Source organism: Streptomyces sp. NPDC007205, from assembly GCF_040634095.1.
Classification (GTDB): domain Bacteria; phylum Actinomycetota; class Actinomycetes; order Streptomycetales; family Streptomycetaceae; genus Streptomyces.
On sequence record NZ_JBEYEW010000029.1, the window covers coordinates 1 to 57,671 of the forward strand.

Genomic DNA, 57,671 nt, shown 5'->3' on the forward strand with positions numbered 1-57,671 from the left:
GAGCCGTTCGGCGTCGCCCTTCTTCCCGAGCGCCGACTCCAGCTCGTAGTTACGGTCGAAGTGGTCCTCGAGAGGACGCTTGTTACGCCCGGTGACCATGAGTACGTCGTCGAGCCCCGCCGACACGGCCTCCTCGACCACGTACTGGATCGCCGGCTTGTCCACGACCGGCAGCATCTCCTTGGGAGTGGCCTTCGTCGCCGGCAGGAACCGGGTACCGAGGCCCGCCGCCGGTATGACGGCCTTGGAGATGGTGGGGCGGGAAACCATGTGGTGCTCGTCTCTCTCGTTCTGCACGTCAGGCGCCGATGAGGCCACGCTCGCCGGTCGGCTGCTGCGGAATGCGCGCCTTCGCGAAAGCAGCCGGCGCGGGCGCCGGAGTCCGCTCCTCCAGGGGCAGCACCGCAGGGGCGGGCTCCTGGCCGAGGAACAGACGGCGCACCACGCGCTCCGCCGCGTTCCCGTCGTCGAACTGCACGAACCGCTCGCGGAACGCCGTCCGCAACTCGGCGGCCTTGCCGCTGTTCCAGGCGCCGGAACGGAAGACCTCGATCAGCTCGTCCTCGGTGGTCGCGGTCGCACCCGGGGTCTCGCCCGGCTCGCCGGAGAGAATGTCGAAGTAGACGCCGCGGGCCTTGCGGTAGACCTCCCAGTCGTCGGCGTAGGTGACGATCGGGCGGTCGAGGCAGGCGTAGTCGAACATGATCGAGGAGTAGTCCGTGATCAGCGCGTCGGCGGCCAGGCAGAGGTCCTCCACCACCGGGTACCGCGACACGTCCTTGATCAGGCCGCGCTCCTGCAGCACCTCCAGCCGGGGGTCGGCGCCGTAGAAGTAGTGGGTGCGCACGAGGACGACGTGGTCGGGACCCAGCTCGCGGCAGAACCGCTCCAGGTCGATGCGGGGCACGTAGCCCTTCTGGTAGTCGCGCACCGTCGGGCAGTAGAGGATGGCGGTCTTGCCTTCCTCGATGCCGAGTTCACCGCGGATACGGCGGACGTCCTCGGCGGTGGCCCGGAAGTAGACGTCGTTGCGCGGGTAGCCGTACTCGACCGCCTCGAACGCGCAGGGGTAGACCCGCTCCCAGATCTCCGTGGAGTGCTGGTTGGAGGTCAGGCTGAGGTCCCACTTGTCGGCCCGCTCCAGCATCTTGGCGAAGCTCATGCCCTTGGCGGCCGCGGGGTACTTCTGCTGGTCGATCCCCATCTGCTTGAGGGGGGTGCCGTGGTGCGTCTGCAGGTGGACCTGCTCCGGGCGCTTCACGAAGTTGTTGGGGAAGTTGACGTTGTTGATGAGGTACTTGGCCCGCGCCATGACCTCCCAGTAGCGGGGCGAGTTCGCCACCACGTAGTCCACGCCCGCCGGGACGGTGTCCACCGCGTCGCGCTTGACGATCCAGACGCCGCGGACGTTCGGGGCGAGTTCCTTGGCCTTCTGGTAGATGGCCGCGGGGTTGCAGGCGACGCCGCGGTTCCAGTAGGCGGCGTAGACCGCGAGGTTCTCGTCGACGGGGCGTCGCAGATGCAGCTGGTAGAGCCGGTTGTAGGCGGTCTTGCCCAGCTTGGTCTTGACCTTGGAGGCCCGCTTGATCACCTGGCGACGGGTGTTGCCGGCGGCGATCACCGCCGCGTACGCCGTGTAGGAACCGCGCTCCAGCAGCTGGAACCTGGTGCCCTGCGAGCCCTCCGGGAGCACGAAGCCCCTCGGCTTGAAACGCTTGTACTGGGCGGCCGACAGCTTGAAGAACTCCGCCCGGTCCTTGGGGACGATGCGGTCCTCACGGGCCAGGGTGAACAGGAAGTGGCTGGCCATGCGCTCGAACAGCAGCGCACGCACCGGCTCGGTGTGGGGATGCTCGTCGAGGAACTCGAAGAGCCGGGCGTACTGCTCGAAGATCCCGAAGTGCTTGCGGCCGGGCGTGCGCATGGAGTTGCCCTGGCGGCGCTGGCGGTACTCGACGCAGACGTGGTCGGTGGCGGCGATGCGTTCCGCGGTCAGCATGGTCTTGTAGACCATGAGCGCGTCTTCGTAGATGCCGTCGGTGAAGGTGAAGTTGTGCTCGTCGACGTAGAACTCGCGGCGGTACGCCCGGTTCCACACCACGGCGAACATATTGAGGTACTCGGGCCGCTCCAGGGCCGTGAAGACGTCCGTGCCGGCGGCCACGAGCATCTCGCCGGCGGCGCTCGTCTGGACGCGGTTGTTCCAGTACGTGCGCACGTGGTTGAGCAGCAGGATGTCGGGGTTGTCCGTGGCCTCGAGGCGGTCGGCTATCGCCTGCAGCGCGCCTTCAGCGAGGGTGTCGTCGCTGTCGAGGAAGAGGATGTACTCGCCGCGCGCCTTCAGCGCACCGGCGTCCCGCGCCTTTCCGATGCCCCGGTTCTCCTCCAGGTGCACCGGTATGACGCGGTTGTCCAGGGCGGCGTATTCGTCGAGTATGCGACCGCAGGAGTCGGGGGAGTGGTCGTCGATGGCGACGATCTCGAAGTCCTCGAAGGACTGGGAGAGAATGGAGTCCAAGCACGCTCGCAGATACCCCTGAACTTTGTAAACAGGGACAACCACGCTTATTTTCGGCGAAGCGCTTCCATTCGCGAGGGGCATGCTTGGGGCTCCTGGACTGTCGGTTCAGACGCGACCGCGTCCCGCTGCTGGGCCGCGGGACGCGAGGCGAGAAGGCACAAGGAGTGCGAGGTTAACGTTGATTTAAGCCTACCCCAACGCGACTGGTGGGATGTTCTTACCTCGCCTCGTCCGTCGCTGGTCAGCCGGGGTGTGGCAAGGCTCACCCCGCGTCCGCACGTCTTCCTGTCAGACCAGTGCGTCCTTGTAGTAAATGCTTGCCCGCTTGCTCTGGTCGGTGTCCGAGGTGTACGACGCGAAGCCGCTGCACAGCCGCAGCGCCGACGGGTTGGCGGGGTCGGGGATCTGGATGGCCATGCCCTCGGGCTCGCGGTAGAGCAGGGAGGAGGCGGCCTTGGTGAGCTTCTGCTCCGTGAGCGTGCCGGTGTTCCAGTCCACGGTGGTGATGTAGGTGTTGCCGTCCGGCGAGACCGAGCCGCTGCTGCCGTAGGCGGAGCCGGCCAGCAGGTAGAGGTAGCTGCCGTAGCTCGCGAACCCCTGGAAGACGTCGGTGTAGCCGGGCTGCAGGTCGGCGGGCTGAGCGATGTCGGCGAGGGTGGTCCTGCCGCCCGACTTGAAGGCGGCGAGGTCGTACAGGCGGAAGCGGAAAACCCCGTTCACCCGGCAGCGGACCGCGAGCCGGTTGTTGACCGGGTCGATGGCGCAGGTGGTGCGGTCGACGCCGCTTTCCAGGGTGTACTGGGTGAGCGAGGGGGAGTCCGCGGTGAGCACCGACCCGTTGGCGAACTTGAACCGGGCGAGCCGGTCGCCCCAACCGGTGTAGGTGCCGTCGGAATTCGCGGTGCGGATGTTGTGCGTCTCGGTCCACAGATATGAGCCGGACGTGGCGGATTCGACGCCGATCTGCACACCGTGCCCGAATCCGCGCAGGTACATCGTGCCGAGAATGTTCCCGGAGAGGTCCAGCCGGGTCAGGGCGAGGTCGCCGTTGGCCTCGCGGTCGGCGCCGGAGTACGTCTGCGTCTCTCCGGGGAGCTGGAGTCCGCCGTCGACCAGCTGCACGGTGAAGACGTGCCCGCGGGTGTTGTCGAAGGCGAAGGACTGCAGCACGCGGGTGCCGGTCAGCTGCACTTCGCGCAGGAGCATGTCGGAAGGGTCGGTCAGGTCGAACCGCTTGCTCGCGGTGACCGAACCGGGCGTGACGTTGCTCTGGGACGACGTGCGCCGGGCGTGCGCGACACCCTCGGCCGCGCCGACGGCGACGAGCGGAACGGCCGCCGCGCCGACTATGGCGCCACCTGTGCGCAGAAAGCGTCTGCGATCGAGCATGGCGATGGAAACCCCCCAAGACGAAAAGAGAAAAGCGCCAATCTCCGCGCCTTTGGCAGGTAAATGGGACATGCCGCACCAAGGGGAGGCTGGCTCGATTGCTGGCCGGTCATTAAAGCACCTGTGAATCGATTGCGACAGGGACGGCGGAATCAGATGTTCCGTTGGTCATGGCAGCTTAAAGCTTCCGCTAAGGCGTCAGTGTTGTTTGACGGATAGCGATCCGATTTGCACGGAAATGGTGTGATTAAGTTTCTGGTTAATCTCCGCCAACGCGTGTTCGCCATGTGTCGGCCTCGTGCTGCCCACGTGTCGCGGACCCGCTCTTTGTGACCGTTTGTGGTCGATATTCGGCCAGAGGGGTGGGGGTTCGTGATGCGTGCGTCGTACAGACGCGGCTTCGTCGTAACGGTCTCCAGTGCGTTGCTGTCCGCTCTCCTGTCCACGCCGGCGTTCGCCGCGTCGGCCGCCGTGGCGAAGCCCAAGGACAGGACCGTGAGCGTGCCGGCGCGCAAGGGCGACAAGGTGCCTGAGCAGCAGGCGGAGCCGACCATGAGCAAGGCGCCGAAGGTGGCCTGGCCCAAGGGGGTGAGCGCCCGGGTCCACCTCGCGAAGGCCCGGGCCGGACACGCCCTGGCCGTGTCACCGTCGGGCACCGTCGTCGACGCCTCGGCCGGCAGCGCCGCGGCCAAGGCCGCCGTGGTGTCGGTCCGGACCCCGACGGCGGCGCAGATCCGCACCGCGGGACTGCCGCCGCAGTCGGCGTTCGCGCTCGGCCAGAAGGCGGCCAAGGACGCCGTCACCGAGGGCGGGAAGCTCGACTTCTCCCCCTCCGGCGGCACTCCCGGCGATGTCGACGTGCAGGTCCTGGACCGCACCAAGATCAAGGCGATCGGCGGCGTGGGCATGGCGCTGCGACTGACCCGCAAGGACGGGAAGCCCGCCCCCGGGCCGGTCGGCGTCACCCTCGACTACAACGCCTTCAAGTACGCCTACGGCGGCGACTTCGCCTCCCGGCTGCGCCTGGTGCAGATGCCCGCGTGCGCACTCACCACACCGAAGAAGCGCGGCTGCACCCCGGACACCCGCCGCTACCTGCCCGTCCACAACGACGTGAAGTCGGGCAGGCTGACGGCAACGGTGTACGCCGACGCGGACCCCACCGCGACGACGAGCGCCCCGACGTCCGGCATGTCGATGATGTCGGCGGCCACCACGTCCACGGTGACGACGCTGACCGCCGGCTCGTCGTCGGACGCGGGTGACTACCGGGCCTCCACACTCAGCCCGACCGGCAAGTGGGACGTGTCGACCGGTTCCGGCGACTTCACCTACGACCTGCCGATCACCCTGCCGAAGGCGCCCTTCGGCGCCACGCCCGACTTGTCGCTGTCGTACGACTCCCAGTCGGTGGACGGCCGCACCTCGGCGACGAACAACCAGGCGTCCTGGGCCGGCATGGGCTGGGACCTGGACGTCGGCTACATCCAGCGCATCTACCGCAACTGCTCGCAGGACGTGAACAACACCGTCGGCGACCTGTGCTGGCAGTCCCCGAACCCCAGCACCGAGCCGGACGGCGCCGAGTACGTCATCAGCCTCAACGGCGTGAACTCGGCCCTCATCCAGGACGGCAACGGCACCGGCTCCTACCACGTGCAGGACGACCCGGGCTGGCGCGTACAGCACCTGACCGGCGGCCACGGCGCCGACGACGAGTACTGGGTGATCTCCAGCCAGGACGGCATGCGCTACTACTTCGGCTGGGGCCGCGCCGAGCGCACCGGCGACGCGACCCACTCCGTGCTCACCGTCCCGGTGGCCGGCGACGACACGGGCGAGCCGTGCCACTCCCAGTTCCCGGAGCCCTGCACCCAGGCCTGGCGCTGGAACCTTGACCGCGTGGTCGACCCCAACGAGGTCGAGAACGCCTACTTCTACGACAAGGACACCAACTACTACCGCTCGGTCATCAACACCGACAAGGCGCGGTCGTACGACCGCGCCGGCTACCTGACGAGGATCGAGTACGGCTGGGCCTCCCAGATCCCGGGCGCGCTGCTCCCCGCAAAGGTGGAACTGAGCCACGTCGGCCGCTGTGTGGAACGGATGAGCGACGCCGACCCGCTGGGCAAGGAGCCCGCGGCCTGCCCGGGCATCTCCTCCAACCCGGACTCGTACCCCGACGTGCCCACCGATCTGATGTGCGACGGCACCTCGGCGGACAACTACTGCGCGGGCAAGACGTACTACCCCACGTTCTTCGGCACCGACATGCTGTGGGACATCAAGACCTACGTCAGCAACGACGGCGGTACGACGTGGGACCCGGCGATGCAGTACCAGATGAAGTACGGCCTGCCGAACCCGGACGGCACCGTCGGTAAGACCCTGTGGCTGGACTACGTCCAGCGCGAGGGCTACGGCGACGGCCCCGACCAGCGCCTGCCGGTCATCAACTTCAACGGTGAGTGGCTGGACAACCAGGTCGGCTCCTCCACCCTCAACTTCCGTCGCGTCGACAAGATCTACGGCGACCTCGGCTCGGTCACCAGCGTCACCTACGGCCAGCCGGACGCCTGCGACATCAACAACCTGCCCAGCGAGTCCTCCAACACCGAGGACTGCTTCTGGCAGAAGTGGACACCCGAGGGCTCCAGCACCACCAAGACGGGCTGGTTCAAGAAGTACGTCGTCACCCAGGTCTCCGCGGACCCGGGCGTCGGCCAGGGCGCGAACACCGACGGCGACCCGGTCATGACCACCCGGTACGAGTACCACGGCGGCGCCGGCTGGCGGTACACCAACGACCCGCTGATCCCGGACTCCGACGAGACCTGGTCCGACTGGCGCGGCTACCAGCAGGTCGAGGTCTTCTCCGGCACCAAGAGCAACGCCGCCTCCACCTACTACTGGCTCTACCGCGGCCTGGACGGCGACCGCACCTCGAAGACGGACTCCTCCGCCACCCGCAGCGTCTCGGTCACCGACGGCTACGGCACCTCCTGGACCGACTCCGCGTGGCTGGCCGGCAAGACCCTGGAGCAGTCCAAGCGCGACGGCGACGGCAACTCGCACCAGCGCGTCCGCCAGGAGTACTGGGTCCATGACACCGCCCACTACGACGGCCTGCCCGACGCCCGCTTCGTACGCGAGAGCAAGACCACGACGGACGACCTGACCTCCACGGGCTGGCGCGAGCGCGTCGTCAACAACGAGTTCGACGACACCTCCTCCACCAGCACCACCTACGGTCTGCCCCTGCGCACCAACGACTGGGGCGAGGTCAACGTCGACGACAACCGCTGCACCACCTACGGCCGCGCCTACAACACGTCCAACTTCCCCAACTCGGACGTCAAGCGCTGGATGGTCTTCGAGGACGAGGAGCGCCACTACGCGGCGGACTGCGCCTCGCGCGGCTCCAGCAACCAGGACTCCTACAAGGTGACGCTGTACGACGGTTCGACGTCGGTCGCGAACAACGACGCCGCCCTGGTCGACGGCAACCCGACGGAGAAGCAGCTCTACACGGACGCGAGCACCCACCGCTCGACCCGCTACGACTACGACGGCGCCGGCCGCGTCATCGCCGCCTACGACGGCAAGGGCCAGAAGACGACCACGTCCTACGCGCCGGCCACGACCTGGCCGACCGACGGCGTCACCCTCACCACACCCGACCCGGACGGCAGCGGCCCGGCCGCCGCGGAGTCCTCGACCACCTACTACTCCCGGCTGTGGGGCACCCCGTACCGGATCCTCGACGCCAACGGCAACACCACGCGGATCGTCCTCGACTCCGTGGGCCGCACCAGCCAGGTGTTCAAGGCGACCGAGATCGGCAACTACCCCAGTGGTGACCCGTCGATGAAGTTCACCTACACGATCCCCACCGCGACCAACAGCGACGGGGTGCCCGACTCGGTCACCGGCGCGCCGCTGGTGAAGTCGAGCGTCCTGCAGTCGGGGACGACGTACGTGAACTCCTACACCTACGACGACGGCCTCGGCCGCACCCGCGAGACCCAGTCCACGGCGCCGGACGGTACCGGCCGTGACGTGGTTTCCACCCGCTACGACACCTCCGGCAACGTCACCGGTGTCTCCGACACCTTCTACAACTCCAGCGCGGCGGGTTCCGGGATGGTGCTGCCGACGGTGGCCGACCTTCCGTCGTACACCGACCCGGTCATCGACTGGGCCGGCCGCACCACGCAGACCCAGATCCTGGTCAACGGCACTCCCCAGGCGACCGGTCACAGCCGCACGTACTACTACGGCGACTACACGACCACCGTCCCGGCCACCGGCGAGCGCACCGACACCTACACGGACGTCTTCGGCCAGACCACCAAAGTGGTCCAGTACGGAGCGACCGGCCCGAGCACCACGTCGTACACCTACAAGCGCAACGGCAAGCTGTGGACGATCACGGACGCCAAGGGCAACGTCACCACCTACGGCTACAACTGGGCCGGTGACCGGACCTCGACGGTCGACCCCGACGCCGGATCGACCTCGGCGCAGTACGACGAGAACGGCAAGAGGAGCACGGAGACCGACAACGGCACGACGCTGACCTACCAGTACGACAACCTCCAGCGGCAGACGACCCTCTCGCAGGGCTCGACCGTCCTGTCGAAGGTGGACTACGACACCGCGCCCGGCGGTGTGGGCCAGGTGGCCGCGTCGACCACGTACGCGAACGGCAAGGCCTACACCGAAAGCATCACCGGCTACGACGGCCGCGGCCGGATGACGGGCAAGAAGTACACGATCCCGGATGACGGCTCCGGCTTGGCCAACACCTACACGTTCGGCTACGGCTACGACCTCGCCAACCACCTGACGTCCGTCAGCTACCCGCAGATCGGCGATCCGTCGGCCGGTCAGCTGCCCGCGGAGACGGTGACCACGACGTACACGGCCCAGGGCCTGCCGTCCAAGGTCTCCTCGCCGCTGGCCACCTACCAGTCGAACATCGGATACGACCGCCTCGGCCGTCTCAACGGCCGCGCATTCGGCAGCGGCGGCTCGGACGCCACGGTGAACCGCGCCTACACCTACAACGACACCGACGGCAGCGGCATGCTGTCCGGCATCAGGACCACGGTCACGACCGGCAGCACCACCAGCACCGCGCAGGACGACGCGTTCACGCGCGATCTCGGCGGTCAGGTCACCGGTGTCACGGACGCGGTGGCCAAGCAGAGCGAGTGCTTCACGTACGACGAGCTGAACCGGCTCAGCCATGCGTGGACCACCGAGGCCACCGACGGCTGCACGGGCGCGGCCACGTCCGACCTGAGCAGCAGCCTCGACCCGTACAACCAGTCGTACAGCTACGACGAACTCGGCAACCTGATGTCCGTCACGGACACCACGGCCGGCGGGTCGACGACCAAGAAGTACACCTACCCCGGTTACAGCGCCGACGGCTCCACGTACACGGCGGGCCAGGCCCACCCGCACGCGGTGACCCAGGCCGGGTCCGACACCTTCTCCTACAACGCGGCGGGGCAGATGCAGACGCGTACGGTGAACGGCGTCAGCTCGACCATCGACTGGAACCCCCAGAACCGGGTCAGCCAGGTCACGGTGCACAAGTCCGGCGGCGACCAGGTGTCGGGCTATGTGTACGACGCGGACGGCAATGTCCTGGTGCGTACCTCGCCGGGCGAGAACGTCCTCTACCTCGACGGCCATGAGCTGCACAAGGCCGCCGGCCAGGGCGTGAAGGCGACGCGGCTGTACTCCGCAGCCGGCACCACGGTCGCCATGCGCGAGGGCGACGGCTCGACGAACGGCAAGCTGACCTGGCTCGCGAACGACGCCCAGGCGTCCACGGCCCTGCTGATCGCCATGGGCGGAGCGGTGATCCGTCGCCGCTACACCCCGTTCGGCAAGCAGCGCAGCGTGGGCGGCACCCTGCCGTCCGACCTCGACCGGGGCTTCCTCGGCAAGCCGGAGGACGACAGCACATCCCTGTCGATCCTCGGTGCCCGGATGTACGACCCGGCACTGGGCCGGTTCATCAGCCCCGACGAACTGATCAAGCCGTACGACCCCCAGGCGCTGAGCGGCTACAGCTACTCGGGCAACAACCCGGTCAACTACAGCGACCCGTCCGGGTTGATGCACATGCCGGACTTCGATCCCCCGCAGCCGAAGGGCAGCTGGTCCCTGGTGGACACCGGCGATGACCAGCCGCAGGGCAGCTGGTCCCTGGTGGACACCGGCGCGATCACCAAGCAGGACGCCATCCGCCAGGCCCAGGAAGCGATCAAGAAGGCCATCCCGACCATCAACACGATGGTCCAGAACGCCATCACCCTGGCGCCGGGACAGATGGGCAAGGGCCCGGATCTGCTGGGTGCCATCAAGAAGATCGGGAGCTATCTGGGGAGCTACACCAACACCACGGGTGTGTGCGGAAACGTCGGTGGGGCGATTGCTGCCGGAAAGGCGCGCAGTATCTGCCTCGTCCGGACCACCTCGGCCAAGGGCAAGACGGCGTGGGCCTTCACCTACACCAAGGAGGACACGGTCGGTCCGGAGGCCGGAGCCGGTGCGACCGTGAACTTCCTGTTCAGCAACGCGGACTCGCTCAACGAGCTGCGCGGTATGGGTTCCGGTTTCGATGGTGCGTACGGCCCGTTCCGCGGTGGCTGGCGCGGCACGTATTCGACGAAGAATGCCCGCGGTGACACGGTGAATTCCTTCTCCGGAGGCTGGGGTCTGCAGATGGAACTCGGTGCGAGTTTCGCATCCGGCACAACCGGTATCACCAGAGTCGCCGACATGCCGAAACTCTTGGGGTCGCTGACCGTGGGCAAGGTCTTGAAAGCCCTCTGGTAACGGCGTCAACGGCATTCGCTGAACAATAGAGTCCAGCCCCCTGCCCCCCTTGGTTGGACGGGACAGGGGGCTGGTACATTGTGCGGGTTCACTGCCGGTGGTTGAGAAGGGTCCGTCAATGCCTGAGTTCATCCGGATTCTTTGTTCTGCGGTTCCGGCGTTCTTTTTCTTTTTCGTGGCGATCGATTACCGCAACTTCGGGCTCCGGGTCTACGACCTTCTGGAAACGATGACCTCAGCGGCGGCAAACCCGAGAATGACACCGGACCGGTTCAGGGTCATAGCGGGAATCGTGTCCTTCGTCGGTCTCGGCTCGCTCATCTACGACCTGGCCCACCTCTGACCGCCGGTCCGCCCCCTGGACCGCCCGGGCACGCTCCGTGCATATCGCGTAGATTGCAACGGCCACGCCCGACGGGACGTGGGCGCGAGGTCGGAGGGAAGCACGTGTCAGCGGCAAGGCAGCAGGTCGCCAGGGCCCGCAGGATCGTCGTAAAGGTCGGCTCCTCCTCGCTGACCACCGCCGCGGGCGGCCTCGACGCCGACCGTGTCGACGCACTCGTCGACGTCCTCGCCAAGAGCCGCAGCGGCGGCGAGAAGGAGATCGTCCTCGTCTCCTCCGGCGCCATCGCCGCCGGTCTCGCCCCGCTGGGCCTGCGTCGTCGTCCCAAGGACCTCGCCCGCCAGCAGGCCGCCGCCAGCGTGGGCCAGGGACTGCTCGTCGCCCGCTACACCGCCTCCTTCGCCCGCTACGGCGTCCGCGTCGGCCAAGTCCTGCTCACCAGCGACGACATGAGCCGCCGCGCCCACCACCGCAACGCCTCCCGCACCCTCGACAAGCTCCTCGCGATGGGTGCCTTTCCGATCGTCAACGAGAACGACACGGTCGCCACCGACGAGATCCGCTTCGGCGACAACGACCGCCTCGCCGCTCTCGTCGCCCACCTCGTCCACGCCGACCTGCTGGTCCTCCTCTCCGACGTCGACGGCGTCTACGACGGCGACCCCAGCAAGCCCGGGACGTCCCGGATCGCGGAGGTACGGGGGCCCGGGGACCTGGCCGGTGTCGAGATCGGCAGCGCGGGCAAAGCCGGCGTCGGCACCGGCGGGATGGTCACCAAGGTCGAGGCCGCCGGGATCGCGGCCGCCGCCGGCATCCCCGTGGTGCTGACCAGCGCCGTACACGCGGCGGACGCCTTGAGCGGCGCCGACACCGGCACCTACTTCCACCCCACCGGCAAGCGCTCCGCCGACCGGCTCCTGTGGCTCCAGCACGCCTCCACCCCGCAGGGCGCGCTGACCCTGGACGACGGCGCGGTGGACGCCGTCGTGAAGCGGCGCACGTCGCTGCTGCCCGCCGGAATCGCCGCCGTGGAGGGCGAGTTCAGCGCGGGCGACCCCGTCGAGCTGCGCGACACGGCGGGCCGCGCGGTGGCCCGGGGGCTCGTCAACTTCGACGCCAAGGAAATTCCCCGGCTGATCGGGCGTTCGACCCGCGAGCTGGCCCGGGAGCTGGGTCCCGCGTACGAACGCGAGGTCGTACACAGGGACGACCTGGTGCTGCTGCACTCGTAAAACGGGACGTAACGACGGCCCCCGGTGGGGGACGTTCCGTAAAACCGCCCCGCGCTGCCGTAGGGCCTGCTCAACTTTGTGTCAGGACACGTTTACGAGTGCTGGGTGAAGGAGGCCGTCGTGAGACGAGTGCGCCCTGGGGTGACAACCCGCGGTGCTCTGACGAGCGTCGCGGCCGGGGACGCCTACGAGGAGCCCAAGGACCTGCCCCGGCTGTGGCACGTCACCCTCAGCGTCTCCGGGGAGAAGGTCCCCCTGCCGGACCTGCGCCGTGCCCTGGAGCAGCTGGCCCACGACCACCCCTTCCTCCTGACCAGCAGATACGCCCCCGACCACGCCGAGATCAGGTACTGGGAAGAGGCCCGCGACCTGCACGACGCCGCCGCCGTCGCCCTGCGCCTGTGGGGCGAGCACCGGCAGAGCGCCGGGCTGCCCGCCTGGGAGATCGTCGGCCTGGAGGTCATCGACCGCGAGACCTACCACCAGCGCATCGCCGAGGGCTACGGCCCCGCCCCCGCCACTCCCGTCGGCGTCCACCCCTTCTGAATCCCGCCCTCCCCTCCCGCGCCGGGGCCCGGCCCCGCACACCGGCCTCCGAGGTTCGCCCGGTAGGTTCGGCGCGACGCATGTGGATCATGCGTCTCCGCTTACCCACCGCCGTACAAGGGGGACCATGGAGCAGCACACCGTCGGCCGTCGAGGGATCCTGCGGGCCGCGGGCGGGCTAGGGATCGCCGCACTGGGCGTGGGGGCCGGGGCGGGCACGGCGTCCGCCGCGATCGCCGCCTCGCCGCGCTTCGACCTCACCGCGCCCTCCTACGACCTGTTCCGCGGCCGGCAACTGCACGACGACACCGTCCAGCAGGGCTTCGCCTTCGACAGCGTCAACAAGCGCCTCTTCGTCGCACAGCGACGCAACGGCAGCGGTGAGACGTCCGGCGACCTCTGCATCACCGAGCTGGACTTCGCCGGCAACCGTGTCTCGGCCATGCACCTCACGGGCTTCGGCCACGGCGTCGCCTTCGGTGTCGAGCCGCGGGGCCGCGACAGCTGGCTGTGGACGGAGGTGGACGCGAACAAGAACGGCTACGGCACCCGGCTCGGCCGCTTCAAGTTCGTGCGGGGCGGCTCGCTGTCCCACACCTCTTCCGCGATCCAGAAGTACCGGCCGGTGGCGAGCGGCGTGGAGTTCACCTGCTCCATCGACCAGGTGAACGGCATCATGGTCGTCCGCCACCAGAAGAACGGCGCCAAGTACATCGCCGCCTACCGGCTGAGCCAGGCCTCCGCGGGCAATTTCAGCAGCCCGGTGGCCTACTTCAAGCAGCCCTCGATCCCGGGCACGGCACAGGGGTACACCTCGTACGGCCGGTACCTGTACCACCTGACGGGCAACGCCTACTCCGCGAGCAACCCGCGGCCCGGGAACACCCGCATCACCTGCGTCGACCTCAATTCGGGGGCCGTCAAGCAGGGGCCGGTCCTCACCAGGGCGGGCGAGAGCCTGTCCTACCGCGAGCCGGAGGGGCTGGCCGTCTACCGCACCGACTCGGGTCAGGCCCGCCTCTTCATCGGCTTCGCCTCCGGCACCGCGGGCGACCGCCGCTCGAACATCTTCTACAAGAAGGCGCTGATCTGAGCGTGTGATCGAGCCGCGTGCCGCCGGGGACACCGGTGGCACGGGGCCCGCACGGCCCCGGGGAGCTCGCCGTCTCGGCCTCCGGGACGGTTGCCGCCCCCGTCCACAGGCGCACTACCCTGCGGGTATGACCACGCTCTCGCCGTACGACTCGATGTCCCCGGTCACCCAGGCCGCCTACCGGGCCAAGGCCGCCGCCGCCGACCTCGCGCCGCTTCCGCGGGCAGAGAAGGACGACGCGCTGCTCGCCATCGCCGACGCCCTGGAGGTCCGGACCAGCGAGATCGTCGAGGCCAACGCCAAGGACGTGGCCAAGGCCCGGGAGAGCGGCACCAGCGAGGCCATCGTCGACCGGCTCACCCTCACCCCCGAGCGGGTCCGCGCCATCGCCTGCGACGTCCGGGACGTGGCGAAGCTGCCCGACCCGGTCGGCGAGGTCGTCCGTGGCTCCACCCTTCCCAACGGCATCGACCTGCGCCAGGTCCGCGTCCCGCTCGGCGTCGTCGGCATCATCTACGAGGCCCGCCCGAACGTCACGGTCGACGCCGCCGCCCTCTGCCTGAAGTCCGGCAACGCCGTCCTGCTGCGCGGCTCCGCCTCCGCCTACGAGTCCAACACCGCCCTCGTCCGCGTCATCCGCGACGCCGTCGGCGGTGCCGGGCTGCCCGCCGACGCCGTCCAGCTGGTGCCCGGCGAGAGCCGTGAGTCGGTCCGCGAGCTGATGCGCGCCCGCGGCCTGGTCGACGTCCTCATCCCGCGTGGCGGTGCCTCCCTGATCCAGACCGTGGTCAACGAGTCCACCGTCCCCGTGATCGAGACCGGCACCGGCAACTGCCACGTCTACGTCGACGCGGCGGCCGACATCGACATGGCGATCGACATCCTGATCAACTCCAAGGCCCAGCGGGTCAGCGTCTGCAACGCCGCCGAGACCCTCCTCGTCCACCAGGCCATCGCCCCCGCGTTCCTGCCGCGGGCCCTCGACGCCCTCGCCGAGGCCGGCGTCACCGTGCACGCGGACGAGCGCGTGCTGGCCTACGCCGGGGACTCCAAGGCGACGGTCGTGGAGGCCGTCGCCGAGGACTGGGAGACCGAGTACCTCTCGTACGACATCGCCGCCGCCGTCGTCGACTCCCTCGACAAGGCCGTCGAGCACATCCGGCTGTGGACCTCCGGGCACACCGAGGCGATCGTCACCACCTCCCAGCAGGCCGCCCGCCGTTTCACCCAGCTGGTCGACTCCACCACCGTCGCCGTCAACGCCTCCACCCGTTTCACCGACGGCGGCCAGTTCGGCTTCGGCGCGGAGATCGGCATCTCCACCCAGAAGCTGCACGCCCGCGGCCCGATGGGCCTGCCCGAGCTGACCAGCACCAAGTACATCGTCACCGGCGACGGCCACGTGCGCCCCTGAGACTCACCCGTTCGGCCGCACGTCCGAAACGCGTCTCGTCAGGCGGATGAATTTCCATACCGTCTGCCCAAATTGATCCCCCAGGTCTACTCTGGATCCGTGCCGGAGGACGTGGGGGGCACGCCGTTCTCGGACGGCTGGGAGCCCGACGACGACCACGACCGCGGGGTGTCGGACGAAGAGTTCGCCTCCGTGGTCTTCGACGAGGCCTTCGTACAGGCGGCCACGGTCCACGAGCCGACCGCCGTCGAACGCCTTCTGGCCGCCGCACAGGCCAGAGCAGAGGCCTCCGAGGCGGAGGCCCGTCGCACCCACGCCCGAGGCGAGCGCTACGAGGATGCCTACGGCCCCGAGGGGACCGATTTCGGTCAAGATCCGGACGACGATCCGGACGACGACGATCCGGAGGATGCCCACGTCCTCGGCGACCGCCACTTCGGTGGGTACGGCAAGCAGGTCCGCTGGCACCGGCCCGTGGCCTGGGTGCTGGCCGTCGTGATGGGCATCGGCATGGTCGCGCTGGCCTTCGCCGCCGTCTACCGAGGCGGCTCCGCCACCACCCGTGACGGGATACCCACCCCCGCCTCCAGCGGCCTCGAACAGGGCAGCGCCGCGGCTCCCTCCGCCTCCGCCGAGACCTCCCAGCCGGCGGCCTCCGCCACCCCGCGCTCCCCCTGAACACCCGCCTCCACTCTTGGTGAGCACCTGTCAGAAGTTGTCGTGTAGCAGGGCGTTTACCTGAGGCCCCCGAGACCTACTCTGAAAGTATGGGCGGGCCTGGAGACCCACCGGAGGGCGCACCCGAGGGCGGCCCCGCAGGTGGCGAGGACGAGTACCGATCCGTCGTGTTCGACGAGTCGTTCGTCCGTGCTGCCCGCCTCCAGGAGTACTCCGCCCAGGAGCGGATGGCCGACCACGCGCCCGCCGTACGCCGGCGCCCGCCCCTGCACCGCGGACTTCCCCGGCAGGCCCTGATCCTCGTCGTGCTGATCGCCGTCGCCTTCGCCACCGCGATCTACATGGGCGTCCGTCATCCCTACAGCGCCCCGCAGGCCCGGCGCGCCGTCGAACCCCTGCGGACGACGGTGGTCCCGCTCGCTCCGACGGGCGAGGTGCCCGGTGCCATCGACGCCGAGAACCTGTACGCGCACAGCCCCGCCGCCCCGTACGACGTCGGCGCGGAGGGCATACCCCTGCCGGCCGCCCGCAGCACCGCCCATTTCTCCGACAGCCAGGTGGTGACCGCGCTCACCACCGCCAAGGACTACATCGTCCGCTCCTCGCTCTACCCCGAGGTGCTCACCGGCCGTGACGTCCACCCCGTCCGGTCCCTCATCGACGCCGACCAGCTCGACCAGTTCGACCAGAGCTTCGACCACCCGTCGGCGGACGGCCGGCACGCCCCCACCGGCTGGCTGATCCGACTGGACCCGTCCCGCGCCCGGCTCGCCGACGACAGGATCCGCGTCCGCGGCGACCTGCAGGCCACCGAGAGCGACTCGGGCACGCTGGAGGTCACCGCCGACCACACCTTCGTCTACGCCCTGCGCCGCACCGGTGCCGCGAGGAACGCGCCCGTGTCCCTGTTCACCGTCCGCCGCGAGCTGACCTTCCGCTTCACCCGCGACGACCTGCGCATCCACCAGGTCCAGCTGGTCACGTCCTTCGTCCAGGCCGGTCCGCTCTCCTGCGCCGAGGACTCCGCCTCCTACCTCCGCCCCCTGGTCGCCGGCCAGAAGGCCCGCAGCGGCGGCCCCGCCGGCACCAACCCCTACGAGACGGACAGCCCCACGGCCCTGTGCGGGACGATGGCCGCCGGGGCCCAGCCGACGGTGTAGCGGGGGCGTTCGCGGCGCGACAGCCCTATTCCGGGGTGTCCGTCGGGCCCTCCTCCGGCGGGGGCGGGGTCCGGAAGCCCTCGAAGCCCCGGCGGACCCGGCCGCCCAGGTCGCCGGCGCCGCCCGCGAGGTCCGTGACCAGCTTCATCAGCGGATCCTTGGAGGCCTTCACATCGCTCGCGTAGCTGGCCGCCGACTCGCGGAAGGAGTCGCTGACCGAGGTGTCCTGGTCCTCGTCACGCCGCGGGTAGTGGCCGTCCATGATCCGCTGGAAGTCGCGGGACTCGGCCCACTTCTTCAGCTCGGCGGCCCGCACGGTGGTGAACGGGTGCGAGCGCGGCAGCACGTTCAGGATCTTCAGCACCGAGTCGCGCAGGTCGCCCCCGGAGTCGTACTCCTCGGCCTGCTCCAGGAACGCGTCCACGTTCATCTCGTGCAGGTGGTTGCCGCCCGCGATCTTCATGAGGCCACGCATCGAGGCCCGGACGTCCTGCCCCACCAGCAGCCCCGCCCGGTCGGCGGACAGCTCCGACTTGCGGAACCACTCCCTGAGCGCCGTGATGATCCCCATGATCGCGAGGTTGCCCAGCGGGATCCAGGCCACCTTCAGCGCCAGGCTGGTCAGGAACAGCAGGATCGTGCGGTACACCGAGTGCCCGGACAGCGCGTGTCCCACCTCGTGCCCGACGACCGCCCGCATCTCCTCCTCGTCGAGGAGCTCCACGAGCCCCGTGGTGACGACGATGATCGGCTCGTCCAGGCCGATGCACATCGCGTTCGGCTGCGGGTCCTGGTTGACGTACATCGGCGGGACCTTCTCCAGGTCCAGGATGTAACAGGCGTCCAGCAGCATGTCGTGCAGGTGCTGGAACTGCCGCTCGGAGACCCGCACCGAGTCGGACAGGAACAGCAGTCTCAGGCTCCGCTCGGGCAGCAGCCCGCTGAGCGCCTTGAAGACCGTGTCGAATCCGCTCAGCTTGCGCAGCGCGACCAGGGCCGAGCGGTCGGCCGGATGCTCGTAGGCACGCGAGGAGATCCCCGGGAAGCGCCTGCGCTGCCTGCTCGGCACGCTCTCGTGCCCCGTGTGCTGCTGGCCGTCGTCCGACATGTCTTCCCCCATGTGCGTAGGAGTGCCACTGTGCCCCCGAGGCGGGGCCCAGCCTAGGCGGAGATACCGTTGACGGGCAGTACAGCCGAAGGAGCCCACTCATGGATCACCACCCCGCAGCCGCCTGGCTGACCGAGGCCGCCGCGAGCGCCGTCCAGCAGCACGGGTCGGGGAATCTGCTCCGCATCGTCCTGGTCGTGATGGTCCTGGGCTGTGTACTGACCGCCTGGTTCCTGCTGCGCGGCTACAAGCGGAAAGACGACTGACAGCCGCCGGAAGTTCCGGGCGGGCCTCCCCAACGGAGGAGTCGGCGTGATCGCCGCGAGGCCGCCCGCTTACGATGAGCCGACATCTTTATCCCGCCCACACGCGATAGGTCCTGCCGAAGATGAGCTTCCACAGCGCCGCAGCCCAGTTGGTCACCCTTGCCGCCGAGGGCGAGCCGCACGGCGGAAACCACAACAGCCTGAACCCCGCCGTCACCGGCGGCAGCGCCCTGGTCATCCTGCTGCTCCTGCTGTGGATCACCACGCGCTTCAACCGCGACCGCTGAGCGGGGACCCCGTCCCCGGCCGGACACCCGAGGCCGGGCCGGTAGGGTCTGCACGCATGGGAGAGCAGGACATGCCTACCGGTCCGGCGTACGAGTCCGCCGACGACACGGTGAAGCACCCGCAGTACGGACCGGGCGACGGCCCTGCCCACACGGGCAAGCGACGCCTCGGTGTCATGGGCGGAACATTCGACCCGATCCACCACGGGCACCTCGTGGCGGCGAGCGAGGTCGCCACGCAGTTCCAGCTGGACGAGGTGGTGTTCGTGCCCACCGGCCAGCCGTGGCAGAAGTCCCACCGCAAGGTCTCCCCGGCCGAGGACCGCTACCTGATGACGGTCATCGCCACCGCCGAGAACCCTCAGTTCTCCGTCAGCCGTATCGACATCGACCGCGGCGGCCCCACCTACACCGTGGACACCCTGCGCGACCTGCGCGCCCTCAACCCCGACACCGACCTGTTCTTCATCACCGGCGCCGACGCCCTCGCCCAGCTGCTGACCTGGCGGGACAGCGAGGAGCTGTTCTCCCTCGCCCACTTCATCGGCGTCACCCGCCCCGGCCACCACCTGACCAACCCGGGGCTGCCGGAAGGCGGCGTCTCGCTCGTCGAGGTGCCGGCCATGGCCATCTCCTCCACGGACTGCCGTGCGAGAGTCGCCAAGGGCGACCCCATCTGGTACATGGTGCCGGACGGCGTCGTGCGCTACATCGCCAAGCGCCAGCTGTACCGCGGCGAGTGAGCCGAGAGGGGCACCGGTGAACGACCGATACGACAGGGGCGACGGCGGCTACGGCGCCGGCCCGTACGAACTCGTCGGCTACGACGAGTACGGCCAGCCCGTGTACCGGCAGGTCCCGGCACAGCAGGCCCAGCAGGCGACCTACGACCCGTACACCCCACAGCAGGGCTACGGCTACGACCCCTACGCGACTGGTCAGCAGCCGCCGGTGCCCTCCTACGACACCGGGCCGCCCTCACCGTCGTACGACGACCAGTACGGGTCCCAGGCCCCCTACGACCCTTACGGCACCGGCATCCGGCACGGCGCCGGCCACGACCCCTACGGGCAGGCCGCGAGCAGCGGGCAGCAGCCCCGGGTCGCCGAGCAGACCGCCTACATCCCGCAGCAGACCGGCCCGGTGGAGCACCCGCACGCCCCGGCGCACGCCGAGGAGCCGCGGGACGAGGGCGAACGGGACTACCACACCGAGCAGTTCGCGTTCGTCGAGGAGCCGGACGGCGACTCCGAGGACGTCATCGACTGGCTGAAGTTCACCGAGAACCGCACCGAGCGCCGTGAGGAGGCCCGCCGCCGCGCCCGCAGCCGGATCATCGCCCTCCTCGTGGTCCTCGCCCTCATCGCCGTCGGCGGCGTCGGTTACCTCTGGTACGCCGGAAAGCTGCCCGGCCTGTCCTCCTCCGGCTCCAAGCCCGGCGCGACGACGCCCGTCGGCGCCCAGAAACGCGACGTGATCGTCGTCCACCTGCACAACACCGGCAAGGGCGGCACCTCCACGGCGCTGCTGGTCGACAACACCACCACCAAGCAGGGCAGCACCGTACTGCTGCCGAACTCGCTGGCCCTGAGCGGCGACGACGGCTCCACCACCACTCTCGCCAAGTCGGTGGACGACGACGGCGCCTCCGGCACCCGCGACCAGCTCGACACCGTCCTCGGCACCGACATCCAGGGCACCTGGCGCCTCGACACCCCCTACCTGCAGAACCTCGTCGACCTGGTCGGCAACATCGACCTGGACACCAACACCGACGTGCCCGACCCGGACGCCAGGAAGAAGGGCGCCGAGCCGCTCGTCCACAAGGGCAGCGCCCAGACCCTCAGCGGCAAGATGGCCGTCGCCTACGCCACCTACCGCGCCCCCGGCGAGACCCAGAACGCCCAGCTGGAGCGGTTCGGCCAGGTCATGCAGGGCGTGCTGCGCAAGCTGTCCTCCGACCCGTCGTCGGCGACGGTCACCGTGCAGACCCTCGCCCAGATCCTCGACCCGCCGCTCACCGACAAGGACCTCGGCACCTTCCTCGCCAGGCTCGCCGACCTCGCCAAGAGCGGCGACTACAAGACCGCCCTGTTGCCCGTGCAGGCCGACGGCACCCTGAGCGCGAAGACCAGCGACAGTGTGGTGAAGGACATCCTCGGCGGCACCGCCAAGAGTCCCGACGCCGGCTCCGCGCTCCGGGTCTCCGTGCAGAACGCCACCGGGGTGAAGGACGACACCGAGAAGGCCCGCGTGGCGCTCCTCAACGGCGGCTTCACCTTCCTGGAGGGCGGCACCGCCTCCGGCGCCACGGCCGCCTCGAAGGTGGTCTACTCGGACGCCTCCCACAAGCCGGACGCCACCGAGGTCGCCAAGACACTCGGTCTGCCCGCCGGCTCCGTGACCAAGGGAAGCGTCTCCTCGGGCGCCGACGTCTCGGTCGTCCTCGGCCAGGACTACACACCCGCCGCATCCTGACCTGGGCCCCGCGCACCCCACGTGCCGCCGTAATCACGTGGGGTGCGCCCGGCGGTCCGTGAGACCCTTGAGGTCCAGTGACCGCCGACCGAAAGCTTTGTAGTGACCGCCACCGATCGTTCCCTTGAGCTCATCAACACCGCCGCCCAGGCAGCGGCCGACAAGCTCGCCCACGACGTCATCGCCTACGACGTCAGCGACGTACTGTCGATCACGGACGCCTTCCTGCTGGCCTCCGCGCCGAACGACCGCCAGGTCAGGGCCATCGTCGACGAGATCGAGGAGCGCCTGCTGAAGGAACTCGGCGCCAAGCCGGTACGCCGCGAGGGCGACCGCGAGTCCCGCTGGGTCCTGCTCGACTACGTGGACATCGTCGTCCACGTCCAGCACAGCGAGGAGCGGGTCTTCTACGCGCTGGAGCGGCTGTGGAAGGACTGCCCCGAGCTGGAGCTGCCCGCCGAAGCCAAGGCCACCCGCGGCAAGGCCGCGGAGCACGCCAGGCTGCAGGCCGCCGAGGCCGATCAGGAGCCGGGCGGGGAGTGGTGATGAGCGCCACCGGAGAGGTGACCGACCGCAAGGGCCGCGGCCGCCGCATCATCCTGTGGCGGCACGGCCAGACCGCCTGGAACGTCGAGCGCCGCTTCCAGGGCAGCACGGACGTCGCGCTGACCGAGACCGGCGTCGGCCAGGCCCGCCGCGCCGCCCGGCTGCTGGCCTCCCTGGGGCCCGACGCGATCATCTCCTCGGACCTGCAGCGGGCGGCGGACACGGCCGCCGAGCTGGCCGCCCTCACCGGCCTCGACATCACCCGCGAGGAAGGCCTGCGCGAGACCTACGCGGGCGTGTGGCAGGGGCTGACGCACGACGAGATCATCGCCCGCCACAACGAGGAGTACGCCGCCTGGAAGCGCGGCGAGGCGATCCGCCGCGGCGGCGGCGAGCTGGAGACCGAGGTCGCCGACCGTGCCGCGCCCGTCGTCCTGCGGCACGCCGAGAAGCTGCCCGAGGACGGCACCCTCGTCGTCGTCAGCCACGGCGGCACCATCCGCACCACCATCGGCCGGCTCCTCGGCCTGGAGGCCCAGCACTGGGAGAGCCTCGGCGGCCTCACCAACTGCTGCTGGTCCGTGCTCGGCGAGGGCGCCCGAGGCTGGCGCCTGCTGGAGCACAACGCGGGCACCCTTCCGGAGCCCGTCCTCGGCGACGACGACTGAACCGCCGCAGGCTCCCGGACCCCGGATTTCACTTTCTGGCAGGTCACAGGCTAAAGTTCTTCTTGTTCGCCCCGCCGAGCGGGGCGAGACACCAAGCGGCTCCGCCGCGTGGCACAAGGGGCTATAGCTCAGTTGGTAGAGCGCCTGCATGGCATGCAGGAGGTCAGGAGTTCAATTCTCCTTAGCTCCACAGTGATGAAGATCCCGTCCCGTCAGGGGCGGGATCTTCTGTTACCTCCTGGCGGACGACGCCGTGCGGACGACGCCGTCAGGCTTGAGTCACTCGGAGTCCTGCCTCGTATACCTCCGTACCGGCGCCCGCGGCGGGAGCCGTGTCCGGACTGGTACTGAGGCGTCGCTGACCGTATTGCTCCGGCCGTGGCAGAATCAAACGGCCGGAAGGGGGCGCGGCCCGACGGGAGGGAGTAGCGATGCCTGCGAGCATCCTTGAGGAGGGCTGCCACCTCCTCGGTGCGGCGTTGATACGGGACACGACCACCCGGCTGAGCTGCCCTTCCTGCGGTTCCGCGCATGTCGCGCAGGTCCTCGGTGACAACGGCGGGATCTCCTACGTGTGCACGGCCTGCGGCCACAGCTGGAGCTGATCGATGGGTGCACACAGGCGAAAGTGCGACTGGTGTGGCAGCGGTACCCCGATCGTCCGTGACATGGAGCCGATCAATCCCGACTACCAGTACTGGTGCGAGGAATGCGCGCGGGCGCTGATCATAAAGGGCGACCCGATCGAGACGTACCGGGAACTGGAGGGCGAGCCGATCTACGGCCGCCTCCTCGAGGAGCACTGCACACTCAAGCGGTTCTACTCCTTCGTGACGGCCTGACGCCGGCCACGCCGCCGCGCTCCGGCAACGATGTCCGGGTCAGCACCAGGAAGCACGCGCCGGCACCTCCGTAGACGGCCGAAAGCGTCAATTCCAGGGGGCCCTGGTGCAGTTCGGGGCGCCCGGTTCCGTGCGGCACCCACCAGGGGGCGTACGAGCAGAAGACCAGCAGTGTGCCGAGGGCCGCGGTCCGCGAGCCGTGCGACCACAGCAGCAGCACGAGTGGCACGCACCACACCCAGTGGTGCGTCCACGACACCGGGCTGGCCAGGAGCGCGGTGACGGCGCACGCGCACACCGCCCAGTCCCGCCGCCCGTCCAACTCCGCTGCCGCGGCCGTCGCGAGGCCCAGGGCGGCCACGACAGCCGCGCAGGCGGCCCAGAGGGCTCCCGGGTGGGGTGTGTGCAGAAGGCGGGCCAGAACGCCGCGCAGGGCCTGGTTGGCGGTGTCCTCGGCACGCCCGACCCGTTCCGTGCGGAACACCAGGCCCGTCCAGAACCGCCGCGAGTCGTACGGCAGGACGGCCGCCGCCAGCAGCGTCGCCGCGGCGAACACGGCGCCCGCCCCGCGCGCGTGCCGCAGCCACGGCCTCGCGTCCCTGCCCCGCAGGTGTGCGACGGCACCCGTCACCAGCAGGAACACCGGGAACAGCGCGGGTGTCAGCTTGACCGCCGCGGCCAGCCCCAGCCCCGCTCCCGACCAGGGGGCGTACCGGCCGCCGGTGCTGTGGGACAGGTCCCACAGCACCAGGACGGCCAGCAGCAGGTTGACCTGGCCGTAGCGCACGGTCGTCCACACCGGTTCGCACCACACGGCCGCCGCCGTGACCCACCAGACGGCATCCACGCGCGCGTGGCCGACGAGTTTCAGCGACAGCCGTACGAAGACCACCAGGAGCGCGAGGTTCCCGGCCGTCGCCAGGACGCGCAGGGGCGCGGTGTCCAGCAGGGTCAGCGGGGTGAAGAGCAGGGCCGCGAACGGCGGGTAGGTGGCGGGCAGATGCGCGGCCGTCGCCCGCAGCGCGTACAGGTCGCCGCCGGCACGCACGGTGGCGCCCTCGGCCCGGTACACCAACAGATCGATCATCGACACGTGCGCGGCCCGCTGTGCCGCCCAGAACGCCGCGAAGGACGTCAGACACGCCCCCACTGCGACCGGCACCCGACGGCGGGCTGCTGACGACGCGATCATGGGCACAGAAGCCGACATTAGCGGACGTATCGGTGTGGACGTGAAACCGATTTGGAGCTGCGTCCCCGGGCCTGTAATGTTTACGTCGTCGCCGGGGGAACCGGGCGAAACAATAGAACAAGGGGCTATAGCTCAGTTGGTAGAGCGCCTGCATGGCATGCAGGAGGTCAGGAGTTCAATTCTCCTTAGCTCCACAGAACTCGAAGGCGGACCATTCAAAGAATGGTCCGCCTTCGGCGTGTTGCGCAAGGACGCGGCCGAACGAAGGGGTGGGTCACCGGCTCGGATGACCCGCCCCTTCGTGTGTTCAGCGGCCGAGAGCGCGCCGGCCGCGGCCCTGGGAGACGACCGGCAGGTTCCGGGAGGGCGCCTGCCCGCGCGTGTCCTCCTCGATGCGCAGGGCGAGCGCCGGACAGCGGCGCACCGCGCGCAGCGCCTTCGCCTCCGCGTAGCGCGGCACCTGGGCCTGCGCGACGGTCGGGAAACCGTCGGCGCCGAGTTCGAACACCTCGGGGAGGATGTCGGCGCACAGTCCGTGGCCCCGGCACAGCGTCCAGTCGACGTAGATCTTCTGGCGGCTGCCGCCGGTCTCCTCGGGCTCTGCGCCGCCGGGGAGGCCCGTAGGGGCCCTGCCTCCCTCGAAGAGCGGCAGAACGCCCTCCACGGGCCGTCCGCAGCCGTTTCCGAGGACATGCGCGGCCAGGTCGTCGGTGAACGCCTTGACGGTCGACTCCAGGAACATCGCCGAGCCGTCCGGATGCGAACACGCGCCACGGCGCTTGACGTTCTTCGCGACCTGCTTCAGCGCCTCGAGGGCGGCCGGTCCGCCGCCGTTGAGGATGTCCTCCAAGCCACGCGCGGCAGCGGGCAGTCCGAGGTAGCAGGGGCCGCACTGGCCGGCGCTCTCCTCGGCCAGCCACTGCGCCACCCGCAGTGACTCGCCCAGCGGACACGTCTCCTGGCTGATCGGCAGGATCGCGCCCGCGCCCAGCGAACCGCCCACCGCGTCCAGCGAGTTACGGGAGACGATCGCCTCGTCGACAGTCGCCGCGTCGATCCACTTGCCGTGGTAGCCGCCCGTCAGCACGCCCTGCGGCACCGGCGGGGCACCCGCCAGCTGCAGCACGTAGCGCAGCGGCACGCCCGTGGGGACCTCCAGCACCATCGGGCGGGCGACCGCACCGGAGACCGTGAGCATGACGGTGCCCGGCTCGTCGTACAGGCCGGTGTTGCCGTAGCGCTCCGGGCCGATGCGGGCGGCGATGGCCAGCTGCGCGAACGTCTCCGCGTTCGACAGCAGCGTGGGCGCGCCGCCGACGCCGGTCTGCGATGCGCTGATCTTGCGGCCGGGCGGGATCGCCGGACCGCCGTCGATCGAGCGGATCAGCGAGGCTGCGGCGCCGGTGACCATCCGCACAGGGTTGCGCTGCACCCACGCGCGTAGCGCCGATCTGCGGCTGTTGCTCAGCCCGCGTTCGGCGAGCGCGGCCTCCATGGAGCGCTGTGTGGACTCGCGGGTGACGCCGATCACGAGCGTCCGTGCGCCGAGCGCCTCGGCGCACAGCAGCGCGCCGTCCAGGATCAGGTGCGGGGCGCGGTTGATCAGGACCGTGTCCTTGCGGCAGGCGGGTTCGTCCTCGCTGCCGTTGACCACGACGACCGGCCGCACGCCGCGCTTGATCGCCGACTCGGCGACCGAGCGCAGTTTCTTGTGGAAGGGGAAGCCCGCGCCGCCGCGCCCCTTGAGGTTGATGCGTTCGGCGAGCTGCGCGAGCTGCTCGCCGCCGAGCGGATCGAGTGGCCCGTGCACCTTCAGGTGCATGGGCAGATCGAGTCGTTCCACAAGGTCGAAGCCCGACGTGAGCTGGGGAAGGCCGACCACGCGGACTTCGGGGACGTCGGGCAGGGCCTCGTTCACTTAAAGCCTCCGGACGGCATGTTCCAAGGTTCGCCCGAACCCGGTGTGTCGAACGACGTGCCGGGCAGCGTTTCGGTAGCGGGACCGCTGTTGTACGTGTCACTCGGGTTGTACGCGCCGTAGAAGCCGTTTGTCTCACGGGTGTCGTACATGTCACTTCCGCCGTAACCGGCGGCGTCCGCATTGCCGTAGACCGGGATGGTCTGCCCGGTGTCCTGGAACGGGTCGTACGAGGACGGCGGGGCCTCGCCGACCGGCGGCGGGGAGGGGATCGGCCAGCTGCCCGAGGTGCTGGAGGGGCCGTCCACGCGCGGGACGGCCTCCGTGGCCTGCAGATCCAGCGGCAGGTCCATGCGGGCGGTCTGGCCGGCCGCGTACGGCTGCTGGGAGCGGCCCGGCGCGGAGACGGCGCGGTAGGCGGCGGCGAAACCCGACGCGGGTTCCGCGGCGGGCATGGCGGGGGACTGGTACAGCGGCGCGGAGGGAGCGGCTGCCGCCCTGGACTCGCGCCGGCCCTCGAAGCCCGTCGGCGCCGGTTCGGCCATCCGGGCACGGCTGGCGTCCAGCTCGTCGAGACCCGGCCGCTCCGAACTGCCGAACAGCGCCACCAGCCGGTCGGCGACCTTGCGCTTGACCGGACGCGGGGCGGCGCGCAGCGCGAGGGCGCCCATCACGCCCAGCAGGGAGAGGCTGTAGAGGATCACGAAGACCGGCTTGGCCGAGCGACCCGCGTAGAGACCGTGGATCAGCGCCGCACACCAGGCCGGGTAGGCCAGCATGTGCATGGCCCGCCAGCGGGCGGCGACCGGGGCCGGGGTGGCGAAATTGCTGCGCAGGGCGCCGGTGACACCCACGAAGATCATCAGCAGGCCCGCCAGCGAGCCCAGCCCGATCAGGCCGCCGATTCCGGTCACGCCGAGCGAGAACGGGATGATCGCGGCGATCAGCTGGGTGTGGCCGAGCGCCACCTTCGTGGTGATGTGCAGCAGCAGGAACGCGATCGATGCGACCGCCGTCGTCCGGTGCACCGCCTGGCCGACGATCCGCTGCCGCGTGTTCAGGAAGATCCGGTCCTGGGCGAACAGGCCCCAGATCACCGAGCAGCTGAGCGAGACGAGGGAGAGCACGCCCGCGCCGAAGTTCAGGAAGTCGCGGAACTGGTTGCCTCCGACCAGTACGACCACGGGTATGAGCAGCAGGACGACAGCCGACGCCACCCCATAGGCCGAGCGGCCCGGTTTGGGAAGGGAGCTGGTACTACGACGAGGGTTCATGGGGGCAACTCCGAGCAGTTTCGGGAAAGCGGTCCCGCTGCCGAACTCTAAGTGGCGCCATACCGATCAGTACGGGGTTTGAGTTATTGCGTTGTTATGAACAGACGATGTGACTGGGGTGATGTCCTTTAGTGGACGGTACGCGAAGTAATCCTTGACCTTCGTTCAGTTCCGGCGAGGTTCCTGGCATGTCCACAAGGGATACGGAAGGGCGACGCGACTTGCTCAGGGCCATCGGGCCTTGCTCACGGCCGTCGCGGCTCGCTCGGGGCCTGCGGTACCCTAGCGCCATGCGTGCCGTACGCCTTCTGCTTAGCGGGCCGCGCTGATCAGTACCGACCCCCGGTCGAACCGCGAGGTCGGCATCGGCGCGGCGTCCCCTCCTGTGCGAGGGGTTTTTTCGTTTCTTGGAAAGTCACAGCCGCAGGCAGAGACGATCGATGGAGCTTTGAGGATCATGAGCGAGACGAACCCCGCTGCCGCCGAGGTCGCGGCGCCGCACCGCTACACGGCCGCCATGGCGGCCGAGATCGAGGCACGCTGGCAGGACTTCTGGGACGCCGACGGCACCTACGCGGCGCCGAACCCCAAGGGTGACCTGGCCGGCGACGCCGAGCTGGCCGCCAAGCCCAAGAAGTTCATCATGGACATGTTCCCGTACCCCTCCGGTGCGGGCCTGCACGTCGGCCACCCCCTGGGCTACATCGCCACCGACGTCTACGCCCGGTTCCAGCGCATGACCGGCCACAACGTCCTGCACACCCTGGGCTTCGACGCCTTCGGCCTGCCCGCCGAGCAGTACGCCGTGCAGACCGGCACGCACCCGCGCGTGTCCACCGAGGCCAACATCGAGAACATGAAGGCCCAGCTGCGCCGGCTGGGCCTGGGCCACGACAAGCGCCGGTCCTTCGCCACGATCGACCCGGACTACTACAAGTGGACCCAGTGGATCTTCCTGCAGATCTTCGACTCCTGGTACGACGACGAGGCGCGGAAGGCCCGCCCGATCTCCGAGCTGATCAGCCAGTTCGAGTCCGGTGAGCGCGCGGTTCCGGGCACCACGCGCGCGTGGAACGAGCTGAGCGCCACCGAGCGCGCCGACATCCTGGGCGAGTACCGCCTGGCCTACGCCTCCGACGCGCCCGTCAACTGGTGCCCGGGCCTGGGCACCGTGCTGGCCAACGAGGAGGTCACCGCCGACGGCCGCTCCGAGCGCGGCAACTACCCGGTCTTCAAGGCGAACCTGCGCCAGTGGAACATGCGCATCACCGCCTACGCCGACCGGCTGCTGGAGGACCTGGAGGAGCTGGACTGGCCCGAGGCCATCAAGCTGCAGCAGCGCAACTGGATCGGCCGCAGCGAGGGCGCCCGCGTCGACTTCCCGATCGACGGCGAGCGCATCACGGTCTTCACCACCCGCCCGGACACCCTGTTCGGCGCGACCTACATGGTGCTGGCACCCGAGCACCCGCTGGTCGAGAAGTTCACCCCCGAGGCCTGGCCCGAGGGCACGCACGCGGTGTGGACCGGCGGCCACGCCACCCCGGCCGAGGCCGTCGCCGCGTACCGCGCGCAGGCCGCGTCCAAGTCCGACGTCGAGCGGCAGGCCGAGGCCAAGGACAAGACCGGCGTCTTCATCGGCGCGTACGCGACCAACCCGGTCAACGGCGAGCAGGTCCCCGTCTTCATCGCCGACTACGTCCTGATGGGCTACGGCACCGGCGCGATCATGGCCGTGCCGGCGGGCGACCAGCGCGACTTCGAGTTCGCGCGCGCCTTCGAGCTGCCGGTCCACTGCATCGTCGAGCCGACCGACGGCCGGGGCACCGACACCTCGACGTGGGAGAACGCCTTCGCTTCGTACGACGCGAAGATCATCAACTCGTCCAACGACGAGATCTCGCTGGACGGCCTGGGCGTCGCCGAGGCCAAGGCCCGTATCACCGCGTGGCTGCAGGACAAGGGCATCGGCGAGGGCACCGTCAACTTCCGCCTGCGCGACTGGCTGTTCAGCCGCCAGCGCTACTGGGGCGAGCCCTTCCCGATCGTCTACGACGAGGACGGCATCGCCCACGCGCTGCCCGAGTCGATGCTGCCGCTGGAGCTGCCCGAGGTCGAGGACTACAGGCCGCGCACTTTCGACCCCGACGACGCGGACACCCAGCCCGAGACCCCGCTGTCGCGCAACGAGGAGTGGGTCGACGTCACCCTGGACCTGGGCGACGGACCGAAGAAGTACCGCCGCGAGACCAACACCATGCCCAACTGGGCGGGCTCCTGCTGGTACGAGTTCCGCTACCTGGACCCGCACAACGAGCAGCGGCTGGTCGACCCCGAGATCGAGCAGTACTGGATGGGCCCGCGCGAGGGTCTGCCGCACGGCGGTGTCGACCTGTACGTCGGCGGCGCCGAGCACGCGGTGCTGCACCTGCTGTACGCGCGTTTCTGGTCCAAGGTCCTGTACGACCTGGGTCACGTCTCGTCGGCCGAGCCGTTCCACAAGCTGTTCAACCAGGGCATGATCCAGGCCTACGTCTACCGCGACAGCCGCGGCATCGCGGTGCCGGCCGCCGAGGTGGAGGAGCGCGACGGCGCGTACTACTACCAGGGCGAGAAGGTCAGCCGCCTGCTGGGCAAGATGGGCAAGTCCCTGAAGAACGCGGTGACCCCGGACGAGATCGCCGCCGAGTACGGCGCCGACACCCTGCGCCTGTACGAGATGGCCATGGGCCCGCTGGACGTCTCCCGCCCGTGGGACACGCGCGCGGTCGTCGGCCAGTTCCGGCTGCTGCAGCGGCTGTGGCGCAACATCGTCGACGAGACGACCGGCGAGGTCACCGTCACCGACGCCGAGCCGGACGAGGAGACGCTGCGTGCCCTGCACAAGGCGATCGACGGCGTCCGTCAGGATCTCGAGGGCCTGCGCTTCAACACCGCCATCGCCAAGGTCACCGAGCTGAACAACCACCTGACCAAGGCCGGCACCGCGGTGCCGCGGTCCGTGGCCGAGCCGCTGGTGCTGCTGGTCGCCCCGCTGGCCCCGCACATCGCCGAGGAACTGTGGCGCAAGCTGGGCCACACCGACTCGGTCGTCCACCGGGACTTCCCGGTCGCCGACCCGAACTACGTCGTCGACGAGACCGTGACCTGCGTCGTGCAGATCAAGGGCAAGGTCAAGGCCCGTCTGGAGGTGCCGCCGGCCATCTCCGAGGAGGAGCTGGAGAAGGTGGCCCTGTCCGACGAGAAGGTCGTCGCGGCGCTGGGCGGCGCGGGCATCCGCAAGGTGATCGTCCGGGCACCGAAGCTGGTGAACATCGTTCCCGCGTAGGAAGCGGGGTCCGTTCGCCGTCTCGGGGTAGTCCCCTACGGGCAGGTTCGGGGTTTTTCTGGAACTCCGGGCCTGCCCGCTGCGTTTACTGTGGAAAGCGCAGCGGCGAGTGCCGCGCCGGCCGGAGGAGGAGCGTCGTGGAAGCAGTGATCGCCGTGTTCGCCCTGCTCTTCCTGCTCTTCATCGGCCTGGGCGTGTACGCCACGGTCAAGGCGGTCGGCGCCGCCAAACGCGGTGTGGACCGGACGATCACGCAGGCCCGCCGCACCGTCGAGGACCACACGCTCCGCGCCAAGTCCTTCGTGCAGGTCGGCCCGGCCGCCGAGATCGCGCGGCTGCGGCTCGCACTGCGCACCTCCATGCGTGCCACGCAGGACACGCTGCGCGCGGGCGTGGCAGAGGACGAGTCGCTGAAGGAGTCCCTCGGCCTCTTCGAGCGACTCAGCGCGCACGGGCACGAGCTGGACGCCGACCTCGGGCGCCTGGAGTCGGAGCCGGACCGGGCCGAACTCACCGCACGGCTGCCCGAGCTGCGCGCCCGCACCGAGCGCATCACCAAGTCCGCGGACTCACTGCGCTGGGCCGTCCGCGACCGCGCGCGCCGCTTCGTCGACGACGATCTGGGCGCGCTCGGCGACCAGATCGACATCGAGGCCGACGCCTTGCGCCACTGGACCCCGGCCGGCCCCGCACCGGCGCCCGGTCAACGGCCCGACGCGTCCGCTCGGCCCACGGCTTCGTCCATGGCTTCGTCCGCTGCGGAGAACCCGGCAGCTTGGCACGCCCCCTCGCAGTCGTCCCGCCCCGCCGACGAGCGGCCACCGGAGGCGATCACCCCGCCGTCGCCCCGCCCCGCCTACCCCTGGCAGAAGAAGACCCGCCCCGAGAGCACCGCCTGAGCGGTCCTCCCGGCCCGCACCCCAGGGGCCGGGCTGCCGCGCGAGCACTACGGCAGGTAACCTCCAGCTCATGTCCCGCCATGTCGCGATCGTCACCGATTCAACGGCCTACCTGCCGCCGCGGACGATGGAGCGTCACGGCATCACAGCGGTGCCCCTGACCGTGGTCCTCGGTGACCAGGCACTCGAAGAGGGCACCGAGATCTCGACGCGATCGCTCGCCCAGGCGCTGCAGAAACGCCGTCCCGTCACGACCTCCCGACCGAGCCCCGAGGTGTTCGCGGAAACCTACCGCAGGGTCGCCGAGTCCGGCGCGAGCGGAATCGTCTCCCTGCACCTGTCCGCCGAGCTGTCGGGCACCTACGACGCGGCGGTCCTCGCGGCGCGCGAAGCGCCAGTGCCGGTACGGGTGGTGGACACCGGGATGGTCGCGATGGCCCTCGGCTTCTGCGCGCTCGCCGCGGCCGAGACCGCGGAGGCCGGCGGCACCGTGGACGAGGCCGTCACGGCCGCCGAGAAGCGGGCCGCGGGCACGTCCGCCTACTTCTACGTCGACACCCTTGACTATCTGCGCCGCGGCGGTCGCATCGGAGCCGCACAGGCCCTGCTCGGATCCGCGCTCGCCGTCAAACCCCTGCTCCAGCTGGACGGCGGCCGCATCGAACTGCTCGAGAAGGTCCGTACGGCGTCCAAGGCCATCGCCCGGCTCGAGGAGCTCGCCGCCGAGCGGGCGGGCGGCGCCGAGGTCGACATCGCCGTCCACCATCTCGCCGCCCCCGACCGTGCCGCCGCGCTCGCCGACCGGCTGCGGGAACGGGTGCCGGGCCTGGCCGACCTGCATGTCAGCGAGGTCGGGGCGGTGATCGGGGCACACACCGGTCCCGGACTGCTGGGAGCGGTGGTCTCGCCCCGCTGATTCCTCATGCGCAGGCCGACCCTTCACTCGGCCGACCCTTCACTCGTACGGGTGGTGGAGTTATCCCCAACCGGCCGGTCATCCCCGGGAATTGACCAAGATCATCGCGAGTCGGCGGGATGTTCCATCCTCGTCGCATGGCACTTCGATCACGTACACGCACAGCCACGGCGACCAGCGGCCCCGGCCGCGGTCCTGCCTCCGACGGCCGTGTCCGCCACCGCCGCGGCATCGACCACCACCGCGCCCGCCGCCCGGCACCGGCCGAGGAACTGCGCCGCCGGGCGGAACTCCTCTTCGGCGAACGGGCCGTGCGACGGCGGGAGTCGGGGAACGGACCTCCGGACGGGGAGGCTCCCGAGCGTCCGATGGCCGACACGGCGACGGTGACGGGCCCGGCGCCCGGTCCGATTCCGGCGAGGACAGCGACGACTGCCGCACCTCGCCCGGTCACACCACCGAACCCCCTGCCGGCTGACGGGACGGGGCCGCCGCCGAGCACGTCGCCGGAAGCCGAACCTGCCGACTCCACGGACCCGTTGGCGCCCCGGAAGCCCGTCGGCGCCGGCTTGCGGGAGCGGGCCGGGCTGGCGTTGCGGGAGCGGATGCCGGTCCGGTTGCAGGCGCAGTTCGCAGTGGAACGGCGCGGGGCCGTGGCGCTGTCCGTGATCCTCGTGGCCGCCGCGGTGTTCGCCGCACAGCACTTCTGGGCCGGGCGGACGGAGTCCGTGAGCGCCCCTCAAGTGGTGCGCGCAAAGACTCCCTACGCCAAGAAGGAAGATGACACGAAGGCCGGTGCGCGAACGGGTGCGGCGCCGACACCCGGCGGACAGATCGTCGTGGACGTCAGCGGCAAGGTCCGCACACCGGGGATCCGGCGATTGCCGGCCGGTTCCCGGGTGGCCGACGCGCTGCGGGCGGCCGGCGGTGTCCGTCCGGGCGTGAGCACCGACGGGCTCAACCGGGCCCGTTTCCTGGTCGACGGAGAACAGGTCGTCGTCGGCGCGCCCGCCGGGGCGGCACCGCCACCCGGACCAGCCGCCGGGCCGGCTCCCGGACCGGCGGCTGCGGGCCCGGCGGCGCCCGTCTCCCTCAACACGGCCACGGCGGACCAGCTCGACACCTTGCCCGGGGTAGGACCGGTGCTCGCCCAGCACATCATCGACTACCGCACCCGGCACGGCGGTTTCCGCTCGGTGGACGAACTGCGCGAGGTCAACGGCATCGGCGCCCGCCGCTTCGGCGATCTACGGAATCTGGTACGGCCATGAGCCAGGTGACCGACGGCGGGCCGCCGGAACGGGGAAGGCCCGGCGTGCTCACGGATGCCGCGGTCCGTGACTCCGAGGAGGACGGGACCGCGCACGGCGGCCGGGCCGGGCCCATGGACCTGCGTCTGGTGCCCCCCGCGCTCGCCGCCTGGGCCACGGCGGCCCTGATGCTGGACACACCGGCGGTCTGGACGGCCGGCATCGCGGTCGTCTCCCTGGTGGGCGGGATCGTTCTTTTGTCGGCGCGCAGGCCCGCCCGGTCCGGACGGCTCGCACGGCCCGGGTCGGCCAGACCGAAGTCACAGGGCGGACGGACGCTCCAGCCCTTCGCGTGGGCCCGCGCCTCGATCGCCGCCGTGCTGCTCTGCGTCGCCGCGGCCGCCGCCTCTGCCGGACTGCACGGGGCGGATGTACGGCGCGGGCCGGTGCCCGAGCTGGCCCGGCGGTATGCGACCGTGACCGCCGAGGTCGAGGTGAGCGGCGATCCCTGGGTGAGCCGGCCACGGGTCCGCGGTGATCATGCGGCGCCGGTGGCGGTACTGGCCCGGGCGGAGGTGCGGCGCGTCGAGCGGACCGACGGGACGAGCGTGCGGACGCGGACTCCGGTGCTGCTGGTCGTCGACCCGGACGTTCCGGCGCCGGAGGGCGCTGCTCGGAACGGCGGCTCGGCGGAGGAGAGCACGGCGGTCGCCGTGGCCCGGGGCGCGCGGGGCGCACGTGCGGCCTGGCTCGGGTTGTTGCCGTCCACGCGGCTGCGGGTGGGCGGACGGCTCGCGCCCGCGCTGACCGGTGGGGACCGGTCCGCGGCCGTGCTGCGGCTGCGGGCCTGGCCCCGGCCGCGGATCGTGGCGGGCCCCAGCGGGCCGCAACGGCTCGCGGGACGGCTCAGGGCCGGGCTGCGGGAGGCGACCGACGATCTGCCGGGGGATGCGTGGGCGCTCCTTCCCGGGCTGGTCGTCGGGGACACCTCACGGATCACGCCCGAGCTGGACGACGCGTTCAAGGAAACGGACCTGGCGCACACGCTCGCCGTGTCCGGCAGCAACCTCACCATCCTGCTCGCGCTGCTGATCGGGCCGCCCGGACTGGCCCAGCGGGTCGAGCGCCGCGGCCTGGCCCCGCGCCTGGGGCTCTCGCTGCGGGGGACCGCGCTGCTCGCCGGAGCGCTCACGCTGGGGTTCGTGGTCGTGAGCCGGCCCGACCCCAGTGTGCTGCGGGCCGCCGCCTGTGGCGCGGTGGCGCTGCTCGCCCTGGCCACCGGGCGCCGTAGATCCCTGGTCCCCGCACTGGCCACGGCCGTCCTGCTGCTGGTGCTCTACGACCCGTGGCTGGCCCGCAGTTACGGCTTTCTGCTCTCCGTGCTGGCCACCGGCGCGCTGCTGGTGGTGGCACCGGGGTGGAGCGAGGCGTTGCGGCGGCGCCGGGTGCCGCCGAGGCTCGCGGAGGCGCTGGCGGCGGCCGCCGCGGCACAGGCGGTGTGCGCCCCCGTCACGGCGGTGCTGTCGGCGCGGGTGAGCCTGGTGGCGGTGCCGTGCAACCTGCTGGCCGAGGTGGCGGTGGCACCGGCCACAGTGCTCGGGTTCGCGGCGCTCGTGACGGCGCCGCTGGCGATGGCACCGGCCAAGGCACTGGCCTGGTGCGCCGGTTGGCCGGCCGGGTGGATCGCCGCAGTGGCCCGGACGGGGGCGGCGCTGCCCGGCGCGGCGGTGGGCTGGCCGGGAAGCTGGCCGGGAGCGCTGGCGCTCATGGCGGTCACCGTGGCCGTCGTCCTGGCCGGCCGGCGACTGTCGCGGCACCCGTGGTGGTGCGCGTTGCTCGCGGTGCTGCTTGTGCTGGTGGTGGTGCGGCCGGCACCGCTGACCCGGGTGATCACGGGCTGGCCGCCGCCGGGCTGGCGGTTCGCGATGTGCGATGTCGGACAGGGCGACGCGACCGTACTGGCGGCGGGCGAGGGAGCGGGGGTGGTCATTGACGCCGGACCCGATCCGGCGCTGGTCGACCACTGTCTGCGGCAGCTGGGCATCACGCGCGTCCCGTTGCTCGTGCTGACCCATTTCCACGCGGACCATGTGGCGGGGCTGCCCGGTGTCCTGCGGGGCCGTTCGGTGGCCGCGATCGAGACGACCGGCTTCGAGGAACCCGCCGACCAGGCCGAGTCCGTCAGAAGGGAGGCGGCGGCGCGGCACATTCCGGTGACGCGGGCCGTCGCGGGCGAGGAACGGCGCACCGGACCGCTCTCCTGGCAGGTCCTGTGGCCCCCGCCCAGCACACGGCCGCCGTCCGACCCGCAGTACCCGGCGTGGCCGGGCCCGGTGCCGGAGCCGGACGGGCCGAACGACGCCAGCGTCGCGATGCTGGTCCGTTCGGGCGGACTGCGGCTGCTGTTGCTGGGCGACCTCGAACCGCCGGCCCAGCAGGCGTTGGCGCGGTCACCGGTGGCGGCCGAGCTGGCCGGTGTGGACGTACTGAAGGTGGCCCACCACGGCTCGGCCTATCAGGACCCGGAGCTGATACGGCTGGCGGCTCCCCGGGTGGCGCTCATCAGCTGCGGTGCGGACAACCCGTACGGACATCCGGCTCCGGCGACCGTGGCCGCGCTGCGGGCGGGCGGCGCCCTGGTGCTGCGCACCGACCGGGACGGGGAGCTAGCGGTCGGCGGGACGGGAGGGACCGGCGGGGAAGTGCGGGTGGCCACCGGCTGAGACGGGGATTTCGCCCAGACTGGGTCCATGAACTCAAGCCAGGTCGACGACTGTCTCCGCCGGATCGGGGCCGAGCGCCCGCAGCGGCCCACCGGGCGGGCCCTGCGTGAGCTGCATCTGCGGCATCTGCGGACCGTCCCCTTCGAGAACCTGTCTGTCCACCTCGACGAGGAGATCCTGCTGGAGGAGGAGTGGCTGCTGGACAAGGTGACAGGACGCGGGCGCGGTGGCTTCTGCTACGAACTGAACGGCCTGTTCGGGGCGTTGCTCGCCGCTCTCGGCTACGAGGTGGAACTGCTCGCGGCCCGCGTGTACGACGACGAGGGGCGGCTCGGGATCCCGTACGACCATCTCGCCCTGCGGGTGCGGACGGTGGAGGGGGACACCTGGATCGCGGACGTCGGGTTCGGGGCGCACAGCCACTACCCACTGAGATACGCGGAACGGGCGGAGCAGGTCGACCCCGGCGGGGTGTTCCGGGTGGCGGAGGCCGGGCCGGACGCGGCCGGGGTGCGCGGCGGCGGCTCGGCGGGGGCCGGGGACCTGGACGTCATACGGGACGGCAGGCCGCAGTACCGGTTGGAGACCCGGCCCCGGGTGCTCGGGGACTTCGTGACCGGGGCCTGGTGGCACAGGACCTCGCCGTTGTCGCACTTCACCCAGTCGCTGGTCTGCTCACGGGTCACCGAGGACGGGGGGAGGATCACGCTCAGCGGGCGCGTGCTGAAGACCACGGCGGGTGACGGGAAGCGGGAGACGCGGGAGGTGGAGACGGATGAGGAGGTGCTGACCGTGTACCGGGAGCGGTTCGGGATCGAGCTGCGCCGTGTGCCTGCTGTGCGGGCCGTGCCCACGGGCTGACCTGGCGGTTCGGTTCTCGTGCGGTGCCGGAGAATGGGCCCGTGAGCGATGTGAGACACGTGCTGGTGCTGCCCGACCGTGATGCCGCCGAGGAGGCGGCCGAGGCGCTGGGTGAGCGGTTCGGGCTGGGCGAGGAGCCGCGGCTCGTCCGGGACGCGCTGGCCGGCGAGGACGATGCCGAGGACGCGCAGTGGCTGGTGGTGCTGCGGGACGAGGAGGGGCGGCTGGACCCGGCGGAGCTGGACGCGTTCGCGGGGGAGTGGGAGGGATGGCGGGAGGAGCCGTGACCCGACGCCGCTTGCCCGCGGCTGAGCCAGTACGGCTGTCCGCTGAGGCAGTACGGCTGTCCGCGGCTGCGTGGGCCCGTTGTCAGTGCCTCGTGGGATGCTGTGCGTGATGGCCAGGAAGACTGCGAATGACGACCCTCTCGCCCCGGTGACGCTCGCCGTGGGCCAGGAGGACCTTCTGCTCGACCGTGCCGTGCAGGAGGTGGTGGCCGCCGCCAGGGCCGCCGACGCCGACACGGATGTACGCGACCTCACCCCGGACCAGTTGCAGCCCGGCACGCTCGCCGAGCTCACCAGTCCTTCGCTCTTTGCCGAGCGGAAAGTCGTGGTCGTACGCAATGCGCAGGACCTGTCCGCCGACACGGTCAAGGACGTGAAGGCGTATCTCGGGGCGCCCGCCGAGGAGATCACGCTCGTGTTGCTGCACGCGGGCGGGGCGAAGGGCAAGGGGCTGCTGGATGCCGCGCGCAAGGCGGGGGCCCGCGAGGTGGCCTGCCCGAAGATGACCAAGCCGGCGGACCGGCTGGCCTTCGTGCGCGGTGAGTTCCGGGCGGCCGGGCGGTCGGCGACGCCCGAGGCCTGTCAGACACTGTGCGACGCCATCGGCAGCGAGCTGCGGGAGCTGGCCTCGGCGGTGTCGCAGCTGGTCGCCGACGTGGAGGGGACCATCGACGAGGCCGTTGTCGGGCGGTACTACACCGGCCGGGCCGAGGCCTCCAGCTTCACGGTCGCCGACCGGGCCGTGGAGGGACGTACGGCGGAGGCGCTGGAGGCGCTGCGGTGGTCGCTGGCGACGGGCGTGGCGCCGGTGATGATCACCAGTGCGCTGGCCCAGGGAGTGCGGGCGATCGGGAAGCTGTCCTCCGCGCGCGGGGGGCGGCCGGCCGATCTGGCGCGGGAGCTGGGGATGCCGCCGTGGAAGATCGATCGGGTGCGGCAGCAGATGCGGGGGTGGACACCGGACGGTGTCGCGGCAGCGCTCCGGGCCGTCGCGGAGGCGGACGCGGGCGTGAAGGGCGGCGGCGACGATCCTGAGTACGCGCTGGAGAAGGCCGTCGTGGTGATCGCTCGGGCTGCCCGGTCGCGCGGGCGCGGGTAGGCGCGCCGGGGCCCCGCGTGCCCCGGGCCCCGCCGGGCGCTCCGGCCCTGGACGCCGCCCCTGGACCCCCCTCCGGACCCCGCCTCGCCCACCCCATGCCAAAGGCCCCGGTGCTCTGCCCTGGGGAAGGGGGAACACCGAGGCCCTCGGTTCAAGCTGTCGAGCCCGTTCCCGCGTGGCGAACGCAGGCCGCGAACAGGCTCTGGGGTGCCGGTCGGGAGCGGATGAGAGAGGGCCCGCTCTGGGTCCTTCCGGCGGTCAGATCAGAAGGAGGTTCAGCCCTTGAGGGACGTGACCTTGGAAGCAAGCGCCGACTTCTTGTTGGCGGCCTGGTTCTTGTGGATGACGCCCTTGGAGACGGCCTTGTCGAGGGCACGCGCGGCAGCGCGCTGCAGCTCGGTGGCCTTCTCGACGTCACCCGCGGCAGCGGCCTCACGGGCCTTGCGGATCGCGGTCTTCAGGGAGGACTTGACGGCCTTGTTGCGCAGCCGGGCCTTCTCGTTGGTCTTGATCCGCTTGATCTGGGACTTGATGTTCGCCACGAAGGAGCCTTTTCAGGTTCTGGTGCGGGGCCGAGAGGGTCCCGCACCGGTGATCCAAAATTTCTCGGACGTGCCTCGCGCTGAGAGGGCATGAGGCACAGCCATCTACAGTACCAGTGGCCCTGCGAGCGGCCCAAAACGGTAGCCGGTCCCTCCGCGTGGGACCATGGAGACTACGTATCGATCCGACCCGAGGCATAAGGCGCCTCAAGAGACAGGACCCTGCGTGCCCGCGACCCCTAACCATGTGCCCGAGCCGAGCCGTACCGCCCCGGCTCTGATCCGCAATTTCTGCATCATCGCGCACATCGACCACGGCAAGTCCACGCTCGCCGACCGGATGCTCCAGCTGACCGGTGTGGTCGAGCAGCGGCAGATGCGTGCTCAGTACCTCGACCGGATGGACATCGAGCGCGAGCGCGGCATCACGATCAAGTCCCAGGCGGTGCGTCTGCCCTGGGCCCCGACCGAGGGCCCCGACCAGGGCACGACCCACATCCTCAACATGATCGACACCCCGGGGCACGTCGACTTCACCTACGAGGTCTCGCGGTCGCTCGCCGCCTGTGAGGGGACCATCCTCCTCGTCGACGCCGCCCAGGGCATCGAGGCGCAGACCCTCGCCAACCTCTACCTGGCGATGGAGAACGACCTCACGATCATCCCCGTGCTCAACAAGATCGACCTTCCCGCGGCCCAGCCCGAGAAGTTCGCCGAGGAGCTCGCCAACCTGGTCGGCTGCGCCCCGGAGGACGTCCTCAGGGTCTCCGCGAAGACCGGTCTCGGCGTGGACGCGCTGCTGAACAAGGTCGTCAAGGAGATCCCGGCGCCGGTCGGGGTCGCCGACGCGCCCGCCCGCGCGATGATCTTCGACTCCGTGTACGACTCGTACCGCGGTGTCGTGACGTACGTCCGTGTCATCGACGGCCAGCTCAACAAGCGCGAGCGGATCCGGATGATGTCCACCGGCGCCACGCACGAGCTGCTGGAGATCGGGACCAACTCGCCGGAGATGCTCGCGGCGGACGGTCTGGGCGTCGGTGAGGTGGGCTACCTCATCACCGGTGTGAAGGACGTCCGGCAGTCCAAGGTCGGTGACACCGTCACCAGCCAGAGCAAGGGCGCCACGGAGGCCCTCGGCGGGTACAAGGACCCGAAGCCGATGGTCTTCTCCGGCCTGTATCCGCTCGACGGCTCCGACTACCCCGAACTGCGCGAGGCCCTGGACAAGCTGCAGCTCAACGACGCCGCGCTGGTCTACGAGCCGGAGACCTCCGCCGCCCTCGGCTTCGGCTTCCGCGTCGGCTTCCTCGGCCTGTTGCACCTCGATGTGATCCGCGAGCGGCTGGAGCGCGAGTTCGGCCTCGACCTGATCGCCACCGCGCCGAACGTGGTCTACCGGGTCGTGATGGAGGACGGCAGCGAGCACACCGTCACCAACCCGAGCGAGTTCCCCGAGGGCAAGATCAACGAGGTGTACGAGCCCGTCGTGCGGGCCACCATCCTCGCGCCGACCGAGTTCATCGGCTCGATCATGGAGCTGTGCCAGACCCGGCGCGGCACCCTCCTCGGCATGGACTACCTCTCCGAGGACCGGGTCGAGATCCGCTACACCCTCCCGCTCGCCGAGATCGTCTTCGACTTCTTCGACCAGCTGAAGTCCAAGACACGCGGCTACGCCTCCCTGGACTACGAGCCCACCGGCGAGCAGACCTCCAGCCTCGTCAAGGTCGACATCCTGCTGCACGGTGACAAGGTGGACGCCTTCTCGGCGATCACCCACAAGGACGCGGCCTACGCCTATGGTGTGCGGCTCGTCGCCAAGCTGCGCGAGCTCATCCCGCGGCAGGCCTTCGAGGTGCCCATCCAGGCCGCCATCGGCTCCCGGGTCATCGCCCGCGAGACCATCCGCGCCATCCGCAAGGACGTCCTCGCCAAGTGCTACGGCGGTGACATCTCCCGTAAGCGGAAGCTGCTGGAGAAGCAGAAGGAAGGCAAGAAGCGGATGAAGATGGTGGGTTCCGTGGAGGTTCCGCAGGAGGCCTTCATCGCCGTCCTGTCCAGCGATGACAGCGCGGGGTCGGCCAAGAGCAAGAAGTAACCGACGGTAACAAGCGCGTGTGTCCGCAAAAAGGGCACGTGAGGGCCTGTCGTACGAAAGTGCGGCGGGCCCCTACGCGTGCGTAGCGTCGCTCTCCGTGGAAAGTGAGAGGCCGAAGCCCCTTACGCAGCGGCCGGTCGCGGCTTACCCTGATCCCTGCTCGATAGTTACTCGCGAGTTAAACAAGCGCGAAGCAGCAGCACGAACCCCCACCGTGAGTTAACCCAGCCGCACCGAGTCAGCCGCACCGTCGCGGGCCCCCGGAGGATGTCGTGAGCGACACACAGACCCTGATCGAGAACCGTCCGCCGTCCGTGGCGGCCCTCTTCCTGGAGCGCGTGGCGGCCACACCGGACGCCGAGGCCTACCGCTACCCGGTCCCGCCCGCGTCCGGCCAGGGCCCCGACGACTGGAAGTCGCTCAGCTGGGCGCAGGCGGCCGAGCGGGTGTACGCGATCGCGGCCGGGCTCGTCGAGCTGGGCCTGCAGCCCGAGCAGCGGGTCGCCCTCGCCTCCTCCACCCGAGTCGAATGGCTCCTCGCCGACCTCGGCATCATGTGCGCCGGCGGTGCGACGACCACGATCTACCCGCAGACCAACGCCGACGAGTCGGCCTTCATCCTCTCCGACTCCGAGAGCCGGGTGCTGATCGCCGAGGACGCGGCCCAGGTCGCCAAGGCCCTGGAGACGCGTGCCGAGCTGCCCGACCTGACCAAGGTCGTCGTCATCGACCCGGCCGGTGCCGAGACGAGCGACTGGGTGATCACCCTCGCCGAGCTGGAGCGGCGCGGCGCCGCCTACCTTGAGCAGCACCCGCAGCTGATCAAGGAGCGGGTCGGCGCGATCACCAAGGACCAGCTCGCCACCCTCATCTACACCTCCGGCACCACCGGCCGTCCCAAGGGAGTGAGGCTCCCGCACGACAACTGGGCGTACATGGCGAAGGCGATCGCCGCGACCGGCCTGGTCACCATGGACGACGTGCAGTACCTGTGGCTGCCGCTCGCGCACGTCTTCGGCAAGGTGCTCACCTCCGGCCAGATCGAGGTCGGTCACGTCACCGCCGTCGACGGCCGCGTCGACAAGATCATCGAGAACCTTCCGGTGGTGCAGCCGACGTACATGGCGGCCGTGCCCCGCATCTTCGAGAAGGTCTACAACGGCGTCGCCGCCAAGGCCCGCGAGGGCGGCCCCGCCAAGTACAAGATCTTCCAGTGGGCCGCCGAGATCTCCCGCGAGTACGCCAAGGTCAGCCAGGACAACTTCCGCCGCACCGGCACCCACGCGGTGCCGTTCGGGCTCGCCGCCAAGCACAAGGTCGCCGACACCCTCGTCTACGGCAAGCTCCGCGAGGCCTTCGGCGGCCGGCTGCGCGCCTGCGTCTCCGGCGCCTCCGCCCTCGCGCCCGAGATCGGCTACTTCTTCGCCGGCGCCGGCATCCACATCCTGGAGGGCTACGGACTCACCGAGTCCTCCGCGGCGTCCTTCGTCAACCCCGGAGAGGCCTACCGCACCGGCACGGTCGGCAAGCCGCTGCCCGGCACCGAGGTGCGCATCGCCGACGACGGCGAGATCCTGCTGCGCGGCCCCGGCATCATGGAGGGCTACCACGGGCTGCCCGAGAAGACCGCAGAGGTGCTGGAGTCCGACGGCTGGTTCCACACCGGCGACATCGGCGAGCTGTCCCCCGACGGCTACCTCCGCATCACCGACCGCAAGAAGGACCTCATCAAGACCTCCGGCGGCAAGTACGTCGCTCCGGCCGAGGTCGAGGGCCAGTTCAAGGGGGTGTGCCCGTACGTCTCCAACATCCTGGTGCACGGCGCCGACCGGAACTACTGCACGGCCCTCATCGCCCTGGACGAGCTCGCGATCCTGGACTGGGCGAAGGAGAACGGGCTGGAGGGCAGGCCGTACGCGGAGATCGTCGCCGCGCCCCAGACGGTGGAGATGGTCGACGGGTATGTGAAGCAGCTCAACGCCGGGCTGCAGAAGTGGCAGACCATCAAGAAGTTCCGGCTGCTGCCCAGGGATCTCGATGTGGAGCACGGGGAGATCACGCCGAGTCTGAAGCTGAAGCGGCCTGTGGTGGAGCGGGAGTACAAGCACCTCATCGATGAGATGTACGCCGGTACTCGGGAGGCCTGACGCGGTTTCGAAGGGAGTGGCCGGGGCCGCCGGCGGCTACGGGTTCATTGTGGCTGTTCGCGCGGTTCCCCGCGCCCCTCTTCGTGCTCGCGGGTGCTCGAAAGGTTCCCTCTTCTGCCCACTTCGGTGACTCACCGCTTATAGGTGCCCTCTGTCTGTCACCCTGGCCGCATGGACATGGCGGCCATACCCACGCAGCGGGAGAGTGAGCCCAGGGCTCGGGAGGTGCACGGGGGCACCACGCTGCCCGGAAGTCCTCTCGCGCCCGGCTCGGCCCGTGCGCTGGTACGGGCCGCGCTGGCCGAGGCGCCCGGTGTCTCGGCCCGGCTCGTCGACGACGCCATGGCCGTCGTCAGCGAACTCGTCACCAATGCCGTCGTGCACGCCGGTACGGACATGGAGATCGTCTGGCGGCTGGAGGAGACCGGCGCGTTCGTCGTGGAGGTGGGTGACCAGCATCCCTCCCGCGCCCCCCGCGACCCCCTGGGCGGCGAGGGGGCGTACGACACCCCCGAGTACGGGCGCGGCCTGCGGCTGGTCGGCACGCTCGCCGAGTCCTGGGGTGTCACCTACCGCGCCGGCGCCAAGACGGTCTGGGCGCGGCTGCCCCCGGGCGGCGTGAAGGACCCGGACACACCCGCGCCGGACGCGGCCCTGGAGGTCGCCGAGGACCTGGCCCCGCAGCCGCACCGCGCATGCGGCGACCGTGACTGGCTCGGCCGGGGCGCGCTGTCCTTCCTCGCCGAGGCCTCCGACCTGCTCGCCGGGCAACTGGACGAGAACCTGGTCACGGCCCTGACCGGCCAGCTCATCGTGCCCCGGCTCGCCGACTGGTGCGCGGTGTGGCTGGAGGACGAGGCGACCGTGCGCGGCGGCGTGGGCGGCGGCCCCGACCGGGTCTGGCACGCCAGCGAGAACCGCATCGAGGAACTGCGCTGTGCCCTGGAGAAGGAGCCGCCCTGCCCGAGCGACGGGCTGCGCTCCAGCCCCGAGGCGTACCCGTGGCCCGGCCACGCGCTCGGCCCGCAGGGCGCCGACGGCACGGCGCTGGCGTACCGGCTGATCGCGGGCGGCCGGCCGCTCGGCACGCTGGTCATCGGCCGGTGCGGGGTGCCGGGCTTTCCCGACGAGGTCACCGGGCTGGTCGAGGACCTCAGCCGACGAGTGGCCCTCGCCATCGGCGCGGCCCGCCAGTACGCCCGCCAGGCCACCATCAGCGCCGTCCTGCAGCGCGGCCTGCTGCCCGGCGCGGTCGCCGAGATCCCCGGCGTGAGCAGCGCGCTCGTGTACGAGCCCTGCGACAAGGGCGGCCCCAGCGGCGACTTCTACGACCTGTTCCCGGCCGGCGACGGCCGCTGGTGCTTCGCCGTGGGCGACGTCCAGGGCAAGGGCCCCGAGGCAGCGGTCGTGATCGGCCTCGCCCGCCCCTGGCTCCGCCTGCTGGCCCGCGAGGGCTACCGCGTCGCCGATGTCCTCGACCGCCTCAACCAGCTCCTCCTGGACGACGCCACCGAGGCCGCCGACGCCGCCGCCCGCGCCCTGGTCGCCGCGGGCGGGCGGCCCGTGGCCCCCGGGGACGGCCCGCAGACCCGTTTTCTGTCGTTGCTCTACGGCGAGCTGACCCCGTACGACGGCGGGGTCCGCTGCACCCTCGCCTCCGCCGGCCACCCGCTCCCGCTCGTCCTGAGCCCCGACGGCACCGTACGCACCGCCGCCCGCCCGCAGACCCTGCTCGGCGTGGTCGAGGACGAGACCTACACCAGCGAGACGCTCGACCTGCGGCCCGGCGACAGCCTGCTGTGCGTCACCGACGGGGTGACCGAGCGGCGCTCCGGCTCCTGCCAGTTCGACGACGGCGACGGGCTCGCCCGTGCCCTGTCCGGCTGTGCCGGGCTCAGCGCCGAACTGATCGCGGAAAGGATCCGCCGCCTGGTGCACGACTTCGGCAGGGGCCTGCCCGAGGACGACCTCGCCCTGCTGGTGCTGCAAGCGGAGTAACCGCGCCGGTGCTGGACAATGGAAGGCATGCCTTCCGCTCTCCCCGACGGCGAGCCCGTCCCCGCCGACGGCGCGCTGCCCGCGCACGCGCTCGCCGGGGCGGCCCACCGCCCGCTCGGTTTCTACCTGCACGTGCCGTACTGCGCGACCCGCTGCGGCTACTGCGACTTCAACACCTACACCGCGACCGAGCTGCGCGGCACGGGCGGCGTGCTTGCGTCCCGCGACAACTACGCGGACACGCTGACAGACGAGATCCGGCTCGCCCGGAAGGTGCTCGGCGACGATCCGCGTCAGGTCCGTACGGTGTTCGTCGGCGGCGGTACACCCACACTGCTGGCCGCGGACGACCTCGTACGGATGCTGGGGGCGGTCCGCGACGAGTTCGGCCTGGCGGAGGACGCCGAGATCACCACGGAGGCCAATCCGGAGTCGGTCGACCCCCGGTATCTCGCCACGCTCCGCGAGGGCGGCTTCAACCGGATCTCCTTCGGCATGCAGAGCGCGCGGCAGCATGTGCTGCGCGTGCTCGACCGTACGCACACCCCCGGCCGCCCCGAGGCGTGCGTCGGGGAGGCGCGGGCGGCGGGCTTCGAGCATGTGAACCTGGACCTGATCTACGGCACGCCGGGGGAGAGCGACGACGACTGGCGGGCCTCGCTGGAGGCGGCGATCGGTGCCGGACCGGACCACGTCAGCGCGTACGCGCTCATCGTGGAGGAGGGCACGCAGCTCGCCCGCCGGATCCGCCGGGGCGAGGTCCCGATGACCGACGACGACGTGCACGCGGACCGGTACCTGATCGCCGAGGAGATGCTCTCCAAGGCGGGCTTCGACTGGTACGAGGTCTCCAACTGGGCCACCTCCGAGGCGGGCCGCTGCCTGCACAACGAGCTGTACTGGCGGGGCGCCGACTGGTGGGGCGCCGGGCCCGGGGCGCACTCGCACGTGGGCGGGGTGCGCTGGTGGAACGTCAAGCATCCGGGGGCGTATGCGGCGGCGCTGGCGTCGGGGAAGTCCCCGGGGGCCGGGCGTGAGCTGCTGTCCGACGAGGACCGGCGGGTGGAGCGGATCCTGCTGGAGCTGCGGCTGCGGGAGGGGGTGCCGCTGTCGCTGCTGAAGGACGAGGGGCTTGAGGCGTCCCGGCGGGCGCTGGCGGACGGGCTGCTTCAGGAGGGGCCGTACGACGAGGGGCGGGCCGTGCTGACGCTGCGGGGGCGGCTGCTGGCGGATGCGGTGGTGCGGGACTTGGTGGACTGATCACTCGGGCGAGTGAATCCCCCCGGAACGCCGGTTCGGTCCCTAACCTGGTTCGTAGGCTGCTGCCGTTTGCACGGTGGCGGAAACCGGAGGGCTGCGGAGATGACCGCTGTGGAAGACCGACCGATGACCACCGACATCATGAAGTACTTCGAGAACTTTGAGTTCCCCGAGGAATTCAAAGTTGAACTCCTCCGGGGGGAGATCGTGATGATGGCGGGGCCGGACGTGGCCCACAACGACATCGTGGAAGCAATCGTCGACCAGATCCCCCGTCGGCAGTGGCGCCGGCTGCAGACTCAGGACGTCGCCATCCTCGAAGAGACGAGCCAGCCGCAGCCGGATCTGGTGGTGGTCGAGCGCGGCGCTGGGCCGGGCCAGGGGAGGCTGATGCCTTCCGAGGTCATCACGATGCTTGTGGAAGTCGTCTCCAAGACCAGCGTGGAACGTGATTACGGAGTCAAGCGCTCGATCTACGCAGCAGCAAAGGTACCTACCTATTTGATCATCGACCCCGTCATGGCCCAGTGCGTACTGCTTACTGAACCTACGGGACATGGCGAGTATGCGGACTACCGGCGCCAGAGGATCACCAAGTTCGGCGACATGACACCGCTGGAGCCCATCGGCATCGAACTGGACACCAGCGAGTTCGCCGCTTACGAGAAGGTCAGGCCCCACCGCTACCCGTGACGAAGTCGATCAGCTCCTCCACCCGCCCCAGCAACTCCGGCTCCAGGTCCTTGTAGGACCCCACGCGCTTCAGGATCGCCTGCCACACCGCCCCGGTGTTCTCCGACGGCCACCCCAGCGCCCGGCACACCCCCGTCTTCCAGTCCTGCCCGCGCGGCACCCTCGGCCACGCCTCGATCCCCAGGGACGACGGCTTAACGGCCTCCCAGATGTCGATGTACGGGTGGCCCACCACCAGCGCGTGCTCACTCGTCACCGACTCCGCGATGCGCCACTCCTTCGTGCCCGGGACGAGGTGGTCCACGAGCACACCCAACCGCGCGTCCGGGCCCGGCGCGAAGGACGACACGATCGCCGGCAGGTCGTCCACGCCCTCCAGGTACTCCACCACCACGCCCTCGATGCGCAGGTCGTCGCCCCACACCTTCTCGACCAGCTCGGCGTCGTGCCGGCCCTCGACGTAGATGCGGCCCGCGCGGGCCACGCGGGCGCGGGCGCCGGGGACGGCGACGGAACCGGAGGCCGTACGGGTGGGTCGTACCGGAGCCGAGGACGACGACGGCCGTACGAGCGTCACCACCCGCCCCTCCAGCAGAAAGCCCCGTGGCTCCAGGGGAAACACCCGGTGCTTGCCGAAGCGGTCCTCCAGCGTCACCGTGCCCGCCTCGCAGCGGATCACCGCCCCGCAGAACCCGGTGCCGGGCTCCTCCACCACCAAACCGGGCTCCGCCGCTACCTCCGGCACCGGTTGCTGCTTCTTCCACGGCGGGGTCAGGTCGGCGGAGTACTGGCGCATTCGGATGACGATAGGAGAAGCCCGGGCCCAGGTGTCACGACACGCCGAATCGGCGGGCCAGCTCGTCGCGTTGCCGGCGCACGAACGCCGCGTCCACCACCGCTCCGTGACCGGGCACGTACGCCGCGTCCTCACCGCCCAGTGCGAGCAGCCGGTCGACCGCGTCCGGCCAGCGGGACGGAACCGCGTCCGGGCCCGCCTGGGGTTCTCCGGACTCCTCGACCAGGTCGCCGCAGAAGACCACCTCCGGGTCCCCCGGCACCAGCACCACGAGATCGTGCGCCGTGTGACCCGGACCCACGTTCGCCAGCAACGCCTGGCGGCCACCCCCGAGATTCAGCGTCCACTCCCCGGAGACCGGATGCCGGGGCGGGGCCAGCGCGTCCACCGCCTCGTCGGCGTTGGCGACCGGCAGGCCGTTTCTGATCGCGTCCAGACGCAGTTCCTCGCGCTCGTAGGCGAACACCACGTCGACCCCCACCGCCGCGTACACCTCCGCCCCGGCGAGCGCCGCCGCCCCGAAGACATGGTCGAAGTGGGGATGGGTCAGCGCGAGATGGGTCACACGGCCGCCGGCCAGTTCCTCGGCCTGGGCCCGCAGCCGCGCGCCCTCGGCCACGCTGGAACCGGCGTCCACCATCAGCGCCGTGCCCTCCCCGAGGACCAGCCCCACCGTGCAGTCCCAGCCCGGCAGCCGGCACCGCCCGACGCCGGCGGCCAGCCGCTCCCAGCCCAGCTCTTCCCAAGTCACCGTCATACCGCGACGCTAGCCGCACGAGCCGCCGTGACCGCACCGACCTTGCCCCGGGTGTACCCGACGGCCGTACACTGGGCCCGGGAGCGCTGGCACTCCCGTGCGAAGAGTGCCAGGCGGACGGATCGCGGAACAGAGGGGACGACGTGCTGGAGGTGCGCGCGAATGCTGAGTGAACGCAGGCTTCAGGTACTGCGCGCCATCGTCCAGGACTACGTCGGCACCGAGGAGCCGGTCGGGTCGAAGGCCCTGACCGAGCGGCACAACCTGGGGGTCTCCCCGGCGACCGTCCGCAACGACATGGCGGCCCTGGAGGACGAGGGGTTCATCGCGCAGCCGCACACCAGCGCGGGGCGCATCCCCACCGACAAGGGCTACCGGCTGTTCGTGGACAAGCTGGCGGGCGTCAAGCCCATGACCGCGCCGGAGCGGCGGGCCATCCAGAACTTCCTGGAGGGCGCCGTCGACCTCGACGACGTCGTGGCGCGGACCGTGCGGCTGCTCGCGCAGCTGACACGGCAGGTCGCCGTCGTGCAGTATCCGTCCCTGACCCGGTCCACCGTCCGGCACGTGGAGCTGCTCTCGCTCGCTCCCGCGCGCGTGATGCTCGTGCTGATCACGGACACCGGCCGGGTCGAGCAGCGGATGGTCGACTGCCCGGCGCCCTTCGGCGAGAGCTCGCTCGCCGACCTGCGCGCGCGGCTGAACAGCCGGGTCGCGGGCCGCCGGTTCGCGGACGTGCCGCGGCTGGTCGAGGACCTGCCGGAGGCCTTCGAGGCCGAGGACCGCGGTACGGTCTCGACGGTGCTCTCCACTCTCCTGGAGACACTCGTCGAGGAGAACGAGGAGCGGTTGATGATCGGCGGCACCGCCAATCTCACCCGCTTCGGGCATGACTTTCCCCTCACGATCCGGCCCGTCCTGGAGGCCCTGGAGGAGCAGGTCGTGCTCCTCAAGCTCCTCGGCGAGGCGAAGGATCCGGGCGTGACCGTGCGTATCGGGCACGAGAACGCCCACGAGGGACTCAACTCCACCTCGGTGGTGTCGGTGGGCTACGGTTCGGGCGGCGAGGCGGTTGCCAAGCTCGGCGTGGTCGGACCGACCCGCATGGACTACCCGGGAACGATGGGAGCGGTACGCGCAGTGGCACGGTACGTCGGACAGATCCTGGCGGAGTCGTAAGTGGCCACGGACTACTACGCCGTTCTCGGCGTGCGCCGCGACGCGTCGCAGGATGAGATCAAGAAGGCGTTCCGCCGGCTCGCGCGCGAGCTGCACCCGGACGTCAACCCGGATCCGAAGACCCAGGAGCGGTTCAAGGAGATCAACGCCGCTTACGAGGTGCTGTCGGACCCGCAGAAGAAGCAGGTCTACGACCTCGGCGGCGACCCGCTCTCGCAGTCCGGCGGTGCCGGTGCGGGCGGCTTCGGGGCCGGTGGCTTCGGCAACTTCTCCGACATCATGGACGCGTTCTTCGGTACGGCGTCGCAGCGCGGGCCGCGCTCGCGCACCCGGCGCGGCCAGGACGCGATGATCCGCATCGAGATCGAGCTGGACGAGGCGGCCTTCGGGACCACCAAGGACATCCAGGTCGACACGGCGATCGTCTGCAACACCTGCAACGGCGAGGGCGCGGCGCCCGGTACGACCGCCCAGACGTGTGACATGTGCCGTGGCCGCGGCGAGGTCTCGCAGGTCACCCGGTCCTTCCTGGGCCAGGTCATGACGTCGCGTCCCTGCCCGCAGTGCCAGGGTTTCGGCACCGTGGTCCCGACCCCGTGCCCGGAGTGCGCCGGCGACGGCCGGGTCCGCTCCCGCCGCACGCTCACCGTCAAGATCCCGGCCGGTGTCGACAACGGCACGCGGATCCAGCTCGCCGGTGAGGGCGAGGTCGGGCCGGGCGGCGGTCCCGCCGGTGACCTCTACGTCGAGATCCACGAGCTGCCGCACCCGATGTTCCAGCGGCGCGGTGACGACCTGCACTGCACGGTGACGATCCCGATGACGGCGGCGGCGCTCGGCACCAAGGTGCCGCTGGAGACCCTGGACGGCATGGAGGAGGTCGACATCCGGCCCGGCACCCAGTCCGGCCAGTCGATTCCGCTGCACAACCGGGGCGTCACGCATCTGCGCGGCGGCGGCCGGGGTGACCTGATCGTGCACGTCGAGGTGCAGACCCCGACCAAGCTGGACCCCGAGCAGGAGCGGCTGCTGCGCGAGCTGGCCAAGCTGCGCGGCGAGGAACGCCCGCAGGGGCAGTTCCAGCCGGGTCAGCAGGGACTGTTCAGCAGGCTGAAGGACGCGTTCAACGGGCGCTGAGACAGGGGGTACGGGGTGCTGCGGCACCCCGTATGCCGTTGTCCTATGCCATGAGAAGCCCCGATTCGGACTTGTTCGAAGGACGTGACAACATGCGGTCATGTCCTCCGCGCTGACCGATCTCTTCCCCCACCCGATCGTGCAGGCCCCCATGGCGGGCGGAGTCTCCGTCCCGCAGCTCGCCGCCGCCGTCTCCGAGGCCGGTGGCCTCGGGTTCCTCGCCGCCGGATACAAGACCGCCGACGGCATGTACCAGGAGATCAAGCAGCTGCGGGGGCTCACGAAGCGCCCCTTCGGCGTGAACGTGTTCATGCCGCAGCACGACGGCGCCGAGTCGGGCGCCATAGAGGTCTACGCCCACCAGCTGGCCGGCGAGGCCGCCTGGTACGAGACCGAGCTGGGCGACCCGGAAAGCGGCCGGGACGACGGCTACGACGCCAAGCTCGCCGTGCTCCTCGACAACCCGGTGCCCGTGGTCTCCTTCCACTTCGGTGTGCCGAGCCGGGAGGTGTTCGACAGGCTGCGCCGGGCCGGCACCGTCACCCTGGTCACCGCCACCACCGCCGAGGAGGCCCGCGCGGTGGAACAGGCCGGCGCGGACGCGGTGATCGCGCAGGGCGTGGAGGCCGGCGGTCACCAGGGAACCCACCGGGACCTCCCCGAGAACGACGGCTCCGGCATCGGGCTGCTCTCGCTGGTCGCGCAGATCCGGGAGGCCGTACGCATCCCGATCGTCGCCGCCGGCGGCATCATGCGCGGCGGTCAGATCGCCGCCGTCCTCGCGGCCGGCGCGAGCGCGGCCCAGCTGGGCACCGCCTTCCTCGCCACCCCCGAGTCCGGCGCCAACGCCCTGCACAAGCAGGCGCTGACCAATCCCCTGTACGCGCGCACCGACTTGACCCGCGCCTTCTCCGGCAGACCGGCCCGCGCACTGGTCAACCGGTTCCTGCGCGAGCACGGCCCGTACGCCCCCGCCGCCTACCCGGAGATCCACCACCTCACCGCGCCGTTGCGCAAGGCCGCCGCCAAGGCCGGGGACGCGCAGGGCATGGCGCTGTGGGCGGGCCAGGGCCACCGGATGGCCCGCGACCTGTCGGCCGGGCGGCTGGTGGAGGTGCTGGCCGAGGAACTCGACGCCGCTCGGACAGCGTTGTCGGCCAAGGGCGGCCCGCGATGACCGCGCCGGTGTTCGTCGTCGACTCGCTGGAAGGGGTGGGCCCCGGTTCGGTCGTCGACGTCACGGGTCCCGAGGGGCGGCACGCGGTCTCCGTACGGCGGTTGCAGCCCGGCGAGAACGTGGTGCTCACGGACGGCGAGGGCCGGGGCGCGGCCGGGGTCGTCGTCAGCGTGTCGGGCAAGGACCATCTGGTGGTCGAGCCGTTCGAGTTCCCGGTGGAGCCGGAGCCCAGCCCCCGGATCACCGTCGTCCAGGCGCTCCCGAAGGGCGACCGGGGCGAACTCGCTGTCGAGACCATGACGGAGACCGGCGTCGACGCGATCGTGCCCTGGCAGGCCGCCCGCTGCATCACCCAGTGGAAGGGCGAGAGGGGTCTGAAGGCGCTCGCCAAGTGGCGGGCCACCGCGCGCGAGGCCGGCAAGCAGTCCCGTCGGCTGCGCTTCCCCGAGGTCGCGGACGCGGCGAGCACCAAGCAGGTGGCCGCGCTTCTGGCCAGGGCCGACTTCGCCGCCGTGCTGCACTCCGACTTCGAGCACGTCAGCGAGCCGCTGGCCACCGCCCAACTCCCCGCCCAAGGCGAGATCGTGCTGGTCGTCGGCCCCGAAGGCGGTGTCGCGCGCGACGAGTTGGCGCTCTTCGAGGAGGCGGGTGCGAAGGCGTGCGTACTCGGTCCAACCGTATTGCGTACATCAACCGCCGGCACCGCCGCCGTGGCCCTGCTCCTGGGCCGCACCGGCCGCTGGTCCTGACACCGCCTGGGGACACTGTGGAACTCGCTCACGTACGGCTCCTGGTCACCGACTTCGCCGCCTGCTACCGCTTCTACGCCGATGTCCTCGGCCTCAACCCGCAGTCCGGGGCGACCGAGGGACCGTACGAGAAGTTCAGCCCGCACGCCGGCTCCGCGGGGATCGCGCTGCAGGACCGCTCGATGATGGCCGAGGTCCTCGGGGAGCTGGGCGAGACCGCCACCGGCCACCGCTCCCTGGTCGTCCTGCGCGTCGACGACCTGGACACCTACGTTGCGGAGATCACCGCCCGTGGTGCGGTTCTGCTGCACGGCCCGGCTCCCATGACCGACCGCATGCGCGTGGCCCACCTCAAGGACCCGGAGGGCAACCTCGTCGAACTCCAGGAGTGGCTGCTGCTGCGCGGCTAGGCCCTGTCGTCAAATTCCCGTCGTCCGCCCGTAAGGCGGGCCCGGCGGCGTCTGGTGCGTGCGATCGCAAGGCGCCGGAGCGCCCTCGTGGCGGAGCCACGTGGGCGGTTCGGCAACGCGGCTGGGGGTCCCCCCTCTGGGGGAGTGCGTGCCAGACGCCGCCGGGCAGGCGGGAATTTGACGACAGGGCCTAGGCGCTCCGTCGGGGGCGAGATGCGCTCCGAGCCCCGAACGGGTGAGTGGCCGTATGCGGTCTTCCCCGGTGTCCGGGCCGGTGGCAGTCTGCCCTGCATGGGGGTTTTGCGAGGGAATCGACGCGGGGTGCGGGTCGTGGCCGTGGCCGGGCTGGTCGTGGTGGCCGGTGGGGCCGTCGTGGCGTGTCAGCCCACTGATCTCAGTTCCGCCTCCGCCGCCTACACGACCGGCACCACCGCGACCGCCAGGCTCAAGCGGCAGCATGTCGACGTCAGTTGGCTCACCTGCACCGGCACCCACGGGAACGGCGGACGCGTGGCGGGGAAGACGCCCTCGCCGAGTGAGAGCACCGTCGTCTCCGTCGACTGCCGGGGCGCGACCAGGGACGGGCGGAAGATCACCGTCACGGGGAAGGTGACCAAGGCCGTCGACGGGGCGTGTGTGCGCGGCGATCTGACGGCCAAGGTCGGCGGCAGACAGGTGTTCCATGTCGATGGGCTCGGCGACTGCGACGCCACGCCGGGGCCGACGTACCGGCCGCCCACCTATCGGCCTGGCGGCGGTCGGCCGACCGTGACCGTCACCGTCACCCGGACCCTGTGGTGCAAGGGCGACCCCACCTGCTGGCCCGTGCAGGGCAAGTGACCGGAACCGCGAGCGGGGTACGCCGGTCACTGCGTACAGTGACGGGGTGACTCAGGGTGTTGCCTATCTCCGATTCCCCCACCTCCACGGCGACTTGGTGACCTTCGTCGCCGAGGACGACGTGTGGCTCGCGCCGCTCGACGGCGGCCGGGCCTGGCGGATCAGCGCCGACAACAGGCCGGTGACCACGCCCCGGATATCCCCCGACGGCCGGCACCTCGCCTGGACCTCCACCCGGGACGGCGCGCCCGAGGTACATGTCGCCCCCGTCGACGGCGGACCCGCCGACCGGCTGACGTACTGGGGCAACCGCCGTACCGAGGTCAGGGGTTGGACCGCCGACGGACGGGTGCTCGCGCTCGGCGCGCACGGCCGCCACAGCTTCCGGCACAGCTGGGCACACGCCGTCCCGCTGGACGGCGGACCCGCCGAGACCCTGCCGTACGGCCCGGTCGGCGATGTGGCCTCCGGTCCGGCCACCGTGCTGCTGTCCGCGCCGATGGGCCGCGAGGCCGCCCACTGGAAGCGCTACCGGGGCGGCACGGCGGGCAAGTTGTGGATCGACCGGCAGGGGAGCGGGGAGTTCGTCCGGCTTCATGAGGACCTCGACGGGAACATCGAGTGGCCGGTGTGGGCGGGGGACCGGATCGCCTTCCTCTGCGACCACGAGGGCACCGGCGCCCTGTACTCCTCCCTCGCCGACGGCTCCGACCTGCGCCGCCACACCCCCCTCGACGGTTTCTACGCCCGGCACGCGTCCGGTGACGGCAGCCGGGTCGTCTACGCCTCCGCCGGTGAACTGTGGCTCCTCGACGATCTGGAGGCCGCCGAGCCGCGCCGGCTGGACGTGCGCCTCGGCGGGCCCCGGATCGACCTGCGCCCCCGCCCGGTGAACGCCTCCCGCTGGTTCGGCGAGGCCTCCCCCGACCACACCGCGCGCGGCAGCGCCGTGTGCGTGCGCGGCGGGATCCACTGGGTCACCCACCGCTCCGGACCCGCCCGCGCCCTCGCCGCCACCCCCGGCGTCCGAGCCCGGATGCCGCGCGCCTTCCGCGCCGAGGGCGAGGAGTGGGTGGTGTGGGTGACGGACGCCGAGGGCGACGACGCCCTGGAGTTCGCCCCCGCGACCGGGACGGTGCCGGGCGCCCCGCCCCGCCGTCTCGCCGCCGGACAGCTCGGCCGGGTCCTGGAGCTGGCCATGGCCCCCGACGGCAGCCGGGCCGCCGTAGCCGCGCACGACGGGCGGCTGCTGCTCGTCGAGCGGGAGACCGGCGAGGTCCGCGAGGTCGACCGCAGCGACGACGGCGAGGTCTCCGGCCTCGCCTTCTCACCCGACTCCGCCTGGCTCGCCTGGGCCCACCCCGGGCCGCGCCCGCTTTCGCAACTGCGCATCGCCCACACCACCGACCTCTCGGTCACCGAGGCGACCCCGCTCCGTTTCCAGGACTACGCCCCGGCCTTCACCCTCGACGGCAAGCACCTCGCCTTCCTCTCCAACCGCGCCTTCGACCCGGTCTACGACGAGCACGTCTTCGACCTCGCCTTCGTGGTCGGCGCCCGCCCGCACCTGATCACCCTGGCCGCCACCACCCCCTCGCCCTTCGGCCCGCAACGCCACGGCCGCCCCTTCGAGACCCCCGACAAGGACGAGACCCCCGACAGCGAGGGCACTCCCGCCACCCGCATCGACCCCGAGGGCCTCGCCGACCGCATCGTCCCCTTCCCGGTGGAGGCCGGCCGGTACTCCACGCTCCGCGCCGCCAAGGACGGCGTGCTCTGGCTGCGCCACCCCGTGCAGGGCGTCCTCGGAGCCGCCCGCGCCCACCCCGAGGACCCCGACCCGCACACCGAGCTGGAGCGCTACGACGTCGCCCACCGCCGCCTGGAGCACCTGGCCTCCGACGCCGACCACTTCGAGGTCAGCGGCGACGGCAAACGCGTGCTGCTGTGGAGCGACGGCCGGCTCCGGGTCGTCCCCGGCGACCGCCGTACCGGCAGCGACGACGACGGCGACACCAGCGTCACCGTCGACCTCGCCCGGGTCCGGCAGACCCTCGACCCGGCCGCCGAGTGGCGGCAGATGTACGACGAGACCGGCCGCCTCATGCGCGACCACTTCTGGCGCCCCGACCTGGGCGGCGCCGACTGGACGGGCGTCCTCGACCGCTACCGCCCCCTCCTCGCCCGCCTCGCCACCCACAGTGACCTCGCCGACCTCCTCTGGGAGGTGCACGGCGAACTCGGCACCTCGCACGCCTACGTCATCCCCTCCGGCGGCCCCTCCGGCGGCCCCCGGCACGGTCTGCTCGGCGCCGACATCTCCCGCCACGCGGACGGCAGTTGGCGCATCGACCGGATCCTGCCCGCGGAGACCTCCGACCCGGACGCCCGCTCCCCGCTCGCCGCGCCCGGAGTCGCCGTCCGCCCCGGCGACGCGATCATCGCCGTCGCCGGCCACCCGGTCGACCCGGTGACGGGACCGGGGCCGTTGCTCGTCGGCACGGCGGGCCACCCGGTGGAACTGACCATCTCCCCGGCGGGCGGCGGCGAACCCCGCCACACCGTCGTCATCCCCGTCGCCGACGAGGAACCCCTGCGCTACCACGCCTGGGTGGCCGGCCGCCGCGCCCACGTCCACGCGGCCTCCGACGGCCGCCTCGGCTACCTCCACGTCCCCGACATGCAGGCCCCCGGCTGGGCCCAGAT

At 70.8% G+C, this 57,671-nt stretch carries 46 protein-coding genes and 2 tRNA genes (1 of these 48 running past the window's edge); 38 read left to right on the forward strand and 10 right to left on the reverse strand.

What is annotated here, in order from left to right:
• The 3 genes from ABZ624_RS32540 to ABZ624_RS32550 form a co-directional block, all read right to left on the reverse strand.
• A partial coding sequence (locus tag ABZ624_RS32540) for a sugar phosphate nucleotidyltransferase (RefSeq protein ID WP_360097310.1) occupies positions 1-270 on the reverse strand: 270 nt, incomplete at its 3' end.
• A gap of 28 nt (positions 271-298) precedes the next feature.
• Positions 299-2,602, reverse strand: coding sequence for a bifunctional glycosyltransferase family 2 protein/CDP-glycerol:glycerophosphate glycerophosphotransferase (locus ABZ624_RS32545; RefSeq protein WP_360097098.1), 2,304 nt, complete (start codon positions 2,600-2,602; stop codon positions 299-301).
• 207 nt (positions 2,603-2,809) lie between these two features.
• On the reverse strand, positions 2,810-3,910 hold the full coding sequence (locus ABZ624_RS32550) for a Tat pathway signal sequence domain protein (RefSeq protein ID WP_360097101.1): 1,101 nt from the start codon (positions 3,908-3,910) through the stop codon (positions 2,810-2,812).
• 375 nt (positions 3,911-4,285) lie between these two features.
• Between ABZ624_RS32550 and ABZ624_RS32555 the strand changes: the two genes are divergently transcribed.
• The 8 genes from ABZ624_RS32555 to ABZ624_RS32590 all read left to right on the forward strand — a co-directional run bounded on the left by ABZ624_RS32555 (position 4,286) and on the right by ABZ624_RS32590 (position 17,237).
• The gene (locus ABZ624_RS32555) at positions 4,286-10,771 is read left to right on the forward strand and encodes an RHS repeat-associated core domain-containing protein (RefSeq protein WP_360097104.1); all 6,486 of its coding nucleotides are present in this window, start codon (positions 4,286-4,288) and stop codon (positions 10,769-10,771) included.
• 118 nt (positions 10,772-10,889) lie between these two features.
• On the forward strand, positions 10,890-11,114 hold the full coding sequence (locus ABZ624_RS32560) for a hypothetical protein (protein WP_360097107.1): 225 nt from the start codon (positions 10,890-10,892) through the stop codon (positions 11,112-11,114).
• Positions 11,115-11,218: 104 nt separating this feature from the next.
• Positions 11,219-12,346: a glutamate 5-kinase gene (gene proB, locus ABZ624_RS32565; protein WP_360097110.1), complete on the forward strand. Its 1,128-nt coding sequence runs from the start codon at positions 11,219-11,221 to the stop codon at positions 12,344-12,346.
• Positions 12,347-12,466: 120 nt separating this feature from the next.
• Entirely contained in the window at positions 12,467-12,892 is a 426-nt protein-coding gene (locus tag ABZ624_RS32570; RefSeq protein ID WP_360097113.1) for a hypothetical protein, read from the forward strand.
• Between the two features lie 127 nt (positions 12,893-13,019).
• Entirely contained in the window at positions 13,020-13,985 is a 966-nt protein-coding gene (locus ABZ624_RS32575; RefSeq protein WP_360097116.1) for a teichoic acid biosynthesis protein C, read from the forward strand.
• A 127-nt stretch (positions 13,986-14,112) separates the two neighbouring features.
• A complete protein-coding gene (locus ABZ624_RS32580) occupies positions 14,113-15,399 on the forward strand; it encodes a glutamate-5-semialdehyde dehydrogenase (RefSeq protein WP_360097119.1) in 1,287 nt (428 codons plus the stop codon).
• A gap of 99 nt (positions 15,400-15,498) precedes the next feature.
• Entirely contained in the window at positions 15,499-16,077 is a 579-nt protein-coding gene (locus tag ABZ624_RS32585; protein ID WP_360097122.1) for a hypothetical protein, read from the forward strand.
• A gap of 89 nt (positions 16,078-16,166) precedes the next feature.
• Entirely contained in the window at positions 16,167-17,237 is a 1,071-nt protein-coding gene (locus ABZ624_RS32590) for a hypothetical protein (RefSeq protein WP_360097125.1), read from the forward strand.
• Between the two features lie 25 nt (positions 17,238-17,262).
• Here ABZ624_RS32590 and ABZ624_RS32595 read toward each other — a convergent pair whose 3' ends face one another.
• On the reverse strand, positions 17,263-18,345 hold the full coding sequence (locus ABZ624_RS32595) for a M48 family metallopeptidase (protein ID WP_360097128.1): 1,083 nt from the start codon (positions 18,343-18,345) through the stop codon (positions 17,263-17,265).
• Between the two features lie 101 nt (positions 18,346-18,446).
• Here ABZ624_RS32595 and ABZ624_RS32600 point away from each other — a divergent pair, with 101 nt between their 5' ends.
• The 9 genes from ABZ624_RS32600 to ABZ624_RS32640 all read left to right on the forward strand — a co-directional run bounded on the left by ABZ624_RS32600 (position 18,447) and on the right by ABZ624_RS32640 (position 23,432).
• Positions 18,447-18,611 carry a hypothetical protein gene (locus ABZ624_RS32600; protein ID WP_360097131.1) on the forward strand — a complete coding sequence of 55 codons (165 nt, stop codon included), beginning with the start codon at positions 18,447-18,449 and terminating at the stop codon, positions 18,609-18,611.
• Between the two features lie 122 nt (positions 18,612-18,733).
• A complete protein-coding gene (locus ABZ624_RS32605) occupies positions 18,734-18,898 on the forward strand; it encodes a hypothetical protein (RefSeq protein ID WP_360097134.1) in 165 nt (54 codons plus the stop codon).
• Between the two features lie 56 nt (positions 18,899-18,954).
• Complete coding sequence (gene nadD, locus ABZ624_RS32610; RefSeq protein WP_360097137.1) at positions 18,955-19,641, forward strand: nicotinate-nucleotide adenylyltransferase; 687 nt, start codon at positions 18,955-18,957, stop codon at positions 19,639-19,641.
• A gap of 16 nt (positions 19,642-19,657) precedes the next feature.
• Complete coding sequence (locus ABZ624_RS32615; RefSeq protein ID WP_360097140.1) at positions 19,658-21,376, forward strand: LytR C-terminal domain-containing protein; 1,719 nt, start codon at positions 19,658-19,660, stop codon at positions 21,374-21,376.
• Positions 21,377-21,478: 102 nt separating this feature from the next.
• Complete coding sequence (gene rsfS / locus ABZ624_RS32620) at positions 21,479-21,922, forward strand: ribosome silencing factor (RefSeq protein WP_360097143.1); 444 nt, start codon at positions 21,479-21,481, stop codon at positions 21,920-21,922.
• Positions 21,922-22,590 (forward strand): histidine phosphatase family protein, encoded by a 669-nt coding sequence (locus ABZ624_RS32625; protein ID WP_360097146.1) that lies wholly within the window; start codon positions 21,922-21,924, stop codon positions 22,588-22,590. The genes rsfS and ABZ624_RS32625 overlap by 1 nt, the downstream gene beginning before the upstream one ends.
• 117 nt (positions 22,591-22,707) lie before the next feature.
• A tRNA-Ala gene (locus tag ABZ624_RS32630) sits at positions 22,708-22,780 on the forward strand.
• Between the two features lie 241 nt (positions 22,781-23,021).
• The gene (locus ABZ624_RS32635; protein ID WP_360097149.1) at positions 23,022-23,195 is read left to right on the forward strand and encodes a hypothetical protein; all 174 of its coding nucleotides are present in this window, start codon (positions 23,022-23,024) and stop codon (positions 23,193-23,195) included.
• A gap of 3 nt (positions 23,196-23,198) precedes the next feature.
• Complete coding sequence (locus tag ABZ624_RS32640) at positions 23,199-23,432, forward strand: hypothetical protein (RefSeq protein WP_006136074.1); 234 nt, start codon at positions 23,199-23,201, stop codon at positions 23,430-23,432.
• On the opposite strand, the gene ABZ624_RS32645 is transcribed toward ABZ624_RS32640, so the two are convergent.
• Complete coding sequence (locus tag ABZ624_RS32645) at positions 23,401-24,624, reverse strand: glycosyltransferase 87 family protein (protein WP_360097152.1); 1,224 nt, start codon at positions 24,622-24,624, stop codon at positions 23,401-23,403. The genes ABZ624_RS32640 and ABZ624_RS32645 overlap by 32 nt on opposite strands.
• 121 nt (positions 24,625-24,745) lie before the next feature.
• Between ABZ624_RS32645 and ABZ624_RS32650 the strand changes: the two genes are divergently transcribed.
• A tRNA-Ala gene (locus ABZ624_RS32650) sits at positions 24,746-24,818 on the forward strand.
• 113 nt (positions 24,819-24,931) lie between these two features.
• On the opposite strand, the gene ABZ624_RS32655 is transcribed toward ABZ624_RS32650, so the two are convergent.
• Positions 24,932-26,542 (reverse strand): NADH-ubiquinone oxidoreductase-F iron-sulfur binding region domain-containing protein, encoded by a 1,611-nt coding sequence (locus tag ABZ624_RS32655; protein ID WP_360097155.1) that lies wholly within the window; start codon positions 26,540-26,542, stop codon positions 24,932-24,934.
• Positions 26,539-27,816 carry a cytochrome b/b6 domain-containing protein gene (locus tag ABZ624_RS32660; protein ID WP_360097158.1) on the reverse strand — a complete coding sequence of 426 codons (1,278 nt, stop codon included), beginning with the start codon at positions 27,814-27,816 and terminating at the stop codon, positions 26,539-26,541. Before ABZ624_RS32660 ends, ABZ624_RS32655 begins: the two co-directional genes overlap by 4 nt.
• Positions 27,817-28,273: 457 nt before the next feature.
• Here ABZ624_RS32660 and leuS point away from each other — a divergent pair, with 457 nt between their 5' ends.
• From leuS to holA, 8 genes are all read left to right on the forward strand, one after another.
• Positions 28,274-31,144 (forward strand): leucine--tRNA ligase, encoded by a 2,871-nt coding sequence (leuS, locus tag ABZ624_RS32665; RefSeq protein ID WP_360097161.1) that lies wholly within the window; start codon positions 28,274-28,276, stop codon positions 31,142-31,144.
• A 137-nt stretch (positions 31,145-31,281) separates the two neighbouring features.
• Positions 31,282-32,043 (forward strand): hypothetical protein, encoded by a 762-nt coding sequence (locus tag ABZ624_RS32670; RefSeq protein ID WP_360097164.1) that lies wholly within the window; start codon positions 31,282-31,284, stop codon positions 32,041-32,043.
• A 70-nt stretch (positions 32,044-32,113) separates the two neighbouring features.
• Positions 32,114-32,959 carry a DegV family protein gene (locus tag ABZ624_RS32675; RefSeq protein WP_360097167.1) on the forward strand — a complete coding sequence of 282 codons (846 nt, stop codon included), beginning with the start codon at positions 32,114-32,116 and terminating at the stop codon, positions 32,957-32,959.
• A 137-nt stretch (positions 32,960-33,096) separates the two neighbouring features.
• Positions 33,097-34,230: a helix-hairpin-helix domain-containing protein gene (locus tag ABZ624_RS32680; protein ID WP_360097170.1), complete on the forward strand. Its 1,134-nt coding sequence runs from the start codon at positions 33,097-33,099 to the stop codon at positions 34,228-34,230.
• Positions 34,231-34,343: 113 nt separating this feature from the next.
• Complete coding sequence (locus tag ABZ624_RS32685) at positions 34,344-36,932, forward strand: ComEC/Rec2 family competence protein (protein WP_360097314.1); 2,589 nt, start codon at positions 34,344-34,346, stop codon at positions 36,930-36,932.
• Positions 36,933-36,959: 27 nt separating this feature from the next.
• A complete protein-coding gene (locus ABZ624_RS32690; protein ID WP_360097173.1) occupies positions 36,960-37,793 on the forward strand; it encodes an arylamine N-acetyltransferase in 834 nt (277 codons plus the stop codon).
• 41 nt (positions 37,794-37,834) lie between these two features.
• Positions 37,835-38,080 carry a hypothetical protein gene (locus ABZ624_RS32695; protein WP_360097176.1) on the forward strand — a complete coding sequence of 82 codons (246 nt, stop codon included), beginning with the start codon at positions 37,835-37,837 and terminating at the stop codon, positions 38,078-38,080.
• A 109-nt stretch (positions 38,081-38,189) separates the two neighbouring features.
• Positions 38,190-39,179, forward strand: coding sequence for a DNA polymerase III subunit delta (holA, locus tag ABZ624_RS32700; RefSeq protein ID WP_360097179.1), 990 nt, complete (start codon positions 38,190-38,192; stop codon positions 39,177-39,179).
• A gap of 275 nt (positions 39,180-39,454) precedes the next feature.
• Here the strand turns inward: holA and rpsT are convergent, their stop codons facing one another.
• On the reverse strand, positions 39,455-39,721 hold the full coding sequence (rpsT, locus tag ABZ624_RS32705) for a 30S ribosomal protein S20 (RefSeq protein ID WP_067006864.1): 267 nt from the start codon (positions 39,719-39,721) through the stop codon (positions 39,455-39,457).
• 226 nt (positions 39,722-39,947) lie between these two features.
• On the opposite strand from rpsT, the gene lepA reads away from it, so the two are divergent.
• The 5 genes from lepA to ABZ624_RS32730 all read left to right on the forward strand — a co-directional run bounded on the left by lepA (position 39,948) and on the right by ABZ624_RS32730 (position 47,920).
• Positions 39,948-41,822, forward strand: a complete 1,875-nt coding sequence (gene lepA / locus ABZ624_RS32710) for a translation elongation factor 4 (RefSeq protein WP_360097182.1) — start codon at positions 39,948-39,950, stop codon at positions 41,820-41,822.
• A 272-nt stretch (positions 41,823-42,094) separates the two neighbouring features.
• A complete protein-coding gene (locus ABZ624_RS32715) occupies positions 42,095-43,969 on the forward strand; it encodes an AMP-dependent synthetase/ligase (RefSeq protein ID WP_360097185.1) in 1,875 nt (624 codons plus the stop codon).
• A 177-nt stretch (positions 43,970-44,146) separates the two neighbouring features.
• On the forward strand, positions 44,147-45,967 hold the full coding sequence (locus ABZ624_RS32720; RefSeq protein ID WP_360097317.1) for a SpoIIE family protein phosphatase: 1,821 nt from the start codon (positions 44,147-44,149) through the stop codon (positions 45,965-45,967).
• A 27-nt stretch (positions 45,968-45,994) separates the two neighbouring features.
• Entirely contained in the window at positions 45,995-47,227 is a 1,233-nt protein-coding gene (hemW, locus tag ABZ624_RS32725; protein WP_360097188.1) for a radical SAM family heme chaperone HemW, read from the forward strand.
• Positions 47,228-47,329: 102 nt separating this feature from the next.
• The gene (locus ABZ624_RS32730) at positions 47,330-47,920 is read left to right on the forward strand and encodes a Uma2 family endonuclease (RefSeq protein WP_360097191.1); all 591 of its coding nucleotides are present in this window, start codon (positions 47,330-47,332) and stop codon (positions 47,918-47,920) included.
• On the opposite strand, the gene ABZ624_RS32735 is transcribed toward ABZ624_RS32730, so the two are convergent.
• Both ABZ624_RS32735 and ABZ624_RS32740 read right to left on the reverse strand, forming a co-directional pair.
• Positions 47,898-48,716: a DUF3097 domain-containing protein gene (locus ABZ624_RS32735; protein ID WP_360097194.1), complete on the reverse strand. Its 819-nt coding sequence runs from the start codon at positions 48,714-48,716 to the stop codon at positions 47,898-47,900. The genes ABZ624_RS32730 and ABZ624_RS32735 overlap by 23 nt on opposite strands.
• A gap of 34 nt (positions 48,717-48,750) precedes the next feature.
• Positions 48,751-49,473: an MBL fold metallo-hydrolase gene (locus ABZ624_RS32740; RefSeq protein WP_360097197.1), complete on the reverse strand. Its 723-nt coding sequence runs from the start codon at positions 49,471-49,473 to the stop codon at positions 48,751-48,753.
• Between the two features lie 162 nt (positions 49,474-49,635).
• On the opposite strand from ABZ624_RS32740, the gene hrcA reads away from it, so the two are divergent.
• From hrcA to ABZ624_RS32775, 7 genes are all read left to right on the forward strand, one after another.
• Positions 49,636-50,652, forward strand: coding sequence for a heat-inducible transcriptional repressor HrcA (gene hrcA, locus ABZ624_RS32745; protein ID WP_360097200.1), 1,017 nt, complete (start codon positions 49,636-49,638; stop codon positions 50,650-50,652).
• Positions 50,653-51,789, forward strand: a complete 1,137-nt coding sequence (gene dnaJ / locus ABZ624_RS32750; RefSeq protein ID WP_360097203.1) for a molecular chaperone DnaJ — start codon at positions 50,653-50,655, stop codon at positions 51,787-51,789. It begins immediately after the preceding gene.
• A gap of 100 nt (positions 51,790-51,889) precedes the next feature.
• Entirely contained in the window at positions 51,890-52,966 is a 1,077-nt protein-coding gene (locus ABZ624_RS32755; RefSeq protein ID WP_360097206.1) for a nitronate monooxygenase, read from the forward strand.
• Positions 52,963-53,715, forward strand: coding sequence for a 16S rRNA (uracil(1498)-N(3))-methyltransferase (locus ABZ624_RS32760; protein ID WP_360097208.1), 753 nt, complete (start codon positions 52,963-52,965; stop codon positions 53,713-53,715). The genes ABZ624_RS32755 and ABZ624_RS32760 overlap by 4 nt, the downstream gene beginning before the upstream one ends.
• 17 nt (positions 53,716-53,732) lie before the next feature.
• Positions 53,733-54,125, forward strand: a complete 393-nt coding sequence (locus ABZ624_RS32765; RefSeq protein WP_360097211.1) for a VOC family protein — start codon at positions 53,733-53,735, stop codon at positions 54,123-54,125.
• A gap of 291 nt (positions 54,126-54,416) precedes the next feature.
• Positions 54,417-54,965: a hypothetical protein gene (locus ABZ624_RS32770; protein WP_360097214.1), complete on the forward strand. Its 549-nt coding sequence runs from the start codon at positions 54,417-54,419 to the stop codon at positions 54,963-54,965.
• 94 nt (positions 54,966-55,059) lie between these two features.
• A protein-coding gene (locus tag ABZ624_RS32775; protein ID WP_360097320.1) for a PDZ domain-containing protein crosses the window boundary here: on the forward strand, positions 55,060-57,671 show its 5' portion. It continues 535 nt past the right edge of the window; only the first 2,612 of its 3,147 coding nucleotides appear in the window; its start codon is at positions 55,060-55,062; its stop codon lies off the right edge, out of view.

What these genes read in the sequence shown, in the direction of transcription:
- ABZ624_RS32590 (WP_360097125.1), top strand. Translation starts at nt 16,167, where the DNA reads ATGGGCGGGCCTGGAGACCCACCGGAGGGCGCACCCGAGGGCGGCCCC.
- ABZ624_RS32730 (WP_360097191.1), top strand. Translation starts at nt 47,330, where the DNA reads ATGACCGCTGTGGAAGACCGACCGATGACCACCGACATCATGAAGTAC.
- ABZ624_RS32600 (WP_360097131.1), top strand. Translation starts at nt 18,447, where the DNA reads ATGGATCACCACCCCGCAGCCGCCTGGCTGACCGAGGCCGCCGCGAGC.
- ABZ624_RS32555 (WP_360097104.1), top strand. Translation starts at nt 4,286, where the DNA reads ATGCGTGCGTCGTACAGACGCGGCTTCGTCGTAACGGTCTCCAGTGCG.
- ABZ624_RS32580 (WP_360097119.1), top strand. Translation starts at nt 14,113, where the DNA reads ATGACCACGCTCTCGCCGTACGACTCGATGTCCCCGGTCACCCAGGCC.
- ABZ624_RS32720 (WP_360097317.1), top strand. Translation starts at nt 44,147, where the DNA reads ATGGCGGCCATACCCACGCAGCGGGAGAGTGAGCCCAGGGCTCGGGAG.
- ABZ624_RS32770 (WP_360097214.1), top strand. Translation starts at nt 54,417, where the DNA reads ATGGGGGTTTTGCGAGGGAATCGACGCGGGGTGCGGGTCGTGGCCGTG.
- ABZ624_RS32545 (WP_360097098.1), bottom strand. Translation starts at nt 2,602, where the DNA reads ATGCCCCTCGCGAATGGAAGCGCTTCGCCGAAAATAAGCGTGGTTGTC.
- holA (WP_360097179.1), top strand. Translation starts at nt 38,190, where the DNA reads ATGGCCAGGAAGACTGCGAATGACGACCCTCTCGCCCCGGTGACGCTC.
- ABZ624_RS32595 (WP_360097128.1), bottom strand. Translation starts at nt 18,345, where the DNA reads ATGTCGGACGACGGCCAGCAGCACACGGGGCACGAGAGCGTGCCGAGC.
- ABZ624_RS32760 (WP_360097208.1), top strand. Translation starts at nt 52,963, where the DNA reads ATGACCGCGCCGGTGTTCGTCGTCGACTCGCTGGAAGGGGTGGGCCCC.
- ABZ624_RS32675 (WP_360097167.1), top strand. Translation starts at nt 32,114, where the DNA reads ATGTCCCGCCATGTCGCGATCGTCACCGATTCAACGGCCTACCTGCCG.
- ABZ624_RS32550 (WP_360097101.1), bottom strand. Translation starts at nt 3,910, where the DNA reads ATGCTCGATCGCAGACGCTTTCTGCGCACAGGTGGCGCCATAGTCGGC.
- ABZ624_RS32625 (WP_360097146.1), top strand. Translation starts at nt 21,922, where the DNA reads ATGAGCGCCACCGGAGAGGTGACCGACCGCAAGGGCCGCGGCCGCCGC.
- ABZ624_RS32755 (WP_360097206.1), top strand. Translation starts at nt 51,890, where the DNA reads ATGTCCTCCGCGCTGACCGATCTCTTCCCCCACCCGATCGTGCAGGCC.
- hemW (WP_360097188.1), top strand. Translation starts at nt 45,995, where the DNA reads ATGCCTTCCGCTCTCCCCGACGGCGAGCCCGTCCCCGCCGACGGCGCG.
- ABZ624_RS32645 (WP_360097152.1), bottom strand. Translation starts at nt 24,624, where the DNA reads ATGATCGCGTCGTCAGCAGCCCGCCGTCGGGTGCCGGTCGCAGTGGGG.
- ABZ624_RS32560 (WP_360097107.1), top strand. Translation starts at nt 10,890, where the DNA reads ATGCCTGAGTTCATCCGGATTCTTTGTTCTGCGGTTCCGGCGTTCTTT.
- ABZ624_RS32680 (WP_360097170.1), top strand. Translation starts at nt 33,097, where the DNA reads ATGGCACTTCGATCACGTACACGCACAGCCACGGCGACCAGCGGCCCC.
- ABZ624_RS32605 (WP_360097134.1), top strand. Translation starts at nt 18,734, where the DNA reads ATGAGCTTCCACAGCGCCGCAGCCCAGTTGGTCACCCTTGCCGCCGAG.
- ABZ624_RS32685 (WP_360097314.1), top strand. Translation starts at nt 34,344, where the DNA reads ATGGACCTGCGTCTGGTGCCCCCCGCGCTCGCCGCCTGGGCCACGGCG.
- nadD (WP_360097137.1), top strand. Translation starts at nt 18,955, where the DNA reads ATGGGAGAGCAGGACATGCCTACCGGTCCGGCGTACGAGTCCGCCGAC.
- ABZ624_RS32740 (WP_360097197.1), bottom strand. Translation starts at nt 49,473, where the DNA reads ATGACGGTGACTTGGGAAGAGCTGGGCTGGGAGCGGCTGGCCGCCGGC.
- hrcA (WP_360097200.1), top strand. Translation starts at nt 49,636, where the DNA reads ATGCTGAGTGAACGCAGGCTTCAGGTACTGCGCGCCATCGTCCAGGAC.
- ABZ624_RS32690 (WP_360097173.1), top strand. Translation starts at nt 36,960, where the DNA reads ATGAACTCAAGCCAGGTCGACGACTGTCTCCGCCGGATCGGGGCCGAG.
- ABZ624_RS32635 (WP_360097149.1), top strand. Translation starts at nt 23,022, where the DNA reads ATGCCTGCGAGCATCCTTGAGGAGGGCTGCCACCTCCTCGGTGCGGCG.
- ABZ624_RS32575 (WP_360097116.1), top strand. Translation starts at nt 13,020, where the DNA reads ATGGAGCAGCACACCGTCGGCCGTCGAGGGATCCTGCGGGCCGCGGGC.
- ABZ624_RS32640 (WP_006136074.1), top strand. Translation starts at nt 23,199, where the DNA reads ATGGGTGCACACAGGCGAAAGTGCGACTGGTGTGGCAGCGGTACCCCG.
- leuS (WP_360097161.1), top strand. Translation starts at nt 28,274, where the DNA reads ATGAGCGAGACGAACCCCGCTGCCGCCGAGGTCGCGGCGCCGCACCGC.
- ABZ624_RS32735 (WP_360097194.1), bottom strand. Translation starts at nt 48,716, where the DNA reads ATGCGCCAGTACTCCGCCGACCTGACCCCGCCGTGGAAGAAGCAGCAA.
- ABZ624_RS32660 (WP_360097158.1), bottom strand. Translation starts at nt 27,816, where the DNA reads ATGAACCCTCGTCGTAGTACCAGCTCCCTTCCCAAACCGGGCCGCTCG.